33 protein-coding genes and 1 pseudogene are annotated in these 43196 nt (G+C 63.8%); 16 read left to right on the top strand and 18 right to left on the bottom strand.

From position 1 onward, the window contains the following. Positions 1–291 precede the first annotated feature (291 nt). The 9 genes from AC1DVA_RS20740 (at position 292) to AC1DVA_RS20780 (ending at position 15580) form a co-directional block, all read left to right on the top strand. Positions 292–501, top strand: coding sequence for a hypothetical protein (locus tag AC1DVA_RS20740; RefSeq protein ID WP_476807115.1), 210 nt, complete (start codon positions 292–294; stop codon positions 499–501). Continuing rightward, positions 494–2989, top strand: coding sequence for a protein DpdF (gene dpdF / locus AC1DVA_RS20745; RefSeq protein WP_265050385.1), 2496 nt, complete (start codon positions 494–496; stop codon positions 2987–2989). Before AC1DVA_RS20740 ends, dpdF begins: the two co-directional genes overlap by 8 nt. Continuing rightward, positions 2986–3903 (top strand): protein DpdG, encoded by a 918-nt coding sequence (gene dpdG, locus AC1DVA_RS20750; RefSeq protein ID WP_265050384.1) that lies wholly within the window; start codon positions 2986–2988, stop codon positions 3901–3903. The genes dpdF and dpdG overlap by 4 nt, the downstream gene beginning before the upstream one ends. Then, complete coding sequence (gene dpdH / locus AC1DVA_RS20755) at positions 3903–6944, top strand: protein DpdH (RefSeq protein WP_476807116.1); 3042 nt, start codon at positions 3903–3905, stop codon at positions 6942–6944. The genes dpdG and dpdH overlap by 1 nt, the downstream gene beginning before the upstream one ends. After that, positions 6934–7647, top strand: a complete 714-nt coding sequence (locus AC1DVA_RS20760) for a hypothetical protein (RefSeq protein WP_265050382.1) — start codon at positions 6934–6936, stop codon at positions 7645–7647. Before dpdH ends, AC1DVA_RS20760 begins: the two co-directional genes overlap by 11 nt. A 14-nt stretch (positions 7648–7661) precedes the next feature. Continuing rightward, positions 7662–12242 carry a protein DpdJ gene (dpdJ, locus tag AC1DVA_RS20765; protein WP_476807117.1) on the top strand — a complete coding sequence of 1527 codons (4581 nt, stop codon included), beginning with the start codon at positions 7662–7664 and terminating at the stop codon, positions 12240–12242. Next, on the top strand, positions 12242–12769 hold the full coding sequence (gene dpdK, locus AC1DVA_RS20770) for a phospholipase D-like domain-containing protein DpdK (RefSeq protein WP_476807118.1): 528 nt from the start codon (positions 12242–12244) through the stop codon (positions 12767–12769). Before dpdJ ends, dpdK begins: the two co-directional genes overlap by 1 nt. After that, on the top strand, positions 12766–14916 hold the full coding sequence (gene dpdD / locus AC1DVA_RS20775; RefSeq protein ID WP_265050379.1) for a protein DpdD: 2151 nt from the start codon (positions 12766–12768) through the stop codon (positions 14914–14916). The genes dpdK and dpdD overlap by 4 nt, the downstream gene beginning before the upstream one ends. A gap of 325 nt (positions 14917–15241) precedes the next feature. Next, on the top strand, positions 15242–15580 hold the full coding sequence (locus tag AC1DVA_RS20780) for a DUF5681 domain-containing protein (protein ID WP_265050378.1): 339 nt from the start codon (positions 15242–15244) through the stop codon (positions 15578–15580). A 142-nt stretch (positions 15581–15722) separates the two neighbouring features. Here the strand turns inward: AC1DVA_RS20780 and AC1DVA_RS20785 are convergent, their stop codons facing one another. Beyond that, the gene (locus AC1DVA_RS20785; RefSeq protein WP_476807119.1) at positions 15723–15977 is read right to left on the bottom strand and encodes a hypothetical protein; all 255 of its coding nucleotides are present in this window, start codon (positions 15975–15977) and stop codon (positions 15723–15725) included. Between the two features lie 484 nt (positions 15978–16461). On the opposite strand from AC1DVA_RS20785, the gene AC1DVA_RS20790 reads away from it, so the two are divergent. Beyond that, complete coding sequence (locus AC1DVA_RS20790) at positions 16462–18495, top strand: hypothetical protein (RefSeq protein WP_476807120.1); 2034 nt, start codon at positions 16462–16464, stop codon at positions 18493–18495. Between the two features lie 36 nt (positions 18496–18531). Here the strand turns inward: AC1DVA_RS20790 and AC1DVA_RS20795 are convergent, their stop codons facing one another. From AC1DVA_RS20795 to AC1DVA_RS20825, 7 genes and pseudogenes are all read right to left on the bottom strand, one after another. After that, positions 18532–19239: a recombinase family protein gene (locus AC1DVA_RS20795; protein WP_265054927.1), complete on the bottom strand. Its 708-nt coding sequence runs from the start codon at positions 19237–19239 to the stop codon at positions 18532–18534. Between the two features lie 416 nt (positions 19240–19655). After that, a complete protein-coding gene (locus tag AC1DVA_RS20800; RefSeq protein ID WP_265050376.1) occupies positions 19656–21806 on the bottom strand; it encodes a DNA polymerase in 2151 nt (716 codons plus the stop codon). A 5-nt stretch (positions 21807–21811) separates the two neighbouring features. Continuing rightward, the gene (locus tag AC1DVA_RS20805) at positions 21812–22858 is read right to left on the bottom strand and encodes a DUF3631 domain-containing protein (RefSeq protein WP_476807121.1); all 1047 of its coding nucleotides are present in this window, start codon (positions 22856–22858) and stop codon (positions 21812–21814) included. Positions 22859–23586: 728 nt separating this feature from the next. Then, positions 23587–24561 (bottom strand): annotated as a pseudogene (locus tag AC1DVA_RS20810) (DUF7146 domain-containing protein); the annotation flags it as partial. A gap of 390 nt (positions 24562–24951) precedes the next feature. Next, entirely contained in the window at positions 24952–25704 is a 753-nt protein-coding gene (locus AC1DVA_RS20815; RefSeq protein ID WP_265050373.1) for a hypothetical protein, read from the bottom strand. Continuing rightward, complete coding sequence (locus AC1DVA_RS20820; RefSeq protein WP_476807122.1) at positions 25701–26786, bottom strand: tyrosine-type recombinase/integrase; 1086 nt, start codon at positions 26784–26786, stop codon at positions 25701–25703. The genes AC1DVA_RS20815 and AC1DVA_RS20820 overlap by 4 nt, the downstream gene beginning before the upstream one ends. Positions 26787–27070: 284 nt before the next feature. Beyond that, complete coding sequence (locus AC1DVA_RS20825; RefSeq protein WP_265050371.1) at positions 27071–27328, bottom strand: hypothetical protein; 258 nt, start codon at positions 27326–27328, stop codon at positions 27071–27073. 358 nt (positions 27329–27686) lie between these two features. Here AC1DVA_RS20825 and AC1DVA_RS20830 point away from each other — a divergent pair, with 358 nt between their 5' ends. The 6 genes from AC1DVA_RS20830 (at position 27687) to AC1DVA_RS20855 (ending at position 35561) form a co-directional block, all read left to right on the top strand. Continuing rightward, complete coding sequence (locus AC1DVA_RS20830; protein ID WP_476807123.1) at positions 27687–28190, top strand: RNA polymerase sigma factor; 504 nt, start codon at positions 27687–27689, stop codon at positions 28188–28190. Between the two features lie 95 nt (positions 28191–28285). Further along, positions 28286–29248 (top strand): FecR family protein, encoded by a 963-nt coding sequence (locus tag AC1DVA_RS20835; protein ID WP_265050369.1) that lies wholly within the window; start codon positions 28286–28288, stop codon positions 29246–29248. 170 nt (positions 29249–29418) lie between these two features. Next, complete coding sequence (locus AC1DVA_RS20840) at positions 29419–31830, top strand: TonB-dependent siderophore receptor (RefSeq protein ID WP_265050368.1); 2412 nt, start codon at positions 29419–29421, stop codon at positions 31828–31830. Positions 31831–31838: 8 nt separating this feature from the next. Then, on the top strand, positions 31839–32759 hold the full coding sequence (locus AC1DVA_RS20845; protein ID WP_265050367.1) for an ABC transporter substrate-binding protein: 921 nt from the start codon (positions 31839–31841) through the stop codon (positions 32757–32759). After that, entirely contained in the window at positions 32752–34755 is a 2004-nt protein-coding gene (gene fhuB, locus AC1DVA_RS20850; protein ID WP_476807124.1) for a Fe(3+)-hydroxamate ABC transporter permease FhuB, read from the top strand. The genes AC1DVA_RS20845 and fhuB overlap by 8 nt, the downstream gene beginning before the upstream one ends. Then, positions 34752–35561, top strand: coding sequence for a siderophore-interacting protein (locus AC1DVA_RS20855; protein WP_265050364.1), 810 nt, complete (start codon positions 34752–34754; stop codon positions 35559–35561). The genes fhuB and AC1DVA_RS20855 overlap by 4 nt, the downstream gene beginning before the upstream one ends. A gap of 143 nt (positions 35562–35704) precedes the next feature. Here the strand turns inward: AC1DVA_RS20855 and AC1DVA_RS20860 are convergent, their stop codons facing one another. The 10 genes from AC1DVA_RS20860 to AC1DVA_RS20905 form a co-directional block, all read right to left on the bottom strand. Further along, positions 35705–36364, bottom strand: a complete 660-nt coding sequence (locus AC1DVA_RS20860; RefSeq protein ID WP_476807125.1) for an extensin-like domain-containing protein — start codon at positions 36362–36364, stop codon at positions 35705–35707. A 152-nt stretch (positions 36365–36516) separates the two neighbouring features. Further along, positions 36517–37539 (bottom strand): L,D-transpeptidase family protein, encoded by a 1023-nt coding sequence (locus AC1DVA_RS20865; protein WP_476807126.1) that lies wholly within the window; start codon positions 37537–37539, stop codon positions 36517–36519. A 100-nt stretch (positions 37540–37639) separates the two neighbouring features. After that, positions 37640–37930, bottom strand: coding sequence for a hypothetical protein (locus tag AC1DVA_RS20870; RefSeq protein ID WP_265050361.1), 291 nt, complete (start codon positions 37928–37930; stop codon positions 37640–37642). Positions 37931–38545: 615 nt separating this feature from the next. After that, positions 38546–38920, bottom strand: coding sequence for a hypothetical protein (locus AC1DVA_RS20875; protein WP_265050360.1), 375 nt, complete (start codon positions 38918–38920; stop codon positions 38546–38548). A 60-nt stretch (positions 38921–38980) separates the two neighbouring features. Then, complete coding sequence (locus tag AC1DVA_RS20880) at positions 38981–39211, bottom strand: hypothetical protein (RefSeq protein ID WP_476807127.1); 231 nt, start codon at positions 39209–39211, stop codon at positions 38981–38983. A gap of 202 nt (positions 39212–39413) precedes the next feature. After that, entirely contained in the window at positions 39414–39623 is a 210-nt protein-coding gene (locus tag AC1DVA_RS20885) for a cold-shock protein (RefSeq protein ID WP_265050358.1), read from the bottom strand. 121 nt (positions 39624–39744) lie between these two features. Further along, on the bottom strand, positions 39745–40755 hold the full coding sequence (locus AC1DVA_RS20890; RefSeq protein ID WP_476807128.1) for a YihY/virulence factor BrkB family protein: 1011 nt from the start codon (positions 40753–40755) through the stop codon (positions 39745–39747). A 76-nt stretch (positions 40756–40831) separates the two neighbouring features. Continuing rightward, on the bottom strand, positions 40832–41083 hold the full coding sequence (locus AC1DVA_RS20895) for a hypothetical protein (RefSeq protein WP_265050356.1): 252 nt from the start codon (positions 41081–41083) through the stop codon (positions 40832–40834). A 561-nt stretch (positions 41084–41644) separates the two neighbouring features. Next, positions 41645–42574 (bottom strand): electron transfer flavoprotein subunit alpha/FixB family protein, encoded by a 930-nt coding sequence (locus AC1DVA_RS20900; RefSeq protein ID WP_476807129.1) that lies wholly within the window; start codon positions 42572–42574, stop codon positions 41645–41647. Continuing rightward, a partial coding sequence (locus AC1DVA_RS20905; protein ID WP_476807130.1) for an electron transfer flavoprotein subunit beta/FixA family protein occupies positions 42574–43196 on the bottom strand: 623 nt, incomplete at its 5' end. The genes AC1DVA_RS20905 and AC1DVA_RS20900, both read right to left, overlap by 1 nt.

Genomic DNA, 43196 nt, shown 5'->3' on the forward strand with positions numbered 1-43196 from the left:
AACAGACCCTGTTCATTGACATCAATGGCGATGCGGTCATCGATCCGGCGCTAACAGACCCTGTTCATTGACATCAATGGCGATGCGGTCATCGATCCGGCGCTGCTCGCGGTMCTGTCAAAACCCTATGGCGGTCACGGCAAGGGACCGAGCGCCGACCTCAATCTGGGAAGTCGGCCGCACATCCTCGCCGAGTTCATCGATCCCGCCGCGTTCCCGGCGGTTTGCCGGCGCGTGCGTGACGGTGCCCGCCAGATTTTGTCCGAACAGCCGGGTGTCCTGGAGGCGATAATGGCTGCAACCACCCTCGCGACGAGCGATCTGCAGCGCCGCAAATACCGGCTTCAGCGCCGCCAGTTTGCTGGCGATACGATGGCGCGCGATGATATCGCACTGATCGAGTCGATTCTGCCGAGCATTGAATCGCCGTCGATCCGGCTCGACGCGATGGGGTGCTTTATCCTCGGGAACGCTGTTTCGGCGAGAGCCAGCCGTGGCTGATCTCGATGGCTATGATGCCTTTGTCGAGCTGAGCCATCTGCTGAATTGCACCAACAGCGGTACGGAATGGAAGGCCCGCTCGCCAGCAATCGAGCGCCTACGTCGGGCGCTGATCGATCCCGCTCGGCACGCGAGCGCACTCGACCTTGCAGTGCTGCTGCGCCAGGCCATGACGCACGAGCATGTCCGCCGCGGCGCGATGGTTTCGCCGGTCTTACGGGTGTCGCATCCTCGCTTCGATGGGTTCGACGCATGGGATGCGGTCGGGCTGCGCAATACTACCGCCGGCGAAGCACGTCTGGTGACAATACAGCGCTGGACGCCGGCATGGCTGGCTGGTGCCGGCGGCGGGGTGGAGGTCTTCGCCGCCTCCGAGGCGACACGCCGCGAGTTCAACAATGCCGGCTGCGAAGGCGATCCTTTGCTCTCCGCGGTCGGGCGCACGTCCTATCGCAGCCGGGGACAGCGCGCCGCGGTGCGTGCCGCGCTCTCGACCCCGGCCGGCGGCAGCCTCGTCGTGGCGCTGCCGACCGGCGAGGGCAAGAGTATGATATTCCAGTTGGTCCAGACCGTGGGCTTTGTCGGCGCCGACCAGGCGGAAAACCGCGGCGTCACCCTAGTGATCGTCCCGACCGTCGCGCTTGGGGTCAATCACGAACAGGAAGCGGTCGACGTGTGCGGTTTATCGCGGCCGCTTGCCTTTCAGGGAGGCAACGACGTCCAAAATGGTATCATCGCCGAGCGGATCGCAGATGGCACGCAGGGGCTTTGCTTTGCTTCGCCTGAAGCGGCTTGCGGTCGCTTGCGCGGCTCCTTGCGGCGTGCGGCCGAGGCGGGCCTGCTCCGCGCGCTGGTGATCGACGAAGCTCATCTCGTCGACCAATGGGGCACTGGCTTTCGCACCGAGTTCCAGGAGTTGAGCGGCCTGCGGCGCGAATTGCTGTCGGCGGCGCCGGCCGGGCAGGCGCTGCGCACGATCATGTTGTCGGCGACGCTCACCGACTCCTCACTCGAAACCTTGCGCTCGCTGTTCGGCGCCGAGCGCAATTTTGAAAGCTTGGCGGCGGTCCAGTTGCGGCCCGAACCGGACTATTGGATCGCGCCATTGACTAACGAGGCGAGCCGTATCGCGCAGGTCCTGGAGGCCCTTCATCACGTGCCCCGGCCCGCGGTGCTCTATGTCACCGAAGTTGCCGCCGCCAACGCCTGGCACACGCGATTGGTCGAGGCGGGTTTTCGCCGGGTGCGCAAGCTCCACGGCAAGACCGGGCGCGCCGAGCGCGAAGAGATTGTCGGCCAGTGGCGCGACGGGGCGCTCGATATCGTGGTTGGAACCTCGGCCTTTGGTCTTGGCATCGACTATGGACATGCGCGCAGCGTCATCCATGCCTGCGTCCCCGAGACGCTAGATCGATTCTATCAGGAGGTCGGGCGAGGCGGGCGAGACGGCAAGGCGGCGATTTCGCTGATCGTGCCTACAGGCAAGGATGTGGCGATCGCCGAGCGCATCAACGCGCAGCAGGTCATCAGTATTGATCGTGGATTCCACCGCTGGAAGACCATGTTCGCGCGTAAGGCTAGCCTTGGTAACGGGCGCTTCGCGGTACGGATCGACGGGCGGCCAGGGACCGATGAGCGCGACATCGACATGTTCGGCGATGCCAATACCGACTGGAACCTGCGCACCGTCGCCTTAATGGCGCGGGCCGGCATTCTTCGGCTCCTCGGCACGCCCTATCCGCGGATCGAGCAGGAGGGGGACTGGCTCGAAATCGAAATCATCGACGATCACCACCTCGAACTGGCGGTGTGGCAGACGCGCGTCGAGCCCGTGCGCCGGGTCGGCTGGCTTGCAGCCAAGCGCAATCTCGATCTCATGCGCGAATATCTGCGTAACGATCGCTGCCCGGCCGCGATCCTCGAAGACCTATACGGCACGAACCGGGTCGGACGGACGTGCAGTCGCTGCAGCCGATGCCGTGCTGACGCCACGTGCCGCCTCAACAGTGTGGCGGTCGGCGAACCGCGTGGCCCCTGGACCGATCCGCTCGATCCCCTCGTCGCCAATCTGTTCGATCGCGATCTCCGCCTGCTCGTCTGCTACGACCCCGGCGACCTTGCCCGCAACGCCTCGCGCCGGCTCGGCGACACGCTGCAACGCTTGGCGCAAGCGCGCCTCGCCAAGGTAATCACACTCGGCCCGCAGCCGTTCGATATGAACCGGGTTCTCAAATTCGCGGAAAAATCGGCATTCTTCGTCAGCGACCTGTCGTCGCTGTCTTTGTCGCGGCTGCCACGCGGTCCCGAACTTGTCATGGTCGGCGACCAGCAAACACTGGAGCCGCAAAACCTCGCGCCGCGCGCCGACAATCCTCGCATCTTCCTCGCGCCGATCGATCAGCCCGCCCCGGATGGACGCAGATTGAAGGATGTCTTTGGCGGTCGGACGCTGACGCTCGACGAGTTTAATGCAAGAGTAGCACAATGAGTATTGTTACAACTGCCCAAGCTGTTCCGAGTCGGTTGTTCGCGATCTATGCGGCCTTGTTCGAAAGCGAGAACGGCGAGGTCAAAGACCGGCTCGAGGCCTGGGCGACACCGCCTTCGCTCAGCGGTCGGGGCGCTGATGATGATGGCGAGTCGACCACGACCTTGTTCAGCAACACACTTCTTGAAGCGCGGCGGATAGGTTTGGTCGAAGAGGTCGAGGACAAGCTGCGTCTGACCGCCGATGCGCGCGGCGGTGGTAAGAAGGGCAAGGGCAGCGAAGCCTACTTCCTGGCATTCATGCGGCGCACCCTGTTCGATCCGGCCCGGGCCTCTGAAACGCAGCAAGCCGGCTTCATGGTTGCGCTCTCCTGGTTTCTGAGTTCCAGCCCGCTGCGCCCGATGAATTTTTCCGAGGCGCCGCAAAACACTCTGAAAGCCCAGATTGGCGATCATGCGCCAAAGACAGAATTGACCTCCCTCAATCGCTACCAGAACTTCCTGTACTGGGCGCGTTATCTTGGCTTTGCCACCATCGTTGGCGGTGGCAGCGATGCCGAGGATGACACGTCGCGCCGCGTCATTCCCGATCCGGTCAAGGCGATCGAAAGCGCGCTTCCAGCCATCTTCTCCGAAGGCAACGACCTACCGATCGAGCAGTTCATGACGCGGTTGGCAGCGATCTTTCCGGTCTTCGAAACGGGCAGCGCTCGCCAGGACTATGAAGCCATGCGGCTCACCCCGCAGGCGGACGGCGACAAGCGCCTGTCGATCACGACCAGCCTAGCGCTACAGCGGCTTGTGGACCGCCAGCGCCTTACTATGGCGACAGTTGCCGACGCGCCGGGTCGCATCCTCGATTTCGGGCCGCGTGAAGGTCGCGTCAGCCGTATTGCGCTGCAAGGAGCGGCATGATGCGCAACTTTCTCTGCTGGGATCCCGGCGCCGTCCGTCAGGTGATCAATCCGTTTGCGGAGCATATCAGCGATAGCCTGTTCCGCGCGGTGCACAGCGATTGGGACCTCAAGGTCAGCCCGCAGGTTGGCAAATCGTTCCAGGAGATCGGCGAGGCGTCGTGGGCCGACATGGCGCCACCGGCCTTTCTCGCGGATTTTCTGCGCGAGGACCGGCCGCATGCGCTGGCGGCGATTCTTGGCGAAACGGGCTCAGGCAAGTCGCATCTCGTTCACTGGATGCGGCTCAATATCAAGCCGAACAAGGAACGCGTGGTCCTGGTCGTGCGCAAGTCGGGCACTTCGCTGCGCAACATCGTCAAGATGATCATCGCCCAGTTACCGGCCGAACAGCAGGCGAGTTTCCTCGAAACACTGCAGTCGGCGGGTGATGGGACACAAAGCCGTGCGGACCAGAAGCAGCAATTGCTCAACGACCTGGCGCAAGCGATCCGCGAGGAGGTCCTGCCGAACGACGCCGACGAGATCGAGGAAGGGCTGGTGAGCAGCCTGCCCGACCTGTTCCAAGATCCGCATATGCGCAAAGCGCATTTCCTCGGCGAGAACACGGTCATCGCCGAGATCGTCGATCACATCTTCGCACCATCCAATGCCAAGGATCGTCCCGATCAACGCCGCGTGTTTGTCGAAGGCGACTTGCCGCTCGGAGGGATGGACTTTGCGCAGGCCTCGCGCCTCGCGCGCGACGCGATCGACCTCATCGAGATCGATTCAACCGTCCATCTCCCGCTCGCGATCCGCATCATCAATCGCAATCTCGATCGCGCCGTGGCGCGAACCCTCAGTTTTTCCGGCGACCGCGTCGAAGAACTGATGACCCGCTTGCGGATCTATCTTAAATCGCAAGGCCAGGAACTGGTCCTGCTCGTCGAGGAGTTCGCACGGCTGCAGGGTATCGACCGCGCGCTGCTGCAGGCGATCACGTCACAGGGCGACGATCGCCAGTGCAGGATGCGAACGGCGATCGCGGTCACCACGGGCTTTTTCCAGAGCGTCGCTGAAACCGCCTATATGCGGACCACCCATATCGTGGACATGGACCGCTCCGCCGGCCGCGCGGAAGGGCGTTCGGTCACGCAAGCATCGCTCAGCCAGTTCACATCCCGCTACCTCAACGCTGTTCGGCTCGGTCGCGATGGCATCGAACAGTGGAGTGCGACGGCGGCGCCCGGCGAGAGTCCACGCTCGAAATGCGAGACCTGCATTCATCAGAGCGAGTGCCATGCGATCTTTGGCGAAGTCGATGGCTACGGCCTTTACCCATTCACGCAGCAGGCGCTGTGGAATGCGACGTCGCGCGCTGACAAGGACTCGATGCCGCAGCGTCTAAACCCGCGTATTTTGCAAAATGACCTACTCGTCGAAGTACTCGATAATTTCGGGCCGGAGATCGCGACCGGCACGTTTCCGCCCTTCAGGTTGCTCGAAAAGCTCGGCGGCATCACGGCACTCCCCGCTGTTGCCCAAGCTCAACTGCGCAACCGCAACCCGCAGAACTACCATCGCTGGGCAGCATTCCTCGAACTCTATGACGGCACCGGCACGATCGCCAATCTCGACGAGCGCCTTCGCGCAGCGTTCGAGGTTCCGGAAATCCCGGGCGCCGACGCTGCGAAACCAATTGAGCAGACGACCGATGCTCCCACGGCCGACGCACCCCAGCGGAACAAGGCCAGCAAGGAAGATTTGCTGATCGAGCAGTGGATCGGTGGACAGGGCTTGGAACAAACGGTCGCTGACAAGCTTCGACGGCTGGTCTTTTCCGCAATTTCAAATGCAATCGACTGGGATATGCTTGGACTAGCCAAGTCGAATTTCGTTGGGTCGACTGGCAAACCCTTCTTCCGAACGAGTATCAGTTTTGACCGTCAGACCACGCAGGTGGCTGGCCATATGCTTGTCAAAGTCGTCATCCCGGGCAAACTCGTTCAACCCGAGATCGCCGCTACCGCCCTTCAAGGGGTGTTACGCGCTAGCAAAGACCAGTTCCGGTGGGAGTTTCCCGACGGCGAGAAGATGCTTGGCGCCTTCCTCGATTGCGTCGAGATCTGGGCAAAGGACGTCGAGGCCCAATTGCGCGACATCTGTCAGCCGACGCCGCATTGGAACCAGGCGGCCGCGGCGTTCGAACTCCTCTGTGTCGGCGCGGCGATCGGCGGCAAGATCAAGCCCGATGCGAAGATCGCCGAAATGATAGACGCAGCGTTCAGCGGACAATGGGCAACCGAGTGCGCTAGCACCGCGCCCGAGATGAAGGTGCTTTACGACAAGCTGACCAGGCAACGCGAAAAGCTGGTCGGGATCGCGCAATCCCAGATGTCGAGCATGAAGGGCGGCCGTGCCGGTGCGATGCTCAACCCTGGGCGCATCCTCGGACCCGTCCGCGAGTTTCGTCAGGCCAAATGGCAGTTGCGCCTGCAACCGCCCGAAGGGGACACGCACGAGCCCGCCAAACTTTATCGTGACGTCAGGGACGCGCTCCCCACGGCGGCAGCATCGGAGATGGCCGTCCGCAAGTCATGGCTCGAAGCGATGGAGACCGCGTTCGGCCCGACCGCAACGCGCGCCGGGATCGTAACCGCGCTCGATGCCGCACGGCAGGCCGTCGCCGACGCCGGTATCGGCACCAGCAATACCGGACGCGGTCTGGCCGACGCGCTCGAGCGCTTCAAGACCGTGTATTTCGATGACTCACTGGCTGCCGCACGCGCCCTTGGCGGCGAAGGCGATGCTGTTGCTGCGCTACCGCATTTTGGTCGGGGCCGGAGGAGCGCGGTCGAAGCGGGGACCGGTCTGGTCGCTGCGACACAGGCTTTTCTCGATACAGTTGACAACWATATCGGCGCCAACAGTCAGAGTCTCGATGCCAAGCATGGTGCCGTGGCGGCCAGTCTCGAACAGATCGACACGTCGCTCGCCGCGATCGAAACCGACCTGACCGTCATGGCGAGGACGGACGGGGAGCACGCCGATGCTGCTTGACCGCGCCGCTGCGCTCGCAACCAAGATTAACACCTATCAGAAGCTCAAGAATACCGCCGACGAAGCCGACCTGTTTGGCACGCGGGCGAAGCAGTTCGAGACGGTGTCGCAGTTGATGGCGGGGCTGCGCGAGACGCTGAGCACGCTCACCGATGCCGGTGTTCCGGTCGATTTCGAGCCCAATGATGGCCTGGGCTTTGCAGCGAAGGCCCGCCTGCTGCGCGAGGCGATCAAGGAAGACCCTGCGAAGGTGAGCGACCCGCCGTTCGACATCAAACACGCCTTCACCGACCGCCTGAACGGCATCGCCAGCGCAGGTCACAAGGCGGCGAGTGCGGCATGGAAAGCCTATGTCGACAAGCGTGCCGCGTTTGGCGCGGATGAGGTCCTGAGCGCGCTCGGCCAAGTGCCGCAGTTTCGGGTGAGCGTCGCCAAGATCCGGCAGATCCGGGGCGAGGTAGCGGGTTTTGGCGTGAGCCTGCCGGCCGACCCGAAGGCGGCGATAGCGAGTCTCGATGCTCTCGTCAGCCAGCATGAAACGGCCTGGAAATCGCTCGCCGCCTCCGACATCCCGTCAAGTGTCGTCGCGTTCATTCGCGCGGCGGCAAGCAGCGACGCGCTGCTCAGCGCCTATACGTCCGAAGTGCAGGCATGGCTAGAAAGCCGCAGCTTGCTCGGCGCGTTCCGCATCAAGCTGAGGTAGGCACGACCATGCCCGTGTCTAACCACGCCCTCGCGGTACTCGACCGCATCGAAGCCATTGAGATGCGCTCGCTCGAATGGGGGTTCACCGATGGCTCGTTGACCGAGGATGAAGCCTTCGATCTGGGCGATAAGGTCTGCGAAGTCGCTGGGGTCAGCGGCACCGACGGGCAGGACCTCGTCGAGGAATTGATCGACGCCAAGCTGATCTTCGAGATGGCGAGCGTCGGCGGCGACGTGCGGATCCGGTCGCGCTTCGCCGAAATGATGCGGCTGCTGGCCGCAAACCGACAGCTATTTCCCAACAAGCCCTGGCAGGGTGCGCCGTCGCTCGTCGCCGACTTCCGCGTCGACTGCCGGCCGCGGCGCTTTCCACAGCGCCTGCGTTTGCCCGCCGATATCCTTGCCGAGCACGTATCGGTGCTGGGCGGGTCACAACTGCGTCAGGATTTGTGGCAGGCGCTGACCGCGCGCGTTGGCATGAAGCTGGCGGGTTTTCAGGAACGCGCGGCGTTGCGTCTTTCGGCGGCGACCGACGACGGCGGCACGATCGTCACTGCGGGCACCGGCAGCGGCAAGACCATCGCCTTCTATCTTCCTGGCATGATCCGTATCGGCGAAGCGATCGGTGCCGATCACTGGGTCAAGGCGATCGCGATTTACCCGCGGATCGAACTGCTCAAGGACCAGTTCGCCGAGGCGTTTCGCATGGCGCGAACGATCGATCAGACGCTCGCCGTGCATGGGCGCCGGCCGCTGATCATCGGCGCCTTGTTCGGGAAGACCCCGACTCGCGCGACCCGCCAGGAACTGACCGACAAGAGTTGGGTCCGGCGTGGCGAAGACTTTGTCTGCCCCTGGATGCGCTGTCCACGCTGCGACAGCGAACTCGTCTGGCGCGCCGTCGATATCGCAGCGGGCACCGAACGGCTGACCTGTGTCCAACCGGGCTGCGGCCAGGCGATTGGCGACGACCAGATCGTGCTGACCCGGACCCGGCTGCAGCGCAATCCGCCCGACATCTTGTTCACTACGACCGAAATCTTGAACCAGCGCCTGTCCGATCATTGGATCCGCAGTCTGTTCGGCATTGGGCTCTCGTCGGCGCGCAAGCCACTGCTCGCCCTGCTTGACGAGGTCCACACCTATGAAGGCGGCACCGGCGCGCAAGCCGCGCTGACGCTGCGCCGATGGCGGCATTTGCTGGCGGCGCCGATCTCGTGGGTCGGTCTCTCCGCCACACTCGGCGATGCCGCGCGCTTTTTCTCCGATCTGACCGGTGCGGATCTCGATGACGTGGTCGAGATCACACCGACGCCCGAAGAGTTTGAGGAGCGGGGCGCCGAATATCAAATCCTGCTGCGCGGCGACCCGGCGTCGCGAGCGTCTTTGCTCTCGACGACGATCCAAACCTCGATGCTGCTGCCCCGGCTGCTCGATCCGCCCGGCGCAACTAACGCGTCCGGTGCCTTTGGCCGGCGCGCTTTCCTGTTCACCGACGACCTCGATGTCACCAACCGCCTCTACGACGATCTGCGTGATGCCGAGGCCTTCACGATTTTCGGTCGACCCGATGCGGCGCGGATGCCCTTGGCGAATATTCGCCGGGCCGGGCCCGATGCCGCGGTTCGCGACGTCCAGGGCCAGCGGTGGCGGATCTGCGAGGATATCGGCCATCCGCTCGATCGCCGGCTGGTCGTCGGCCGCACTACATCGCAGGACGCAGGGGTCAATCAATCGGCCAATATCGTGGTTGCGACCGCGGCGCTCGAAGTCGGGTTCAACGACCCTCTCGTCGGCGCCGTCATCCAGCACAAAGCGCCGCGCGGCATGGCGTCGTTCCTGCAGCGCAAGGGGCGCGCCGGTCGTGATCGCGCGATGCGCCCGATCACCTTAACGGTCCTGTCGGACTATGGCCGCGACCGCGCTTTCTACCAGGCGTTCGAGCATCTCTTCGATCCCTCGCTCGACCCTCAATATCTCCCGATCCGCAATCCCTATGTGATGAAAATCCAGGCGGTGTTCGCGCTGTTCGACTGGCTGGCAGCGACTACCGCGGGCTATGAAAAGGCCTGGCAGTGGAACCTGCTCAGCCGCCCGCTGCCGCGGGCAACCCCCGCCGAGCGCGCCGTGCTTGATCGGACCCGCGCCAAGCTCACCCAATTGGTGCAGGGCGACGCCGCCACCATCGACGATCTCCGCAGCTACCTCATGGGCGCGCTCGGGATCGACCGTACGGCGGCTGAAACACTGTTATGGGAAGCACCGCGCTCGCTGCTGCTCGAGGCGGTACCGACCTTGGTCCGGCGGCTGTTCCGGGGCTGGCAACTCGCGATCCCGAATGCCGGCGCAACGCTCGACCTGCAAGTCGACCATCATCCGCTGCCCGACTTTGTGCCGCGCAACCTGTTTAGCGACCTCAGCCTGCCCGAAGTGCGGGTGATTGTTCCGCCCGCGACGGTCAATCATGAGGAGCGTGTCGAGCAGATGCCGATCCTCCAGGCGCTCAATCAACTCGTGCCCGGGCGCGTGACCCGCCGCTTCGCGCATGAGCGCGGCGCGCTGTCGCACTGGATCCCGGTAGATCCGGCGTTTCCCGAACAGGATCGCCGGATCAGCGACTATGCGGTGGAGCATGAGTTCGTCGGCAGCTTTAGCGGGAGCCTCAACGATCAGTTCGGCGGACCGCCGCTCCTCGTCTTCCGACCCTGGACCGTGCGCCTCGAGCGTGCCGCTCGTACCGAGGCGCTGCCGAGCAGCAATGCCCGTCTCGTCTGGCAATCCGACATCGTCGCCAATGGCGATGCCCTTGGCGTGCCGGTCCCGACGCGTTCGGAATGGCGCGACCATGTCCGCGCGATCGACTTTCACTTGCACCGGTTTCGCTCAAGCGTCAGCGTCCGCCGCTTTGCTGGGACGGCTCAGGCCAATATTCGGACACTCCAGGATGATCTTCCTGTCACGCTCACCTTCACCAGCGACGATTACCGCCCGGCCGCCGTCGGTTTCGAACTGGAGGTTGATGGGTTCCGTCTCGACGTTGCGTTGCCCGACGCCGAGACGCTCGCGGGCAACAGCCTGCCGCCCGACGTTCTCGCTGCCAGCAAGCTTGCCTATATTCGCGACCTGATCCGGCTCGACCCGGAACTGCCCGATGACCTTAACCGGTTCCAGCGCGAGTGGTTGATCCAGTTCCTGCTGTCGGCGGTACTCGCCGATGCCTCGAGCAATGACCGGCCGCTTGCTGAAACGATCTCTGACCTCCTCGACGACGACCGGATCGAAGGTGTGTTTCGCGCTGTCATGGACGATGTGTTCGGCGCTATGCCGCCCACGCCACCCGATACCGACGACACGCAAGACAGCGATGCGGACGATGACGCTGATGGCAGTGGTGGCCATTCCGCAGGTGGGCCGGATGGCGCCGGCGCTGCGGCCGGGAGAGGGCGCTTGCAGCAGGCGCTGCTCCAGCAACTGGGTCGGCCGATCGTCCGTGAGCGGTTGCGCGCACTCGCCGCGCAACTCCTCTCGGTCGATCCTGCGGCGTTCAGCGCCTGGCTTCGCCGCCTGATCCTGGAAACGCTCGGTGAGGCAATGCTTCAGGCGTGCATCGCGGCAGCACCCCGACAGGCGACCGTGGACACCTTGCTCGTCGATATCCGCGACGATGCAGCATCCGATATCGCGAGCGTGTGGATCAGCGAGACGACACTTGGCGGCGCGGGTGTCCTCGAAGCCTTTGCCGACCGGTTTGCGTCCGAACCACGCCTGTTCTTCTCGGCGCTCGATGCGGCGCTGGCCCCCAGCGACCTTGAACTGGTCGATGGCGGCTTGCGTCAGATCCTTACCCTCAGCATCAACGATAGCGAGATAGGCGAACAGGTCGCGCGGCTGCGTGCCACCAATTCGCACAGTGAGCGCGCGATTCTCTGGCGCACTTTGTCGCATCACCTCGCGCAGCGCGGCGGGATTGACCTCAGCCATGCGCTGTCGGTCTCTCTCAACAACCGCTTGCTGCGCGCAGGCTCAGGACCACAACTCGACCAACTGCTGCTCGATTTGCAGGCCCACTGGGACGCAACACAAGACCGGTTCGGCATTGCCATAGGCTTGCGCGAATTTGCCTATATCGCGAGCCGCGATGCGACATTGTCGACCGCCGTTCGCGCGTTCTTGGCAGCAACGCTCCCAGCCGCCGCGATTGCGCACGTCACGGTTCTGTCGGCGATTGCGAGCCTGTTGTGGCCGCGCGCCAACGAAGTGCGTCAGCGAGTCCTGCAATCCTACAATCCGTTCCGGCAGACGCGGTCGACCGATCCGGCGGTTGTTCGCCATCTGCTGCTCAGCCGGGCGATCGCGACGATCGCGTTCAGCGATCCCGATTGGGAAACGCAACTCGCCGCTGCCTTTGAAGCTCAGGGAACGGGCCGTCTTGTCGCCGACGCCGGCGAGGCCAGGCAATTTCGCGCTGCCCTCGTCCGACTTTCGGTGACGCCAGTCAGTGTGGGCGCTCTCCAGTTCTTCCCCGCGATCGAACGGGTCGAACGCGCGGACTGCAGGATCCTGGTAACGCTCACACTGAGGGAGCAGATCTGATGACGCATCCCTCCCGCGATTTACATGGCCCAGCGCAGTCGCGCGCGGTGCGCGATCTGTTCCAGACACTCTTCGTCGCCGAACTCATACAACCCAGCCCAAAATTGTGGCTGTTCTTTGCCTGGATCAGCGATGTCGAGATCATCGACAATTCAGCACGCGAATTTGCAGCACTGGAGCCGGACTGGCCGGCTGCCCCGATCCGGTTGTCGCAATTGCTGCGCGCACTCCTCGCACGCGGCGTTCAGATCAGGCTGGTGATCCGCGAAGATGGCCACAATGACTATTTCATCGCACGATTGCAGACCCTAAAGGCGCGTTACGACGATCAGATCAAATGGACTGTGCAGAAGAGCTTCCATGCTAAGGGTCTGTTGGGCGCAGATTATTTCCTCAGCGGCTCGATGAACCTTACGCTCAACGGTATTTCTACCAACGGCGAACATCTTGTCCTACGCACCGACCCAGCGGCGGTCGCCGAACAGTCGATCGAGCTTGAATCGCGGTGGGAAGGCCAGATGCCATGATCGGCACAAGCCCCGATGCGGCCCGGGAAGTGCTTGCGGATCTTATCGCGCTCCAGCCATGGGTTGGCGCTAGCCCCGACTTTGCAGCGCTCTGCGCGGATGTGACCCAGTCTGTAGTTGATGAGGCCTTTCCCGGTGCGCTCGTTCCCGTCGTCAATAGCGACGGATCCATGCAGATCGATGTGGCGGCGCCGACCATGTCGAACTGGCGGCGCCTCAAACCCGTCCTGCTGGCCTTTGCCGGGCCGACAGTCACCGGCTTCGATGGTGTGCCGGTGCCCTTCGACGCCGCTGATCCGGTCGGCGCCCGCCTGATGCTTGTCGCGCCAGGGGTAACGGCTATCATGCCCTTGCCGATGGATGAGCGGTCACGCATCGGGGCGTTACGCGCGGTGCTTCGCGCGCGTGATACCTTAGCCCGCGCACCCGAATTGCAGCGCTCGGCGCCGGTTTCGACCAGTTGGTTGCTCGGCCGCTTTCAGGACTATCTGAATGTCGGGCGTCGAGACGCAGCCACGGGTGTGCTCGAGCGCCTCCGCAGCGAACTCCGTCTCGACGCGCTCAACCTTAAGTTTCTTAAGGTCCAATTGCTCGCTGTCTTCGAGGACTGGACGGGAATTGTCGCGCTACCAGAGTTTCCAAGCCTTAGCGTTGCGCGCAGGACACCTGCGATTACAGCCATTCTCCTTGAGGCGCTCTATCAAACCCACATTGCGGGGTCGTTCGATGCCGGCAATATTGCCGATACGCGCACTGCGTTCGAGGCTTCAGTTCAATCTCTCGTCCAGTCGATGCTTATCAACGGTGCGCCGCTAGGATTGGGGGCGGGGGGATGGCGTCTCCTAGGTCTCGAGGCACTTTCAGACCCTGGTCGCCAAGACCTTCTGGCGATGCTTGTCGACCGTGGGGAAGAACTGGGGTGGATCGCGGACCTCTTGCCCGCGCCGGCGCCATCCGGACCGCGGGCTGTTGATGTTGCAGCGCCAATAGATACGGCGCGGGACGCGCTTATACAGGCCGAGGCTGTCGACAGTATTGACCTGCTTGCCGACGCAATGGCCGCGATGGCACGGCTCAGTCCGGACGAACTGGCATTACTTCGCGAGACCATGCCGTTCCGCCCGATCGTGCATGTCACCGACGAGTTCGCGAATATCGCGCCGCCAACATCCTGGATCGCCTGGCTGGATCGTGCCGCGGATCCGACTTTTGCGGACGCGCTTGATATCGCACGCCGCGGTAAGGATGAATGGGAAATCGGGGCATCAACCGGTGACCCGGCCGCGGTTCGAGCACTCGTCGCGGCGCTCGAAAAGGCGCAGGGCGATGATCTCGCCGCCGATCGCACCACTCAGGCCCTGCCCTATCTGGTTGCCTGGCTGCAGCGGGACGCGGAATTCCCAAGAGCAGCGCTGTCCCCGGTCTATGGAAGGTTGCTCACCCTGTTCGCGCTGGGGACCGCGCGCGGAGCGACAATTTACGAGTCGAGCCAAGTGCTGGTGGAAGCACTCCTAGCCTCGGGTGTCGACCAAAAGTCCTATCGCGACCTGATCGCCGATATCGACGAAATCTCTGGCGACGGCTTTGGAGTCGACATGATCTATTGGGTTCTCGAACTCGTCGAGAGTTTCATGAACGCCGCCGCGCCCGATGCGAGTGCCCGCGAGACATTTCTCCATCGGATCCTCGCCCGCATCGTTCCAATCTATGCGCGGTTAACCGGCCTTCAGCGGGTCACAGTCAACTTATTGTCGAGCGAACTCGGTTGGTCGCTGCCGATAACAATGGCAACCGATGCTGTATCGACGAACGACGGCCTGGCAGGCCGATTGGCTGGCTTGCGCATCGCTATCTATTCGCTGACGGAATCATCGAGCCGGCAAGCAAAAGGTGCGCTGGAGGAGATAACGAAGGCCGTCCTGGTCGATACAAATGCCGATCACGGCGGTAGCGCTCGGTTGCGCGCGCTTGCGGAGAACTCCGATCTCTTCGTAATGACTTGGCTGTCAGCAAAACATGCAGCCACCGATTTCATCCGGTCTCATCGCGGCGACAAGCCGCTAATCTATTCTCGCGGTAGGGGGTTCTCGAGCACGCTTCGTGCAATTGAAGAGTTTTTGATGTCGCGAGGAAAAACGACGGCATGAGGTTATGTCCTAGATTAAACCGGCGTCGAACAACGCGGCACCTTTCCTCCCATGATCGGCCTCGGGGCCCTCAGTTTTGAGCGCTTTTTYGCGGTTGTTTGCGAGGCTAAGCCAAGAGTGAGCGGCCGAGACGAATGTCTATTCTGAGTTTGGCCTGAGGGGGAATGGCTTGCTAACGGGTCGAAGTCGGACACTCCTTGTCCGCACTCCATCCTGCCGCGATCGCATTGCACCCGGAACGGACCTTCGTGCGAATGAGGCCCAAAGCAGCCGCATTGCTGCCTTACCTTGTTCGCACAGTCGCCTGCTAGCACGAGCCTATCAGATGCTGAATCGGAAGGGTGTCTGGCAACCGGGCCAGAGCGGAAATCCCAAAGGCCGGCCCTCGATCAAGGCGCCGGTGGAGGCGCTGGCACGGGAGCACACCGAGGAGGCGGTTCGGACACTGGTCGAACTGATGCGCAACGGCTTTCCGGATACCGTGAAGGGCGCGGCGGCCAACGCCTTGCTGAACCGCGGCTGGGGCTTACCGCGGCAGTCGATCGAGGCCGACACCGTGCTTCCGCCCCTCGAGCGCATGACACTTGAGCAAGTCGAAGCCGAACTTGCGAAGCTCAGGCTTACTGGGGCGCTCGAAGACCAGAAAGACGAGGATTGCGGGTAAGCGCGTCAGCGTGCGATCCCTTCCACTATTCGGCGCTATAGCGTTTTCCGTTTCCAATTCAAGCTTTCTGCCGGATGGGAGGCCGGCAGGCATTGCTCGCAGTTTGTCTCTCGATGTTGGCGAACGCGTCGTTGCGGTGGTTTCAGGCAGGATGTCGCGGCGCCAGGCGAAGGAGCGTTTCGGGGTAAGTGTGGCGAGCGCGATCCGCTGGTGCGTTCGCGACCGATAGGCGGGCAGTCCGGCTGCGAAGCCACGCGGTGGGGACCAACTCTCGGCGCGGATCGCAGCGCAGAGGGAGCAGATTCTCGTGCTTGCCGATGATCTTGACGACATCACACTTGCCGAGCAGTGACAACGCGTTGGTATCGGTTCGCTGTTGCGCTTCTTCGCCCGTCATGGGCTAACCTGTAAAAAGACCGTGCACGCGGCGGAGCAGGGTCGTCCTGACATCCTGAAGCGGCGGCGTATCGCTCTGCGGGAATTGCGCGAACTGCTCGGCTACTGCAGGGTGCGGCAGCATCATTCGGGCAGCATCCCCCTATTTGGTCCTCGCTCGCGCCCATTCGAAGAGTGGGAAAGACACGTCGCGGCGCTGCCGTTGTTCCAACTGAGCCAGCGATCCTCTTGGCATGTGCATCGGCGCTGTCAGGCTCTATGTCGACGATACGGCCGCCTGACACACGATCCCCGCTCCGATATGTTTTTGTTGCAGCGCGCACTCCAGACCGGTGAGATAGCTTATCGCCGTGTCGTGGCATGTGAGGTCCGCGCGAGTGAGCATTTATTGTTTCAGCAGGCTTTTTGCGCTGCGGCGGGCTTGGCCGCTATGAGAGAAGAGCTTTGCCGGAGCGAGAAGCCGGCTCGCCATCAAGGTTACTTCAATGCGGCCACTCAAACTTTTCCCCGTCTGGCGCGAGGCATGGTGTAGCGCCACAGACATTCCCCGGCTGTTGCAGGGGGCAGAAGAACTGCTTGCGCGGCGCAGCAAGGGAAATCAGCGCTTTCCTATCGTGCCTGACACGGCCGTCGAGCGGAATTCGATTGTAGCCGATGCCATGGGCCGCTGGCTGCAGGGCGAGCCGCCTCCCCCCAGTGTCAGACCGGCTGGCGAGGTCGCAAAAGCGCTCTACGATCAAGCCTGGGCGGTCCTGCGGCCCGCCGCATGGCCACGCTGGCTGCTGCTTGAACATGCCTTCGAAGACGCGTCTGAAACCGGCGACCTGCATTTCGCGGCACTAATCCTGCGCACCATGTGCGAAGAGCTTGAACGCCTGCGCCTTCTGGACCTGGATCAATTCCAGTTCGTGGAGATGGCCACTTCAGAAAACCCTGACGAACGCCGGAGCTTTCTGGAAGTTCTAGCGTGTGCGCGGGCCTGCCTCAAGCCGCTGGAGATCGACTTTCTTGATCCCCCGAAAAGCGAGCGCGGGGCAGACGAGCCTCACCGGGATGGCGAACTCGAAAAAGCCCGATCATCTCTCAACGACTATATTCATCCCAACTATGGAAGCCATGTGGCCGCCCTCTATCCGGAACGCGATACGGCCGGACGCATATTGCTGAACGCTGCCGTTGTCGCCTACCGTGAGTTTTTCAAACTTTCGTGGAGTGAGGAGCCGTTACGTGGAGCGAGCAGGCCGGTTCCGGTCCAGCACCTGAGTTGGTCCCGCGCGGCCCGCGAAGTCGTGTCGCAGAGCTTGCCAGCCGCCAGAGAGATAATGCCCGCGCTGGCCATCCCGCAGGTCCTCGACTGGCTGACAAAACCGTCCGATCCCGCGATTGATTTTCTTGCCTCGCCGGCGGCAGCCCCCCTTGTTGACTTGCTGCCGGAGGCTCTCAAAAGCTGGGACGTGGCCGCTGGCCCCCAGGGCCAGCCGGTAGCGCCGGCCGCTTTGCTGTATTTGGCCTCGGCTCGGCGGTCCGAAGCCCTGTTTACAGAGGAATTTCCGAATGGGGCGCCCCCCGTGAAGGAAATAGATCGCTGGCTGTCGTTTCTCTCCAGATCAGTCGAGCTGCTCACCTTGCTGAATGCGGTCAAGGAGGAAACTTTCAAACGCCAGCTTATAAGGCAGCTTGCCCAAGCCAATCCTCTTGCCATTGATATCTGTGTCCGCTCACTGATCGAACACCGCGCAACCGTGACGATATTGCCGGGGCGCCTCGCAAGGAAGTGGGTTGAAGCCGCCAGACGGTTCCAGCCCGGCGCCGGCTTGCCGCCGGCAATCAAGCAAATGGATGACGCGATCGCAAAGCTCCTGGCAGGACAACGCAACAGCGCCGAAACTTTGATGCCGTTCGCGATCCGGGAGGATGGCACTCCCATCCCCCCGTCCTTCAGCCTTTCCTCCCTAATCGGCGAGGCGTTTGAAAAAGGCTCCCTCCACGCCCAAGCCTACGCCTTCTCGTCAGCAACAATCCATGCGCGCGCCACGCGCGGCGTGGAGCTTCTCATCGATCGCGCTGGCAAATCTGCAAGACGGTCGCGTTTGTCAGGCTTAAATATCCTCGATTGGGTTTGTGACCAGCGCCAGAGAAAGGAATACCTCTTCCCTGCGCTGCAAATTGTCTTCATCGCCCAACATGCGGCCCGGCATATTGGGGGCGGCGCCGGTCAGGATTTGAAAAAGGCGCGCCAAGCGATGGGCCACTACGAAGGAAACCTCAAGCCCGGAAAGGACTATACGGGCGACGGGACTCGGGCGTCGTCGATCGTTTTCAGAGAGCACCTCCTTTATTACGTGGCGCTGAAGCGCWTCCTCGATCAAATGAACATCGAGCCGGACCGGCTACAAATCGCTTCTAATGATCGGGGGCGTTGGTGCGAAATTTATATGGGACAGGGGCGCGAGTGGTGGTTCGAGGTCTCTGATACACTCGGCCTCCTCGGCGGTTCAGACGACACAAAGCGCATCTAGTCCTCGTTGTCCCCGTCGGGCTCGATCAACTTCGCTCTAGGTCGAGCTTGCTCTGCGATTGAGCCGATTGCGCATGTTGATAATTGCGCGCGCCGTCCATTGGCCTCCTCGAGCCGTCGAGATCCCGCGTTCGGTGAGCGCCTTGGCGGTGGCGTTGGCGCTCGTGACGCCCTGCGCCTCAAGCTCGAGGAAAACGCTCGCCAAGCGCTGAGCCCGCTCGTCCGCCCCGGCCTGGATAACCTGGCGCGAACGCTGCCTGCCGCCCTCGATATGCGGCAGCATCGCCCTGATGCCATTCGGGTTGCCGAGCTTCGTCCCGCGCGCCTTGGCGGCGGCGAGCGCTGCCTTCGTGCGGGTCGAGATCATCATGCGCTCGGCCTGTGCCACCACCGCCATGATGCCAACGACCAGTTCGTTCGCTTCCGGCATATCAACAGCGAGGAACCTGACGCCGGCCTTCTGCAGGCCGAGCAGGAAATGGGCATCGCGTGACAGTCGATCGAGTTTCGCTATCACCAGCGTCGCACCATAGAGTTTGCAGGCCTCGAATGCCGCCTGAAGCTGGGGTCGATCGGCATGCTTGCCGCTCTCGACTTCAACAAGCTCCTGCTTGAGCTGCCAGCGCCCGCCATCAAGGAAATCGGTCACGGCCTTGCGCTGCGCCTCGAGACCCAGACCAGAGCGTCCCTGACGCTGCGTCGACACGCGGAGATATGAAACGAATTTACCGTGATGCGGGGGCATGCATAACGTTCTACCGCACATTAGAATATTATGCAAAGCCGCCGCTTGGCTCCCGGGCGGTGTATCGAAGCCAATGTTGCGCGGCCGAAGCGCACGCTCGCTGCGATTCACATACCCGGCGACGTTAGTTGTGCGCGGTATCGATCCCACGCTTGCAAGTGCACCTCCGACCCCGCCCTCGAGTTGCGTGGGACGTTTGTCAGGCCGGCGGCGTCACCAGGCGCCGCAAAACGATGCCTGCCCAGGACGGCCGACTGCCGTAGCAAAAGGTCCAACGTAGCGGATAGGCAGCGGATGGTAGTCGACGCATCCGCTACGTTCACCCCATTGAAAACAGAGGCGCTTTTGGCGTTGTATGGGATGTAGTGAATGTTTTGAGCATTACGGACCATCCCGGGGCCAGGCCCTCGAGGCGCTCATTTCGTTTCCGCCCAGGAACGGCCGATCTTCACCACGACGAGGTCATGCAACGGCGCGCCGGGGAAGGTCACCGCGAAAGCGGCGGTCATGGCCTCTTTAAGGATAACAGCGGTACGCGCGGCATCGGCTTTCGCCACTTCGAGCACAAACTCGTCGTGCGGCGCCGCGACCGGGCCACCATCAATACCCGCAGCGAACAACGCCTCATCTATCGCGGCGAGGGCAAGCATGAAGGCATCGGCGCACGCGCCCTGGATCGGGAGGTTCAGGCACTGCGTGTAGCGGAAACCCTCTGGATTCCAGTGGATCTCGTGCACCCGCCCACCCTCGCGCCCGATCGGGATCTCCCCCTTGCGCTCGCATGCCCGGCTGAAGTCTCGGCACCATCGCGGATAGCCGGGGTAGGTCCCCTCGTAGGCATCGATCCACCCGCGCGCCGTCTCGGGGTCGAGGAGGAGGCCGTACTGCGCCCGCGCCGAATCGACGAGGCCCCGGGCGCCTTGCCCATAGAGCCGGCCGAAATTCACCGGCTTGGCGTGTTTCCGGTGCAGCGCGCGCGTCTCCTCGGGCAACGCCAGCCACTCGTCCTCGCCCAGGCCGAGCATGGTCCGGGCGGTGAGGACGTGCAGATCCTCGCCGCGTGCGAATGCCTCCGTCATGTTCTCCTCGTTGGTGATGCAGGCCGCCGCCCGCATTTCCATTGATGACCAGTCGCCCGCGACGAGGACATAACCCGGCTTGGCGACGAACAGCGTCCGGAAACTCGGCAACCCATCGACGGGTTGCTTGTCAGGGACGTTCTGCATATTCGGCTTGTCGCAGGTGCTCCGGCCAGAGATCGCGCCGGCGATCCTGTAGGAGGCATGGATGCGGCCGGTGACGGGTGAGACCTGCGCCGCCAGCCTCTCCCCGTAAGTACTAAGCTGCTTGTCGATCCGCCCGATGGCGACGAGAATTTGCAGGAGCGGATGCGCGCCGGCGCCGGCTGTGAGGTCGACCCGCCGGGCACTGAGCTTGTCACTGCTTGGCGTACGCGGCCAGGCCTCCCGCTCCTGTTCCGGCAGGAGCGTGTTGAGCAGGGCTTCCACCTCCGGCGCGTTTTCGGGCACTCCCGCCCGGCGCAGGTCCATACGACCGGCCTGGACACACTCGCGATCATAGGCTCCGACGAGCTGCGCGCGCTCGGCCTTGAGGGCGGCCACGAGAGCCGCGTGCGCGGGGACGTCAAGCAGGATCCCGCGCAACTGCATGCGCACGACGGCAGGGATGGCGCCAACCTGGATATCGTAAGCGGCGCGGCGCTCACCGAGGAGCGGAAGAACCACCCGGGCGAGGTGCCACGTCACAACCGCGTCCGTCGCCGCGTACTCAACCTGCGGCAGGGTAAGGTGCGGCGCTCCCCAGTCGGACGTCTGCAGAGCTTTGGAAATTTCGAGGCCGAAGTAGGTCGCCGCGGCGGTCTCCAGGGACGTCGAATCCGGGCCGTTGAGGAGCCGCGTGGCCTGCAGAGTGCAATGGACGCCTACGGGCTCGATTTGGCGCTGCGCGAGGTAGCCGAGGTCGAATGTCGCGTTGTGCATGACGATCGGGTGCTCCCAGACGGGGGCGAGCACGGCCCAGTTGACGCAGGTCATGTCGATGACTCCGACGCGGGCGCCGCCGGCGTAGAGCGAGCAGAGCCGCACCGTCGAGCGGTGCGGATCGAGGCCGGCCCGCTCGGCGTGATCTCGGGCACTCGTCAGCGCGGCAAGCCCTGCTTTGGCAAGGGCGAGCGCCTGCGCTGCGCCTTGCGGGTCTTCAACGGAGGCGCTTGCCGCGCTAGCGCCTCCGGCACCGCGTCGCGCTGCAGCGCGGCGCTCTGTGTGGGCGCGGACCTTCCCTTCTGCCTCGGCCACCCGGAGCCGAAGGTCTGAGAAGCGCGCCCGCTCGCTTGGAAGGGGGGCGGTTTCGAAGTCGACGGCGATGAGACCCCCGCCCGCATCGGCAGTGATCTCGGCGACGAGGGCCGCAGCCGCAACCGCGTCGGTGGCGTAGGACAGCCGGGCCACGAAACGAGACAGCGCACTGGCCGGTCGCGGGCTTTCCGGATGCGCCGGCCCGCCCGCGGCGGTCGGAGGGATGGGCCATTCAGAAGACGGCCTGTCCATACGCGTTACTCCCCGACCTGGGGAGGCGCCCCGTTCGGGCGTGTCCGCCGCCGCGCCGGACCGGGTCCGATGCCGGCTGAGCCCAATCCTTCGCCAGGAGGGGGCACCCTGAACCCGTTTTCGCCCGCTACATCCGCTACTTCGCCTGAAACATGATTGTTATCAATATCTTGTGCTGTATTCGATGCTTTCGAACCACCCGCTACGTATCCGCTACGTTGAGGCACATCCGCGACCTCCGCGGCGCCACACTGCGCCGATGCCGCGCCGTGTGGCGGAGACGCGGCGGACGCAGCCTGACCATCCGCTGCGTCGTGAGCGTCTGAAGCAGCTTCGCTTTCCGCGCTTGCAGCGGACGCGTCGGATGGTTCTGGCTTTTCTGACCCCTCTCCGCGCTGTGAACTAGATGCGCTGGGAGCGTCGCGGCCGAGGTACCGCCTCCAGGCTTCGCGCAAATGCTCTTCCGTGTAGCCTCTGCGGGACTTTCCGTTCCCCTCACGCCATTGACGGCCACGCCGGAGCGCTGCGGCCTCCTCCGGGTTGTCAGGCCGGAACAGGAAGCCGGCAAGCTCGTCGCGAAGCCAATAGGCGGTGATTGCGCGGCCATTGTTCGCTTCCTCCCACGGCGACTCATCCGTCTGCAGCAGCGCCTGGAGGAGGGCCTCCGTATGAATGCGCCTTACCTTCTTCTCGGAAAATACCTGCCAGATTGCATCGAGTAATTGCAGAGCGAGGCCGTTGTCCTCCTCGCCAAGGGCCTCGCTCGCCGCCTGCCTCACGAGGTCCGTCCACTGGCCACCGGCTGCCTCCGCAACGACGAACAGGTTGCGCCAGTTATCGCCGATCCGGTTGAAGAGTTCTGGCGGCATGGCAACGGCGGGAAGCTCCGGAAGGTCGGCAGCCCAACGCGCGATCTTGCGGCGGCAATCGACGAGCGTCGGACTTTGTCCGTTGACGAGGTGCTCCCGCTTCTCTCCTTGGGTCGCCTTGTGGAGCGGGATCGCAATGCTGCGGTCTTGCAGCGTCTCGGGGAGAATTTTGAGCCCCGCCATAGCGATGCCAGCGAAGGTTTTGAATTGGTGGACAACCAACCTCCATTGTCCGTCGGAACGGACCGGATGACATAGGCGCCGGCCCTGCGGTGGCCGCTGTTCAGGATAGCCAACAGGTCCGGATTGCCGTTCTTGTTCACGACGTTGTCGGCCTCGTCGATGAGGAGGGTTGGGTGCATCCCGTCGATGACGCGAAAGAGTGACGAAGCGGTGATTGAGCCGGCGATGATCGGATTGGGGGTCAAGTTATCGATGCATTCGAGCAGGGTCGACTTGCCTGAACCTTTGACCTGGCTCCGTATGGCGAGGCGCGGCGCGACGTCGATGCCAAGGTCATCCCGGGGTAACAGGTGTACCTGCGCCGCCCAGAGCACCGCTGCCGCCAATCGGCGCTTCGGAGCGAAGACAAAGCGCGAGATTTCTTTGAGAGCGGTGTCGAGCACCGGCCCGATGTCCGTGACCGGCTCGGCCCATGGCTGTTGGTCGTCGGGAGGTGGTGGCACGGCCCCATCCCCCGCCTCCGCCCAGCGTCGGCGCGTGCTGGCCCTGTCCTTGTCGAGTGTGTCAAGCAGGCGGAGGCCGAGCAGCCCTAGCGCCGTCTTGCGGGCGCGGTCGTAGGCGAAATCGCCGAGTTTGTAGACTTCGTCGAGAAAGGCGGCCTGATCAAAGCGCCCGAGACAGCAGCGGGCTTCAGTCAGAAGCTGTTTGAGCGCCGCCTGCCCATCGTTCAGCAAGACATCATTCGGGTCTCGGCCGGACGGCGGCGCGGTCATCCGCACGGCAAGACCCTGACCGAGATATCGCACGACGCCGCGATGATAGGCCTGCACGGGCTCCGGCTTGCCGGACGGGTCGTCGCCGTCATGGGCAAGAATGATCGTCTCGACCTTCAGCGGTAGGCGGCAGAGCCCGTAGGCGCTGACGGCGCCCACGGCGACAACACGTTCATATCCGAGCAAGGAGACCGCCAGAGCATCCTCGAACCCCTCTGTGACAACCATCTCCGGCCCAGTGCCGAAGTCGAGCCGCAACAGCGCAAGGCCAGCGGTGCGCCAGTTTGGCGGCCCCCGGCGCATCTGGCGGGGCGGTTCGTGGGGCGACTTCCCACCGTCCGCTGTGATGTAGACGAAGTGCAGGCCCTGCAACGTTTCCGCCTCGTCGCAATAGGGGTAGACGAGAGCACCTTCCTCGCCGCGATGGCACGGCAAGTAGCCCATTCGCTCCACAATCTCAGGACGCAGCTTCGCGGGATCGAGGCCACGGCTCTTCAAGTAAACGGCCGCGGGCGTGTTCGCGATCGGCTGCCGTGCATCGTAGAGGTTCTCAAGATAAGCGCGCCGCCGTGTGGTCTCTGAAGCCTCGTCCTCACGGCTATCTTCGTCGTCGTAGCCAGTGCACGGGCCGCGCGCCGTGTGCGTGGCAAGCCATTCACGAGCCCAGGCGACCGCCTCCTCAAGTGTGCAACTGCAATAGTGCGCGACGTAGGCGACGGCGCCAAAACCGCCCTTACTCAGCTTGAAGTCGTACCAACTGCCGCTCCGCGAGATCTTCGAGGATTTCCCGATCCGCCAGCCGTTCCCGTCGGGTTTAACGGGTTTTTCCCGAACTGCTCCGCCAATCTCCGGAAGCTGCGTATCGAGTAGGACGACTTCGGCCGCGGAGAGGCCAGGTGGCGGGGACGATTTGCGCTTTTTCGTCGACACGGGCGGCTCTCCGAAGATTAGGACGTGCCCCGCGGGGCCGGCAGCCAGGTGCTAAGCGCAAGGAGTTCGCGTTGCGCGTGCAGCAAGGCCATCGATCAAGTCGGCCACGCGCCACCCAAGTTTGCGCTCGCTGAGCCGGATCGGGATGGGCACCTTTCCCGTCCTGTAAAGGCGCCGCCAATGATCGAGGCTGACGCCCCAGAAGAGCGCGGCTTGCTTGCTGTCGAGGATGCGATGGTGGGTGAGGTCTGACGGAAGGTCTTGACCGTTCATGTCGCGGCTCCAAGGGTTTTGCCTCGCCTTGCGTGGCGGTCCCGATGAAAGTCGCTTTCACTGCAGCGCATAAGGACCGCGGCGAGGGGCGCCGCGGTCCTTGCCGCCGACGAGTTCTCAGTCTGTGCGCTTTGCGGTGGCGCGAATTACTACGTCGGTCGGGTCCGGGATCTTCTCCCGCCCCATTGCCCGGACAAACGAGTAATAAATTGCCTCGATCGATCGCCCCGCTCGATGGGCTCCCAGCGCTTCCCAAAGGGAGCGCTCGCTCTCGGCCACGGCGTAAGCCACCCGGCGTACTGAGCGCTCCTCGACGGTGTGCTCGTCATCGCTCATCAGTTCGGCGAATAGTTTTAAGGTGGCCGCCCTCGTCGTGGCGTCCCATCCCTTCCGCATCCAGAACAGGGTACCGAGGCCGACCTTCTGGTCTCTGGCGCCGATACCGGCACCGCCTGATGGACGTGGCGACGGTTCGAGAAGCAGGCCAACCCTGCCGTTGTTAAGGTCGAGGAGCCGCAGGGCAAGTAACTGCTGTTGATGGCCGGCAAGCAGGCCGGGGTTGGCGCATAGCAGTTGCGCGGCGACGCGGCGCACGACCGCCACTTTCGCCGGGTCCGTCTCGATTTCATACTCCGTCCAGGCGTCAATCATTGCGCCGCTGTTGTCGGCCTCGGCGGCGAGCACAGCACGTTCATGCGCGCGCACTGGCTCGGCGAGCATTTGGAACAGGTCGAGCACAGCGCGCACCTGTCCTGCTGCCTTGTCCCTTTCCGCCGGATCGCTGTTCGTCAGGAAGCAGTTTAAGTGATGGTCGAACGTCGCGCCGAGGTCCGGCCCTGTAGGAGCGGCGTCCTCCTCCGTCTCGCTCATCGGTGCGCTCCCGGCGCAATGGCATTCGGAGGGGCCACAGAAGACATCAGTGCGCTGACATAGCTTGCCCACGAGTCTAGGGCTTCCCGCTTCTCTCTCGCGTAGGTTGCCCGGTTGTAGATCCCCGCAACGCCGGCCTTGTGTCCGGAGATGTGGTTGAGGAGCGCTTCGATCACATGCGGCAGGACGCCGAGATCGCCCATGCGGGTCGCTGCCGTCCTGCGGAGGTCGTGTAGTCGCCACGGCCTCACTGTTGCGCCGGATTCAGCGATGCGCCGGTCGAGCGCGGCCTTTGCATTGCTCCATCCTTGAAAACCGCCTTCACCGTCGCCGAACACAAGAGGTCTTCCGTCCCGAGCCGGAGCAGCCCGAAAAAGCGCGAGGGCCTCGGCGCTCAACGGAACATCGTGCGGGCGGCCATTCTTGGTGCGCTCCCTCGGAATAGACCACAGTTCCGTCTCGGCATTGAACTCGGTCCAAGCCATACCGCCGACCTCCTCACGCCGCTGAGCGGTGAGGATCAGCAGACGGACGATGCGGCCGTGGTCATCGTCCCGACAGGCTTGCCAGACGGCTCGGAGCTCGGCGTCCGTGAGGACGCGGTCTCGCTTGATCTCGTTCGTTGCCCTGTTCGTTCCGATGACCGGGTTTGTATCGACGAGACCCTCACCCATGGCCCACGTGAACAATGTGGAGAGGGAAGCCCGAGCCCGGTTCGCGGCGAACCTGCCGTTCTCCTTGGCAATCTCGCCCAGTCGGGCGGCGACAGTTGCCCGTTGGACCCGTTTGATGGGGAGTTCCTTCAAGGGCGCCCAATGACGAGTTAGGTGGCGCGAGACCTCTTCGTAGCTGCGGGCTTTCAGATTGGGTTTGGCCCGAAGCTCGAGATATTGCCTAGTAACAGCACCGAGTGTTACGGCCGCCCCCGCCCGGTACTCGGCCTTCTCAGTTTGGGGGTCGCTCCCGAGCTGCGCCTTGGCCAGTATCTCCTTGGCGGCCTTCCGGGCCACATCGGCATCGAGCGCCTCGAGGTTTCCTAGTGTAACCCGGCGCTGCTTGGAACCGACGCGGTACTGAACCACCCAGGCCCTCTTCCCCCCGCGCGAAGGCGGAGGCCGAAGCCAGGAAGGGCGTCGTCAAACACGATATAGTCGGATTTGCCGGCTGGCAGTGTGAGCCGGGCAACGTTCTGCCGGATAAGCTTCAAGACCCCTCCTTAGATCACCAGCCATCGAGCAACTGGGAAGCGCATGGGAAGCGGCTTCTTGGCGGCTAGAGACTACTCCTGATCATTTAACTCAGAGGGTATGCCGGTCTTTTCAAGAGCTTGCAAGGTCTTTGGAGTCTCCTGACATCTTAAGTCCATTCAGAGCCGCAGACTACGAATCTGAGGGTCAGAGGTTCGAATCCTTTCGGGCGCGCCATTACTTAGCTCCTTTTGAGGAGCGCCGCTTGCCGGGCGGTTTACGATCCTGCATTCAGCTTGGTTCCCGGATTTCCGCTTTACGCCGAGGTCGATGACGTAGTCGATCTTCCCCTGTCCGTTGTCGGGGAGGCCGCGGCGTTCCGCCCGCCGGCGATAGATGTTGGCGGCCTTGTCGGTCGCGTGCTCGATCTCGGCCAATCTCTGCATCTCTGGCGCCAGCCATTTGCGAGTTCGACGCCGCGCGCATGGCGCAGGCCGTGCAGTGCGAGCCTGAACGCATCATTTTATCAACGAGATGCGTTCGGACGGCATCAGGCGGGGAATTTACTCTAAAACAGTTCTAAATCATTGTCATTGCAGGGAAATCTTTGAGCCGCTATTCACGGGCATCCTGAAGTTGAGGGCGCTGACGGCAATCCGATGCGTTCCGAGCCATCCGATTCGCCCTGACCATGTCCCACGCCAACCCAGATGGCTTTCAGAAGCGGATTGAGGAAGGCCGAGCGGTGCCGCTTGGCAGTCCACTCATGCGCTTCGCGCGCATGGCGAGGACGCCATGAGCTGGGATCTGCAGCATCTGTTCGCGAGCTACGCCCGCGACATCAACCGCTTCCTGCGCAGGCGTGGGCATAGCCTGGAAACGGCCGAGGACCTGACGCAGGATACGTTTGTGCGCGTGCTGGCGACGCCGCCGTCGGAGACCGGCCTCAACCACAATCCCCGGGCCTATCTCTACCAAGTCTCGCGCAACCTCAGCATCAATCATCATCGTCGCGAGAACATCGTTCCCTTCACCGATCTCTCGACGGACGAGATCGCGAAGGTCGCCGATCCCGCGCCTTCACCCGAGCGGATCGTCTATTCGCGCCAGTGTCTCATGCAGACCCAGCGGGCGCTCTCGGAGCTGCCTGAGCGGACGCGTCTGGCGTTCGAGATGCATCGGATCGGCGATCGCACGATCGCCGAGGTCGCGCGGGAACTCGGCCTGTCGAATGCGCGGACCTGGGGCCTGATCCATGAGGCCTACCGGCACCTGCTCAAGCAAGTCGGTGATTTTTGAGCCCTTCGCTCAAGCGAATTTTTCCGCCGCTCGTTTGTTATAGATGGTAGGCACGCGTCATCGGCTTTCGGCCGCGGCCCGCCGAAGGACGACAGATGAGCGCAACGGACCACGATCAGGACAGACTGACCGACGAGGCCATCGACCTCGTGATCCGCCTCCAGAACGACCCCGGCAATCCAGTCTCGAGCGAGATGATCCGCGCGTGGCGCGCCCGCAGCCCCGAGCACGACAGAATATGGGCGCGCGTGGCCAGGCTTCACGGAGCCGCCGGCAAAGTCATCACCGAGCGTCACAGGAGCGAGCGCGGCGAGGATATCGAGCCAAGCCGGAGGCTTCTGCTCGTCGGCGGCGCGATCGGGCTCGGCGCTCTCGGCGCCGGCTACACGATCCTGCCCGAGATCATGTTCCGCAACCGTGCCGACCATGCCACCGGCAAGGGCGAAACCCGCATGCTCGCCCTCCCCGACGGAACCAAGGCGATGCTCGGCCCGGACAGCGCGCTTTCGTTGGATTACGGCGAGGCCCGCCGCAGGGTCGAGCTCCTGCAGGGCATGGCCTTCTTCGAGGTGATGCGCGAGCCGGCGCGGCCCTTCGTCGTGAGTGCGGGCGAGCTTGCGGCCACCGCATTGGGAACGGCCTACGACGTGTCGAACGATGCCGGCGTCGTCCAGGTTGCCGTCGATCACGGCGTGGTGGAGGCGGCGCTTCCGGGCGCGAGGTCGTCAGCCGCCCTGCGGCTCGGGGCCGGCGACTGGATGAGCTTCGATCCGTCGTCGAACAAGGTCGAGCGCGGCAGGCTCGAGGCCGGACAGATCGCCACCTGGCGGGACAAGCTGATCATCGCCGAACAAGAGACGGTGGCGACGCTGGTCGCCCGGATCGGGCGGTGGATTCCGGGACGGATCGTCATGGCCGACCCGTTCATCGGATCGCAGCGCGTCAGCGGGCTGTTCGACCTGAACGACCCGGTTCGCGCCCTCGAAGCGGTCGTTCATCCGGCGGGAGCGCGTATCCGCCAGGTGTCCTCCTTCGTCACGATCATCTCCCCCATCTGAAAATTTCGCCGCGACGGTGAAAATCCCGCGCCCCCGATTGTAACAGTGATGGGGCTGGCACGACCCGCGCGATCAGGCGCCGCCAGACTCCGGGACGATCAACTGCGGAGTGGCTTGGTATGGGGTTCGGGGCTGGAGTGTCCGTCGCTGCGGTCAGGCGAAGGAGGTCGTTGATCGCGACGCTGATGATGACGGCGATCGTCACCGGCGTCGTCGGCTTCGACAGCAGCGCCCGAGCGCAGAGCGTGACGCAGTCATCGTTCGACATTCCCGCAGGACCGCTCAATCGTACATTGACCGCATTCGGCCGCCAGGCAGGGCTTCAGGTCACCTATCTCGCGAGCGCCGCCGCGGGAAAGACGTCGCCCGGCCTTTCGGGGCCCGCGACGCGCGAGCAGGCCATCGCCCGCATCCTGCAGGGCACCGGATTGTCCTACCGCTTCACCAACGCCACCACCGTCGCGATCTCCCCGCAAGGAGCGGGCTCCGGCGCAGCTGCCGCCGGAGACGGCTCCTTGCTTCTGGACACGATCGAGGTCCAGGGCCGGACCGAGAGTGCCTGGGGGCCGGTCGACGGCGTCGTGGCGCATCGCAGCGCCTCCTCGACGAAGACCGACACCTCGCTGCTGGAAACGCCGCAATCCGTCTCGGTCGTGACCGCGGCACAGGTCACACAGCAGGGCACGCAGTCGATCGGCGAGGCGCTGCGCTATACGCCGGGCACCTATAGCGACATCTACGGGACGAATACGACGCGCGACCTCATCCGCATCCGCGGCTTCTCGCCGAAATTCTATCAGGACGGATTGGTTCTGCCTTACGGCATCGGATCCCAGGGCACGCAGACCGAACCGTTCGGCCTGGAGCGCATCGAGGTCCTGCGGGGCCCTTCATCGGTGCTCTACGGACAGAATCCGCCCGGCGGCATCATCAACATGGTGAGCAAGCGACCGCTCGACGAGCCGCGCCGCGAAGTCTTCGTCCAGGCCGGTAATTTCAGCCGCCTGCAGGCGGGCTTCGACGTCAGCGGCCCGGTGACGGCCGACAAGAGCCTGCTCTATCGGGTGGTGGGTCTCGGCCGGAACAGCGGCACGCAAGTCGATTTCGCCGACAATGATCGCTATTATTTCGCGCCGAGCTTCACCTGGAGACCATCCGGCGCCACCTCGCTGACGGTTCTGTCATCCTTCCAGCGTGATCGGGCGGGCATCGCCGACCAGTATTTCCCAGCTGCCGGCACGCTCTACGCCAATCCGAACGGCCGCATCCGCACGAGCACCAATATCGGCGAGCCATGGCTCGACAAGCTCGATCGCAAGATGACTACGATCGGGTACGAATTCTCGCACGCCTTCAGCGACAATCTGAGCTTCCGCCAGAATGCCGGCTACAACTACGCCGAAGTCTACAACGCCTCGACCTTCACGACCGGCATTCTCGCCGACAACCGTACGATCACGCGCCGCTTCAGCACGATCGACCGCACGCTCCGCTATTTCTCGATCGATAATCAGCTGCTGGCGAAGATCGAGACGGGGCCGCTGCGGCACGAGATTCTCATCGGGCTGGACCATCGCAATACCAGCGAGTACGCCCTGAATGGCGGCGTCCTGCCGGCGCCGAACCTGAACGTGTTCGCGCCTGTCTACGGCCGGCCGTTCAACGCATTCAGCTTCAACCAGAACTATCGCGACTTCGTTCGGCAGACCGGCGTCTATGCGCAGGACCAGATCCGCCTCGACAAGTGGCTGCTGACCCTGAGCGGACGGCAGGATTGGTCCAAGACGGGCCGGACCAGCTATTTCCCGACCCGGTCGAAGACCGAGGCCGATGATCGCGCCTTCACCGGGCGCGTCGGCCTGAGCTATCTCTTCGACAACGGTCTTGCGCCCTATGTCAGCTACTCGACCTCGTTCGAGCCCGTCAGCGGCGCGACGTCGCCGGCGCGTGGCTCGGAAGCGTTCAGGCCGACCGAGGGCGAACAGTTCGAGGCCGGGTTGAAGTATCAGCCGAGCTGGTTCGACGGGCTCTTCACGGCTGCGGTCTTCGATCTGCGCCAGACCAACGTCTCGACGACCGATCCGCTGGATACGCGCTACAGCGTCCAGACCGGCGAGGTGCGCGCACGCGGCTTCGAATTCGAGGCGCGGGCGAACATCACCTCATCGCTCAGCGTCATCGGCTCCTACTCCTACACCGACACCGAGATCACCAAGAGCAACGTCGCCGCGCAGCTCGGGCGCGTCCTTCCCTCGACGCCGAAGGACCAGGCCAGCCTCTGGGCGCAGTACGCGTTCAAGGAGGGTCCTTTCAATCGCCTCTCGATCGCCGGCGGCGTCCGCTATATCGGCGCGACCTACGGCGACGCCGCCAATCTCTGGCGCGTGCCGGGTTACACTCTCGTCGATGCCTCGCTGACGCTCGACCTCGGCAAGATCTGGCAGCCGGCCAAGGGCGCCACCTTCCAGGTCAACGCCAACAACCTCTTCGACAAGGAGGTCGTGAACATCTGCTTCAATGCCTATAGCTGCATGATCGGCCAGCGGCGCACCGTGCTGGCGACCCTGCGCTATCAGTGGTGACGCGGCGCATGCCGACCCGGCGCCGCGCGCTGCTGGCCTTGGCCGCGGGCTGCCTCCCGGCAGCGCCGGGCTTCAATGGCTCGGCCCTCGCCAGGTCGAGCCCGCCGGGCGAGGCCGTACGGGTCGCCTGCACCGACTGGACGGGCGCCGAGACGCTGCTCGCCCTCGGCATCGTGCCCGCTGGCGTCATCGACAGGGCGGGCTACGACCGCACGATGGTGGAGCCGTCGCTGCCGGCATCGGTGGTCGAGCTCGGAGCGGGCTGGGCGCCCAATGTCGAACTGCTTCAGTATCTGCAGCCCGATTTCATCCTGATCCCGCAATGGTCGGTCCGGTCCCCGCAGCTCGCGCGGATCGCTCCTGTCGTCGTTCTTCAGAACCGGAGCGAGACGCTCGACGCGATCGATACCGCGAAACGGCAATTGCCGGAGCTGGCGGAGCGCTTTGGCGCGCCCCGTGCAGCCCAGGAGATCATCACCCGCTTCGACGAGGAGCTGCAGGCGATCCGAGCCTCCCTGAGCACCTGGGACGATCGGCCGATCGCCTATCTCAACCTCAATCCGGACGGCCGGAACGTCTCGATCGCCACCGCCACCTCGCTCTTCGAAGACGTGGCGCGCCGGCTTGGCCTGAAGAACGCGTGGGGCCGGCAAGCCAATGTCTGGTCCTTCTATGTGACAGGTGTCGAGCAACTGGCGAGCATCCCCGATGCGCGATTGATCTATGCCGATCAGGGGGCCCGGACGGAGGCGGCGCTGCGTCGCCTCGCGGATAACAGGATCTGGAACAGCCTGCCGGCAGTGCGCGAGGGACGGATCAGCCGGATCCCGGCGACCTATGCCTATGGCAGCCTGCCCACGGCCCTCAGGCTCGCCCGCATGCTTGCGCAGGACGCAAGCCGCCCTGCCGGATCGCCGGCTCATGGCTGAGATCATGCGGCCGTCACGGCCGGCTCTCCATCCGTATCCGTGGATGCTGGTCTTGCCGCTCCTCGCGCTCGCCGCGGCGAACACGGCGGTCCTGCTGCTGCGTCAGGCGCCGCCATCGCATTGGCTTGCTGCGACCTTCCAGCCTCAGGACGCGTCGATCAACGACCTGCTGATCGCCTACAGCCTCGCGCCGCGCGCGGTGATGGCTCTGCTTTGCGGCGCGGCGCTGGGTCTTTCGGGCAGCATCTTCCAGATGGTCCTGCGCAACCCGCTTGCGGAGCCCGGCACGCTCGGCGTCTCGGCCGGCGCAAGCCTCGCGCTGGTTTCCGCGACGCTCTGGCTGCCCGAATTGCTGGAATGGGGGCAGGAGCCGATCGCGCTCGCCGGCGGCAGCCTGGGTTGCCTTGCGGTCTTCCTCATCGCCCGCCGGCAGGGTTTCGCCCCGACCGCGCTGATCATGGCAGGTCTGATCGTCAGCCTCTATTGCGGAAGCCTCGCCGCGCTCGCCGTCCTGTACAATCACGACAACCTCACAAACCTGTTCATCTGGCAATCCGGAGCGCTCTTCCAGAGCGGATGGAGCGGCGTGCTCTACCTGCTGCCGCGTCTCGCCCTCTCCGCACTCTTGGTCTTTGCGGCGCTGCGCCCACTCGCATTGCTCGAACTCGGCGACCAGACGGCGTTGGCGAGCGGGCTCAAGGTCCGCAGCATCAGGATCCTCATTCTCGCCATCGCGGTTTCGCTGGGCTGTTTCGTCGCCAGCGCGGTGGGGATGATCGGTTTCATCGGGCTTGCCGCACCGAACCTGGCCCGGTTCTGCGGCGCGCGCACGGCCCGGCAACGCCTCATCTGGGCGCCTGTCATTGGCGCCGGGCTGCTCTGGTCGGCAGACAGCATCGTGCAGCTCCTGGGCCTTGTGATGAGGGAATTACCCACCGGCACCGCCACGGTGCTCCTCGGCGCTCCCTGTCTGCTCATCCTCCTGATGTACAGCCGGCAGCACGTCCGGCCACCGGGCAACGAACCGGCTCTGCGTCGTGTCCCGCACGCCGGCGCCCGGCTTTTCGGCCTGGCCGGATTGCTCGCGCTGTCTTTGGGGGTGGCGCTGCTGGTCGGGCGTGGGCCCGATGGATGGGAGATCACCCCGCCGCTCGTCGATCCGCATGCCGTGCTGCAATGGCGCTGGCCCCGTGCAGTGGGTGCGCTGGCCGCCGGTGGCCTGCTGGCGCTCGCGGGGGCCGCGCTGCAGAGGCTTACCGCCAATCCGATGGCGAGCCCCGAGGTGCTCGGGCTCACCTCCGGCGCCGCACTGGGCTTCATGGTTCAGATCATGCTCATGCCTGCCCAGTCGGCCGGAACCGGCCTTGCCGGAGCGGGCACAGGCGCTGCCCTGACGCTCGCCGCGCTGCTGCTGATCGGATCGCGAGCGCGTGGTGGGCCGGAGCGCAGCCTCCTCGTGGGAGTCTGCCTGGCGACGCTCAGCAGCGCCATCGCCACGGTTCTGCTGTCGACCGGCCATCCGGCGCTGCGTGGCTTGCTCGGTTGGCTGTCGGGATCGACGGCGGGCGTCGCGCCCTGCGCGGCGATTGCGGCCATGCTCGCCCTGATCGGTGCATTGGCGGTGTTGCCGATGTTGCTGCGCTGGCTCGCGATCTTGCCGCTTGGGCAGGCCACCGCGGGGGCGGTCGGCGTGTCCGTCGGGCGAGCCCGCGCGATCGTCCTCGCCTACTGCGCCGTGGTGACAGGGGCAGCGACATTGCTGATCGGGCCGCTCGGCTTTGTCGGGCTGATGGCTCCCCATATCGCGAGGCGCTTCGGCTTCTCGGCTTCGGGAAGCCAATTCGTCGGGGCCGTGCTTGTCGGCGCCTCGCTTCTCGTTATCTCCGACTGGATCGGACGCGTCGCGATCTTCCCATGGGAAATCCCGGCGGGATTGGTCTCGGCGTTCGTAGGCGGGCCCTATTTCATGTGGCTCATGCAGAGGCGCGGTTCATGAAGGCCTCGGGCATCATCCACAATCCCGGACGCGGGACATTCCGCCGGCTCCAGGTCCTGCGCGCCTGGCGGGTGACACCCCATATGCGGCGGGTCGTCCTAACGGGGCCGGAGCTGGCAGGCTTCTCGTTCTATCGCCAAGGCCTCGGGCCCTATGTGAAGCTCCTTGTTCCCCCGCTGAATCTCAAGGATCCGGGCTGGCCGCGCATCGGAGAAAGCGGGGCGATCGAATGCCCCGTGGATCAGCGGCCATCGGTGCGCACCTACACGGTGAGAGATTTCGACGAGGAGCTGCAGGAACTGACCATCGATTTCGTCCTGCACGGTGACGAGGGCCCGGCCTCGCGCTGGGCGGCCAAAGCCGAGCCCGGTGACAGCATTGCGCTCCTCGAACGCGGCTTCTCCCATCCCTATGGCGTGGATCGCTACGTCTTCATCGGCGATCACACGGCCCTGCCTGCCATCGCCCAAAGCCTGGAGAACCTCCCTGACGACAGCAGGGGTGAAGCCGTCATCTGCCTGGGGGATGACGAGGACAAGCAGCATCTCCGCGCTCCGCCCGGCTTGTCGGTAACCTGGTTGATCGGCGAGAAGACGATCGAACTGCCGTCTTTGATGAGAGATCTGAAGCTGGCGTCTGCCGAGCCCGGTGAATATCTGTTTCTCTGGGTCGGAGCAGAGGCGAGGCTTGCGCGATTCCTTCGCAGCCATGCCAAGGATGGCCTATCTCTGCCCAAGGATCAGTACTCGATCCTCAACTACTGGCGGCGTGGATTTGCCGAGGGTTCGTTTGAGCGCAGTGGCTGAATGGCTGCCACCACCGCCTTCAGCATTCCTGCGATCCGCGGCTCCGCGTCAGATCCGGACGTTGGGTTCCGCCAGGGGCGGACATATCCTGTTGCCAAGCGGCGGCCGGCCTCGCGCGGAAGCCAGCCCAAGCTCCGCCCCCTTCATTCCGTTGCCCACTGGCAAATCTTGAAGTCGCCCTTCCTGCGACGCATGTCGAGGTGAAGATGGTCCTTGTGAGAGCTGTCCGAGCCTGGGCCCAGAACGGTCGTGAAGCGTGCGCAGGCGCTCTTTTGCACGTGCTCTCGTAATGCGCTGGTCCCATCGTCGCGGTTATTGTTGAACATGACGCTGCGATTGTCCTGAAGGACGAGACCGCTCAAATCCATTGCGTTTCCGCTTGCGTGTTCGCTGATTGGAGCCCCGGCGGCGCCATTGCGCGGGCGGCAGGCATGACCGCCGACACCAACGAGGCGGGAGAGCTTGCTATTCGCCGCAGCCGCAGCGGGCGAGAGATCGTCGCGCACCCAGTCGACAATATCGAGCGCGAAGGCGCATCGAACCGTGATCGCGCTGTCGAACTCGACCTTGGACCCATCAGGCATTGTCACGGTGCGGAAGCTCACCGGATCCTCGATGCCGCACTCGCCGCTCGTGTTCTCCGCAGCAATTGGAAGTGAAACGCCTCCACGCTCCTCGAAGCGCGCGATGCAAGCCGATCCTGCCGCCGGCTTGTCCGCTCCGTTTTCGGCGGGCTTTTGCGGCTCCGGCGCGGCGGGTGGAGCCAGATCGGCAGGGCGTCGCGGTGGCAGAGGCGCAACCATCTGGGCCGGCAGTCGCGGCGAGGCCGAAGACGCAGCTTTCGCACCGCCGGCACGATCTCTGGCCTCGGTTGCGGACACCCAAAAGCAAGGAAGCGCGCAGAGGCCGCCTGCGATCAGAAGAGTGCGCCACGAACGCGGACGACGCATGCCGATCAATCGACGAAGCGAACCGCGACGCCCGGCTTAACCAGATCGGCCAGCTCTTCAGCATCCCAATTCGTCAACCTTACGCAGCCATGCGAGGTCGTCTTGCTGACCTTGGATGGTTCCGGCGTGCCATGGATTCCGAATGTCGGCTTCGACAGGGCGATCCAGACGGTCCCGACGGGACCATTTGGACCGGGCGGCAGGACGAGCGTTTCGGTGTTCTTGCCCTGCTGGAAATTCTTCTCGGGATCGTAAGTATAATTCGGGTTCCTCGCGACTCGCTCAACGGTGTATTCGCCCGATGGAGAGGGGTTGTCCTCGCTGCCAATGGTCGCCGGGTAGCTCGCCAGCACTCTGTCTTCCGCCCCGAAGACAATGACCATCCCCGTGCTCTTGACCGCGTCGATCCGCAGAGCGGACCCGACTTCCGGCGCGCGACGCGCCGATGCCACCAGGAGACGTGTCCMGGCTTCGGTGAATGATCCGCGCGGATTCAGGGCGTTGAGCAGCGCTTCGCTCATATGGAAACGTTCGCCCAGCATCTCCTGCGGGCTCGTATAGGACAGGCGCTTCATCTTCGCCTGCCTGGCATAGTCGCGGGGGATCGCGTCGGCAAAATCGTAGGACGCGTCCTTCGCCGACAGCGTGTATTCGGCGATCACGTCACGAATCGTGTCCCCGCCGAGACTCAGCCAGGCCAGTTCGTCGATCTCATCGCCTTCGGGCAAATTCTGCTGACGCCGAAACTGCGCGACAGCCTTGCGAAAATTCTCGCCGTCGACACCATCGATGACCCCTGGGGAAATGCTGCGGCGGCTGAGCAGGATCTGCGCCTTTGCCACAAAGGGAACCGGCCCCACTTCGACCTGCGTGTTCCTGTCGGCGAAGGTTACCGCATTGATCTCGTCAGCCGTCAGGGCAAACGCAGGCAATGCCAACAGGATAGCTGCCGCAAGTAATGACCCGACAAGCGAGGTTATCAGCTTCTGCAGTTGCACATAAGCGCTGCGCGGCAGGTCGGTTTTCATCTGCACCCCAAGAGCCGTTAGAAGGCTCAAGCCATACCGATGAAGCGACCAGATGTTCCACGAGGACTGCAGCCCGACTCGAACAATCGAATTCAGGCGTTCAAACCGGACTGCGACGACCGCGTCTCAGGTCGTGCTCATGTCCGAATGCCGTTGGCCGCTGCGCCGGCATTTGCCGGCGCCGCCGTGGAACCGACCGAGCGAGATAGGCCAGGGCGCATGTCACCATCGCGACGGCAAGCCCCGAGCAGATGAGACCGGCGGGCGTAATCCGCGCCTTCCCTTGCAGGGTAATGTGCTTGCCGACGCGCAGGTCGAATTCAGACCTGATCTCCTCGGGATGCGGTGGTGCCTCGTCAAGAATGGCTGGTGCGGCATTGGCTTCCGGCATCACAGCTCCAGGGTTTTGGTTCCAGAGTCGGGATGATGCCATGACTGTCTATCGGCAAGAAGGCCGATGACTCGGCAATCGAATCCGTTCCTAGACAGATTCGGGGGCCATCATCATTGCGGTCGCGACCATGCCCGTTCCCGGGCGTGGCGTCGCCGTCGCCAGATAGCACCACAGGGTTTGCGCTCACGAGCCCGTCCCGATTGGGCTCAGCCTGCGATTTCGCGTACTGGCCGGCAGCATCCTTCTTCGCCGGCTCTCGCGATTTGATCGCAGCTTCCTGTTCGGGCGTCAGTGGGTTGCCGTTTCCGTCCCTCATCTCATCCTCCTGGTCGTGGATTTGATCAGGCAACGGGTGGCCCGCATCTAATGTTCCCGGTTGGAAGCGCGCCCGCTCATCCCGCCGAAACCGGGCGCAGGGTGGCGGCCAGCATAAGTGCGAGGTTGAGCGCAACACCGAGCCAAAGCCATAAGTCCAGGGAAACGCGATAATGCATCGGACCGTCCTCCTTCTGACGGACCAATTCCCCGGCCAGCAATCCCGTTCCGAAGTTCCGTAAAATGCGATGGATCGTGATGAACGAGGAGTTAGCGCACCCCTCGTTGGTCGATTGTTCAATTGCCCCTGCCGGTGTCGAGCATCGGAGGGGGCTGAATCTCGGGAATGTTGGTCAGATCCTCCGGAAGCGGAGAGCTCGAGCACCTCAGGTGCAGATCACGATTGAACTGCTTGCGGCGAATATTCTGCTGGTTGGTGACGTTGACCGTCGCGAGTGCGCCCGATGGGCTCAGGAATCCTATCATCACCGACGACTTCAACCGCTCCTTCTCTTCGGCATCGTAGCTCTCGGCCTTCTGCCTGCCGTCCTTGCAGGCGGCGCTTTGCCATTTCCTGTCTGAATGATTGAGCGATCCGGCGTAGTTCGCGGGCTGCGTGGTGCACCCAACGCATAGAAGGCCCAACACAGCGATTGAGATCGGTGTTCGCATTGCTCGTTCCTAATGAATTTTGGTTTGCGGCAGGTGGGAGAAGTCGAGGCGATGGCTCGTTCAGTCGGTCAGAGCGGCCAATTCTGCGTCGGGAAGCACTTCGCCGTTCGCGGTCATCTTCTCGACACGGCCGTCAAACAGGTCGTCAGCAACCGCTTCGATGGCATGTTCAATGGAAGGGTACTCGACCCAGTAAGCCGAATCGATATCGCCAGCGTGCTTGTCGCGATGCTGCAGCAGCACGCCGATTTCAGCGCTGGCATATTTGGCAATCACATCGGCGGGTCTCATTGGGCATCCCGATCTTGCTGTCGGCATGTAACCCTGCTCGATGAATGATTGTTCCTGTTGAGAGGGGTACGTCTCGGCTCATTCAGAGCGTCATCGACGCGCCGGAAGGCGTCGCGCCCGATTAGCCTGGCCGCCCCCTCATGAAGGCGGCCAGCGGCCCCGCCTGAGTCACGGCGAGGCCAATCGAATGCCGGAGAACCGGCTACTCCGCCTTCAGGTTTTCCGCCGAAGACTTCCCGGAACGCTTGTCGGCAACGATCTCGTAGGAAATCTTCTGCCCCTCCCGCAGTTCACGGAGACCAGCGCGCTCGACGGCGCTGATATGAACGAAGACATCCTGACCGCCGTCGTCAGGCTGGATGAAACCAAAGCCTTTCGTCGAGTTGAACCATTTCACTGTGCCTGTCGCCATTTCGCTCTCCTTGTCGAAGTCGGTAACATGGCGGGCCGTACCTCAGGAGGCAAGCGACTAAAACCTAGGGCCGAGGGCCGACAACACTCCGGGACGTCGCTCTTACAAACTGTCCGGCCGATCAGCTCTTGCGATCGGCAGCGTCCGCGCCCCGCATTCCAATGGGCATCGGAGGCCCCTTGGTTGTGTCACGGTTCGTCTGTCGCTCAGCCTCGGCATTCAGCTCCGCCCCGACAAGCAGGATGGTCGCCGATAGCCACATCCAGGTCAGCAGGCCGATAACGGCTCCGATGGTGCCATAGGTCTTGTTGTAGTCCTCGAAATTGGCGACGTACCACGAGAACAGAATCGACCCGGCCACCCAGGCAACCGCTGCGACCAAGGCGCCGGGGCTCACCCATTTCCACTGCGCATCGTCTCGACTTGGCCCGAAGCGGTAGAGAATACCAAGGCCGACGACGAGCACGACGAAGAGCAACGGCCAACGGCCGATCGATATGAGCCACTCGCTCGCGGCACCCATGTAGACGTAATCCAGCACGATGGGGATGGCCGCGATGGCACCCAGCGCGACCAGCAGGAACGCGATGATGCCGGCCGTGAAGGCGAGCGAAATCGCATTGAGCTTGAAGAAGCCCCGCTTCTCGTCTTCGCCATAGGCCACGTTCAGCGCATCGAACAGCGCTTTGACGCCGGCATTGGCGCTCCAGAGCGCCAAGCCGAGGCTGAGGAAAAAGGCAAATCCGAGCGTTGCGCTCCCACCGTTGCCGATGCGGGAAATCTGATCTGCCAGGAATTCTATCGCACCGGCCGGAAGAAAGGCGCCCRGCCCTGCCAATTGGCCGCCGATCGAAGCGGGGTCGTTGACAAGCCCATAAATCGAGACGAACGCGGTCAGTGCGGGAAAGAGGGCGAGAAGACCGTAGAATGTGACGCCGGCCGCGACGGCACGGACCCTGTCTCGATCCGCTTCCGTATATGTCCGGCGGAGGATTTCCCACCAGCCGCGAGGCGGGATGTCGGTTGGCGCCGAAGCCAATGCGCCTTCGCCCGAACGTGATTGCGCCTTGGCGGCATATCGGCGCTCGCGAGCGTCCGGGCGGCCGCCGCCGCTGGCCAGGTTGAGCGCCACGACGATACCGACCGCGCCTGCAACAAGCGCCAGCCCGTCGCACCAGCGGAAGCCGCTTCTGTGTCGTCTTGGCCGATCAGTCGTCATTCTCGACCTGTCGGCGAAGTTCGTTATCGGCTGCGCCTTGAACTGCCTCTGCCATCCTGGAGGACAGGTCTGGAAATTCCTCCAGAATCTCGCCCTCGGGTATGCCGGACTGTCGAGCTGCGGCGAGCGCGCTCCGGGTAAAAATATCGAAGCGTGCATCCACTCCTTGCTCGAGGAAATCCTCGGACGAAATGTTCTCGGCGATCCACCGCTCGACAAATGCCACGCCGCGCTCCGACATCTGGTTGCTCCTCGCCTCGGCGTATATGCGGTCAACTCGCTTCAGCACTCCCGGTTCGCCGTGGAGGCGAGAAAATCCATGCCCACAGCGCCCTTGGGAGAGGCATGGATCGGCCGGGCGTTTCACTCTCAGTTCGGAGGCGTCTTTGTGCCGTCTGACGAATTTGAGGGAGGGCCGGCCCCGGACGCGGCCGAAATCGACATGTACGACGTGCCCGAGCTCGGGCAAGCGGATGCCGGCTATCGCCGCCTTCGCGCGTTGGCGAGGCACATGGCAATGCAGGCGTCGATGAGGGATGGCCCCAAGCGATCGTCTGCCCCAGGTTGCAATCGTACTGGCTGGAGCGTGGCTCTTGCGAAGAGCAATCTGTCAACGAAGCGTCGGCATGCTTCAGCAAATGCCGACGCTAGCCTCCCGCAGGCTGCGGCTCATCGCCATCGCCCTACCTGCACTCGAATCTGCATGCGACGTCTTTCTGCGAGCAGCGGAGGAGCAATCGAGCGAGTGTTGACGTGGAGGGCAGGAAAGAACCCCGCAGCACCATCGCTCCCGAGCAGAGCGTTATAGCTCTGCGTCGAGTTCGGGCAGGATAGTGAAGAGGTCTCCGACGAGGCCGTAATCGGCGATCTGGAAGATCGGGGCCTCCTCGTCCTTGTTGATGGCGACGATGACCTTGCTATCCTTCATGCCGGCGAGGTGCTGGATCGCGCCGGAGATGCCGACCGCGATGTAGAGCTCGGGCGCCACGACCTTGCCGGTCTGGCCGACCTGCCAGTCGTTGGGGGCATAACCGGCATCGACCGCGGCGCGCGAGGCGCCCATCGCGGCGCCCAGCCGGTCGGCGACCGGCTCGATCACATTGGTGAAGTTCTCCGAGGAGGCGAGTGCGCGCCCGCCCGAGATGATGATCTTGGCGGAAGCCAGCTCCGGACGGTCGGACTTGGCGACCTCCTCGCCCTTGAAGGACGAGTTGCCGGGGTTCTCTGCGCCCGAGACGGTCTCGACCGCGGCCGCGCCGCCTTCGCCGGCCGCCTGGAAGGAGGCCGTGCGGATGGTCAGCAGCTTCTTGGCGTCCGTGGACTGCACCGTCTGGATGGCGTTGCCGGCATAGACCGGGCGCTCGAAGGTGTCGGGGGAGACGACCTTGGTGACGTCCGAGACCTGCATCACGTCGAGCAGGGCGGCGACGCGCGGCAGCACGTTCTTGCCGGTGGTGGTCGAGGGCGCGACGATCGCGTCGTAGCTATCGGCCAGCTTGACGATCAGCGCAGCGAGCGGCTCGGCCAGCGCATGGCCGTAAGCCGCGTCATCGGCGAGCAGCACCTTCTCGACGCCGGCGAGCCTGGCAGCCGCATCGGCGGCTGCCTTGGCGCCTTCACCGGCGACGAGGATATGGACAGGGCCGCCGAGCTGGGAAGCCGCGCTCAGCGCCTTGGCGGTGGCGTCCTTGATCGAGACGTTGTCGTGATCGGCGATCAGCAGCGTGGTCATCAGATCACCCCGGCGGTCTTGAGCTTGGAGACGAGTTCGGCGGCCGAGGTCACCTTGATGCCGGCGGAGCGGCCGGCCGGCTCGACCGTCTTCAGAACCTTCAGGCGGGGGCTCACATCGACACCGAGCGTCTCGGCCGTGGTCTCGTCGAGCGGCTTCTTCTTCGCCTTCATGATGTTGGGCAGCGAGGCATAGCGCGGCTCGTTCAGGCGCAGATCGGTGGTGACGATCGCCGGCAGCTTCAAGCTGACCGTCTGCAGGCCGCCATCGACCTCGCGGGTGACGTCGACATTGTCCGCGCCAAGCTCGACCTTCGAGGCGAACGTGCCCTGCGGCCAGCCGAGCAGCGCCGCCAGCATCTGGCCGGTCTGGTTGGCGTCGTCGTCGATCGCCTGCTTGCCGAGGATGACGAGGCCGGGGCCTTCCTGCTCGACCAGCTTCTGCAGCAGCTTGGCCACGGCAAGCGGCTCGACGATGCCGTCGACCTTCACCAGGATGCCGCGATCGGCGCCCATCGCCAGACCGGTGCGGATCGTCTCGGCTGCTTGCGCCGGACCGATCGAGACCACCACCACCTCGGTCGCCTTGCCGGCTTCCTTCAGGCGCAACGCCTCTTCCACCG

The sequence above is a fragment of the Allobosea sp. P4_C6 genome (genome assembly GCF_056402015.1).

Excerpts from the sequence above, each read along its gene's own strand:
- AC1DVA_RS20785 (WP_476807119.1), bottom strand. The coding sequence starts at position 15,977 with ATGACGGGCGAAGAAGCGCAACAGCGAACCGATACCAACGCGTTGTCA.
- AC1DVA_RS20815 (WP_265050373.1), bottom strand. The coding sequence starts at position 25,704 with ATGAGCGAGACGGAGGAGGACGCCGCTCCTACAGGGCCGGACCTCGGC.
- AC1DVA_RS20880 (WP_476807127.1), bottom strand. The coding sequence starts at position 39,211 with ATGAGACCCGCCGATGTGATTGCCAAATATGCCAGCGCTGAAATCGGC.
- AC1DVA_RS20860 (WP_476807125.1), bottom strand. The coding sequence starts at position 36,364 with ATGGTTGCGCCTCTGCCACCGCGACGCCCTGCCGATCTGGCTCCACCC.
- AC1DVA_RS20855 (WP_265050364.1), top strand. The coding sequence starts at position 34,752 with ATGAAGGCCTCGGGCATCATCCACAATCCCGGACGCGGGACATTCCGC.
- AC1DVA_RS20870 (WP_265050361.1), bottom strand. The coding sequence starts at position 37,930 with ATGCCGGAAGCCAATGCCGCACCAGCCATTCTTGACGAGGCACCACCG.
- fhuB (WP_476807124.1), top strand. The coding sequence starts at position 32,752 with ATGGCTGAGATCATGCGGCCGTCACGGCCGGCTCTCCATCCGTATCCG.
- AC1DVA_RS20800 (WP_265050376.1), bottom strand. The coding sequence starts at position 21,806 with ATGGACAGGCCGTCTTCTGAATGGCCCATCCCTCCGACCGCCGCGGGC.
- AC1DVA_RS20885 (WP_265050358.1), bottom strand. The coding sequence starts at position 39,623 with ATGGCGACAGGCACAGTGAAATGGTTCAACTCGACGAAAGGCTTTGGT.
- AC1DVA_RS20795 (WP_265054927.1), bottom strand. The coding sequence starts at position 19,239 with ATGCCCCCGCATCACGGTAAATTCGTTTCATATCTCCGCGTGTCGACG.
- dpdG (WP_265050384.1), top strand. The coding sequence starts at position 2,986 with ATGAGTATTGTTACAACTGCCCAAGCTGTTCCGAGTCGGTTGTTCGCG.
- AC1DVA_RS20740 (WP_476807115.1), top strand. The coding sequence starts at position 292 with ATGGCTGCAACCACCCTCGCGACGAGCGATCTGCAGCGCCGCAAATAC.
- AC1DVA_RS20830 (WP_476807123.1), top strand. The coding sequence starts at position 27,687 with ATGAGCTGGGATCTGCAGCATCTGTTCGCGAGCTACGCCCGCGACATC.
- dpdD (WP_265050379.1), top strand. The coding sequence starts at position 12,766 with ATGATCGGCACAAGCCCCGATGCGGCCCGGGAAGTGCTTGCGGATCTT.
- AC1DVA_RS20805 (WP_476807121.1), bottom strand. The coding sequence starts at position 22,858 with ATGGCGGGGCTCAAAATTCTCCCCGAGACGCTGCAAGACCGCAGCATT.
- AC1DVA_RS20835 (WP_265050369.1), top strand. The coding sequence starts at position 28,286 with ATGAGCGCAACGGACCACGATCAGGACAGACTGACCGACGAGGCCATC.
- AC1DVA_RS20900 (WP_476807129.1), bottom strand. The coding sequence starts at position 42,574 with ATGACCACGCTGCTGATCGCCGATCACGACAACGTCTCGATCAAGGAC.
- dpdK (WP_476807118.1), top strand. The coding sequence starts at position 12,242 with ATGACGCATCCCTCCCGCGATTTACATGGCCCAGCGCAGTCGCGCGCG.
- AC1DVA_RS20845 (WP_265050367.1), top strand. The coding sequence starts at position 31,839 with ATGCCGACCCGGCGCCGCGCGCTGCTGGCCTTGGCCGCGGGCTGCCTC.
- AC1DVA_RS20780 (WP_265050378.1), top strand. The coding sequence starts at position 15,242 with ATGCTGAATCGGAAGGGTGTCTGGCAACCGGGCCAGAGCGGAAATCCC.
- AC1DVA_RS20760 (WP_265050382.1), top strand. The coding sequence starts at position 6,934 with ATGCTGCTTGACCGCGCCGCTGCGCTCGCAACCAAGATTAACACCTAT.
- AC1DVA_RS20895 (WP_265050356.1), bottom strand. The coding sequence starts at position 41,083 with ATGTCGGAGCGCGGCGTGGCATTTGTCGAGCGGTGGATCGCCGAGAAC.
- AC1DVA_RS20875 (WP_265050360.1), bottom strand. The coding sequence starts at position 38,920 with ATGCGAACACCGATCTCAATCGCTGTGTTGGGCCTTCTATGCGTTGGG.